Origin of the sequence: Tatumella sp. JGM94 (assembly GCF_018257595.1) — a bacterium.
GTDB lineage: Bacteria > Pseudomonadota > Gammaproteobacteria > Enterobacterales > Enterobacteriaceae > Tatumella > Tatumella punctata.
The window spans coordinates 173014-218659 of the sequence record NZ_JAERJN010000001.1 but is presented as its reverse complement, the minus strand read 5'-3'; the positions used below and the strand labels follow the sequence as shown (position 1 = coordinate 218659).

The 45646-nt window shown below is 49.6% G+C and carries 42 protein-coding genes, 1 tRNA gene, 1 other RNA gene and 1 pseudogene (1 of these 45 cut by a window edge); 19 read left to right on the top strand and 26 right to left on the bottom strand.

Annotated elements, in window-relative coordinates; translation table 11 throughout:
* Window positions 1-85: 85 nt before the first annotated feature.
* The 4 genes from JK216_RS01040 to JK216_RS01025 form a co-directional block, all read right to left on the bottom strand.
* A non-coding RNA gene (locus JK216_RS01040) (RtT sRNA) lies at window positions 86-209 on the bottom strand.
* Between the two features lie 40 nt (window positions 210-249).
* Window positions 250-334 (bottom strand) — tRNA-Tyr (locus JK216_RS01035).
* 144 nt (window positions 335-478) lie between these two features.
* Window positions 479-1327 (bottom strand): formyltetrahydrofolate deformylase, encoded by an 849-nt coding sequence (gene purU / locus JK216_RS01030; protein ID WP_212707868.1) that lies wholly within the window; start codon window positions 1325-1327, stop codon window positions 479-481.
* Window positions 1328-1383: 56 nt separating this feature from the next.
* Window positions 1384-1842, bottom strand: coding sequence for a YchJ family metal-binding protein (locus tag JK216_RS01025; RefSeq protein WP_212707867.1), 459 nt, complete (start codon window positions 1840-1842; stop codon window positions 1384-1386).
* Between the two features lie 223 nt (window positions 1843-2065).
* Here JK216_RS01025 and rssB point away from each other — a divergent pair, with 223 nt between their 5' ends.
* From rssB to JK216_RS01010, 3 genes are all read left to right on the top strand, one after another.
* The gene (rssB, locus tag JK216_RS01020; RefSeq protein ID WP_212711664.1) at window positions 2066-3082 is read left to right on the top strand and encodes a two-component system response regulator RssB; all 1017 of its coding nucleotides are present in this window, start codon (window positions 2066-2068) and stop codon (window positions 3080-3082) included.
* Window positions 3083-3271: 189 nt separating this feature from the next.
* Window positions 3272-4171: a UTP--glucose-1-phosphate uridylyltransferase GalU gene (galU, locus tag JK216_RS01015; RefSeq protein ID WP_212707865.1), complete on the top strand. Its 900-nt coding sequence runs from the start codon at window positions 3272-3274 to the stop codon at window positions 4169-4171.
* A gap of 249 nt (window positions 4172-4420) precedes the next feature.
* Complete coding sequence (locus tag JK216_RS01010; RefSeq protein ID WP_212707864.1) at window positions 4421-5428, top strand: NAD-dependent epimerase; 1008 nt, start codon at window positions 4421-4423, stop codon at window positions 5426-5428.
* A 62-nt stretch (window positions 5429-5490) separates the two neighbouring features.
* On the opposite strand, the gene JK216_RS01005 is transcribed toward JK216_RS01010, so the two are convergent.
* A complete protein-coding gene (locus JK216_RS01005) occupies window positions 5491-5898 on the bottom strand; it encodes an H-NS family nucleoid-associated regulatory protein (protein WP_212707863.1) in 408 nt (135 codons plus the stop codon).
* 280 nt (window positions 5899-6178) lie between these two features.
* Between JK216_RS01005 and JK216_RS01000 the strand changes: the two genes are divergently transcribed.
* The gene (locus JK216_RS01000) at window positions 6179-6799 is read left to right on the top strand and encodes a thymidine kinase (protein ID WP_212707862.1); all 621 of its coding nucleotides are present in this window, start codon (window positions 6179-6181) and stop codon (window positions 6797-6799) included.
* A gap of 87 nt (window positions 6800-6886) precedes the next feature.
* Here JK216_RS01000 and adhE read toward each other — a convergent pair whose 3' ends face one another.
* The 3 genes from adhE to cls all read right to left on the bottom strand — a co-directional run bounded on the left by adhE (window position 6887) and on the right by cls (window position 11892).
* Entirely contained in the window at window positions 6887-9565 is a 2679-nt protein-coding gene (gene adhE / locus JK216_RS00995) for a bifunctional acetaldehyde-CoA/alcohol dehydrogenase (RefSeq protein WP_212707861.1), read from the bottom strand.
* Window positions 9566-10068: 503 nt separating this feature from the next.
* On the bottom strand, window positions 10069-10398 hold the full coding sequence (locus tag JK216_RS00990) for an HI1450 family dsDNA-mimic protein (RefSeq protein ID WP_212707875.1): 330 nt from the start codon (window positions 10396-10398) through the stop codon (window positions 10069-10071).
* Between the two features lie 33 nt (window positions 10399-10431).
* Entirely contained in the window at window positions 10432-11892 is a 1461-nt protein-coding gene (gene cls / locus JK216_RS00985) for a cardiolipin synthase (RefSeq protein ID WP_212707860.1), read from the bottom strand.
* A 137-nt stretch (window positions 11893-12029) separates the two neighbouring features.
* On the opposite strand from cls, the gene JK216_RS00980 reads away from it, so the two are divergent.
* Entirely contained in the window at window positions 12030-12227 is a 198-nt protein-coding gene (locus tag JK216_RS00980; protein ID WP_212707859.1) for a YciY family protein, read from the top strand.
* 165 nt (window positions 12228-12392) lie between these two features.
* Here JK216_RS00980 and JK216_RS00975 read toward each other — a convergent pair whose 3' ends face one another.
* Together JK216_RS00975 and JK216_RS00970 are read right to left on the bottom strand one after the other, a co-directional pair.
* Complete coding sequence (locus tag JK216_RS00975) at window positions 12393-12677, bottom strand: hypothetical protein (protein WP_212707858.1); 285 nt, start codon at window positions 12675-12677, stop codon at window positions 12393-12395.
* Between the two features lie 300 nt (window positions 12678-12977).
* Window positions 12978-13274 carry a YciI family protein gene (locus JK216_RS00970; protein ID WP_212711665.1) on the bottom strand — a complete coding sequence of 99 codons (297 nt, stop codon included), beginning with the start codon at window positions 13272-13274 and terminating at the stop codon, window positions 12978-12980.
* A 155-nt stretch (window positions 13275-13429) separates the two neighbouring features.
* Here JK216_RS00970 and JK216_RS00965 point away from each other — a divergent pair, with 155 nt between their 5' ends.
* Entirely contained in the window at window positions 13430-14227 is a 798-nt protein-coding gene (locus JK216_RS00965; RefSeq protein ID WP_212707856.1) for an energy transducer TonB, read from the top strand.
* 56 nt (window positions 14228-14283) lie between these two features.
* On the opposite strand, the gene yciA is transcribed toward JK216_RS00965, so the two are convergent.
* From yciA to JK216_RS00950, 3 genes are read right to left on the bottom strand one after another with little or no spacing between them, the layout of a single operon-like run.
* A complete protein-coding gene (gene yciA / locus JK216_RS00960) occupies window positions 14284-14703 on the bottom strand; it encodes an acyl-CoA thioester hydrolase YciA (RefSeq protein ID WP_212707855.1) in 420 nt (139 codons plus the stop codon).
* Between the two features lie 50 nt (window positions 14704-14753).
* Window positions 14754-15290, bottom strand: coding sequence for a septation protein A (locus JK216_RS00955; RefSeq protein ID WP_212711666.1), 537 nt, complete (start codon window positions 15288-15290; stop codon window positions 14754-14756).
* Between the two features lie 57 nt (window positions 15291-15347).
* On the bottom strand, window positions 15348-16082 hold the full coding sequence (locus JK216_RS00950; protein WP_212707853.1) for a YciC family protein: 735 nt from the start codon (window positions 16080-16082) through the stop codon (window positions 15348-15350).
* 384 nt (window positions 16083-16466) lie between these two features.
* On the opposite strand from JK216_RS00950, the gene ompW reads away from it, so the two are divergent.
* Window positions 16467-17099, top strand: a complete 633-nt coding sequence (ompW, locus tag JK216_RS00945; protein WP_212707852.1) for an outer membrane protein OmpW — start codon at window positions 16467-16469, stop codon at window positions 17097-17099.
* A 223-nt stretch (window positions 17100-17322) separates the two neighbouring features.
* Here the strand turns inward: ompW and JK216_RS00940 are convergent, their stop codons facing one another.
* The 6 genes and pseudogenes from JK216_RS00940 to JK216_RS00910 all read right to left on the bottom strand — a co-directional run bounded on the left by JK216_RS00940 (window position 17323) and on the right by JK216_RS00910 (window position 24322).
* Entirely contained in the window at window positions 17323-17637 is a 315-nt protein-coding gene (locus JK216_RS00940; RefSeq protein WP_212707851.1) for a BON domain-containing protein, read from the bottom strand.
* Between the two features lie 136 nt (window positions 17638-17773).
* A complete protein-coding gene (gene trpA, locus JK216_RS00935; protein WP_212707850.1) occupies window positions 17774-18577 on the bottom strand; it encodes a tryptophan synthase subunit alpha in 804 nt (267 codons plus the stop codon).
* A complete protein-coding gene (gene trpB / locus JK216_RS00930; protein ID WP_212707849.1) occupies window positions 18577-19767 on the bottom strand; it encodes a tryptophan synthase subunit beta in 1191 nt (396 codons plus the stop codon). Before trpB ends, trpA begins: the two co-directional genes overlap by 1 nt.
* Window positions 19768-19804: 37 nt before the next feature.
* Window positions 19805-21166, bottom strand: a complete 1362-nt coding sequence (trpCF, locus tag JK216_RS00925; RefSeq protein WP_212707848.1) for a bifunctional indole-3-glycerol-phosphate synthase TrpC/phosphoribosylanthranilate isomerase TrpF — start codon at window positions 21164-21166, stop codon at window positions 19805-19807.
* A gap of 2 nt (window positions 21167-21168) precedes the next feature.
* Window positions 21169-22760: pseudogene (gene trpD / locus JK216_RS16980) on the bottom strand (bifunctional anthranilate synthase glutamate amidotransferase component TrpG/anthranilate phosphoribosyltransferase TrpD).
* Window positions 22760-24322 carry an anthranilate synthase component 1 gene (locus JK216_RS00910; protein ID WP_212707845.1) on the bottom strand — a complete coding sequence of 521 codons (1563 nt, stop codon included), beginning with the start codon at window positions 24320-24322 and terminating at the stop codon, window positions 22760-22762. The pseudogene trpD and the gene JK216_RS00910 overlap by 1 nt, the downstream one beginning before the upstream one ends.
* A 265-nt stretch (window positions 24323-24587) precedes the next feature.
* On the opposite strand from JK216_RS00910, the gene JK216_RS00905 reads away from it, so the two are divergent.
* The 3 genes from JK216_RS00905 (at window position 24588) to rluB (ending at window position 27220) form a co-directional block, all read left to right on the top strand.
* The gene (locus tag JK216_RS00905; protein WP_349290153.1) at window positions 24588-25499 is read left to right on the top strand and encodes a PHP domain-containing protein; all 912 of its coding nucleotides are present in this window, start codon (window positions 24588-24590) and stop codon (window positions 25497-25499) included.
* Window positions 25496-26116: an L-threonylcarbamoyladenylate synthase gene (locus JK216_RS00900; RefSeq protein ID WP_212707844.1), complete on the top strand. Its 621-nt coding sequence runs from the start codon at window positions 25496-25498 to the stop codon at window positions 26114-26116. The genes JK216_RS00905 and JK216_RS00900 overlap by 4 nt, the downstream gene beginning before the upstream one ends.
* A 168-nt stretch (window positions 26117-26284) precedes the next feature.
* The gene (gene rluB / locus JK216_RS00895; RefSeq protein ID WP_212711667.1) at window positions 26285-27220 is read left to right on the top strand and encodes a 23S rRNA pseudouridine(2605) synthase RluB; all 936 of its coding nucleotides are present in this window, start codon (window positions 26285-26287) and stop codon (window positions 27218-27220) included.
* Between the two features lie 50 nt (window positions 27221-27270).
* On the opposite strand, the gene JK216_RS00890 is transcribed toward rluB, so the two are convergent.
* Entirely contained in the window at window positions 27271-28032 is a 762-nt protein-coding gene (locus JK216_RS00890) for a YciK family oxidoreductase (RefSeq protein ID WP_212711668.1), read from the bottom strand.
* A gap of 172 nt (window positions 28033-28204) precedes the next feature.
* Here JK216_RS00890 and sohB point away from each other — a divergent pair, with 172 nt between their 5' ends.
* A complete protein-coding gene (sohB, locus tag JK216_RS00885; RefSeq protein WP_212707841.1) occupies window positions 28205-29251 on the top strand; it encodes a protease SohB in 1047 nt (348 codons plus the stop codon).
* Between the two features lie 52 nt (window positions 29252-29303).
* On the opposite strand, the gene JK216_RS00880 is transcribed toward sohB, so the two are convergent.
* Entirely contained in the window at window positions 29304-29555 is a 252-nt protein-coding gene (locus JK216_RS00880) for a DUF2498 family protein (RefSeq protein ID WP_212710592.1), read from the bottom strand.
* Between the two features lie 362 nt (window positions 29556-29917).
* Between JK216_RS00880 and topA the strand changes: the two genes are divergently transcribed.
* Together topA and cysB are read left to right on the top strand one after the other, a co-directional pair.
* The gene (gene topA / locus JK216_RS00875; RefSeq protein WP_212711669.1) at window positions 29918-32515 is read left to right on the top strand and encodes a type I DNA topoisomerase; all 2598 of its coding nucleotides are present in this window, start codon (window positions 29918-29920) and stop codon (window positions 32513-32515) included.
* Between the two features lie 205 nt (window positions 32516-32720).
* Entirely contained in the window at window positions 32721-33695 is a 975-nt protein-coding gene (gene cysB / locus JK216_RS00870) for an HTH-type transcriptional regulator CysB (protein ID WP_212707838.1), read from the top strand.
* A gap of 547 nt (window positions 33696-34242) precedes the next feature.
* On the opposite strand, the gene ribA is transcribed toward cysB, so the two are convergent.
* Window positions 34243-34842, bottom strand: a complete 600-nt coding sequence (gene ribA / locus JK216_RS00860) for a GTP cyclohydrolase II (protein ID WP_212707836.1) — start codon at window positions 34840-34842, stop codon at window positions 34243-34245.
* A gap of 210 nt (window positions 34843-35052) precedes the next feature.
* Here ribA and JK216_RS00855 point away from each other — a divergent pair, with 210 nt between their 5' ends.
* The 5 genes from JK216_RS00855 to yciH all read left to right on the top strand — a co-directional run bounded on the left by JK216_RS00855 (window position 35053) and on the right by yciH (window position 38640).
* Window positions 35053-35790, top strand: a complete 738-nt coding sequence (locus JK216_RS00855; protein ID WP_212707835.1) for a phosphatase PAP2 family protein — start codon at window positions 35053-35055, stop codon at window positions 35788-35790.
* A 141-nt stretch (window positions 35791-35931) separates the two neighbouring features.
* A complete protein-coding gene (locus JK216_RS00850) occupies window positions 35932-36243 on the top strand; it encodes a LapA family protein (protein ID WP_212707834.1) in 312 nt (103 codons plus the stop codon).
* 6 nt (window positions 36244-36249) lie between these two features.
* Window positions 36250-37419: a lipopolysaccharide assembly protein LapB gene (gene lapB / locus JK216_RS00845; RefSeq protein ID WP_212711670.1), complete on the top strand. Its 1170-nt coding sequence runs from the start codon at window positions 36250-36252 to the stop codon at window positions 37417-37419.
* 178 nt (window positions 37420-37597) lie between these two features.
* Window positions 37598-38320, top strand: a complete 723-nt coding sequence (pyrF, locus tag JK216_RS00840) for an orotidine-5'-phosphate decarboxylase (protein ID WP_212707832.1) — start codon at window positions 37598-37600, stop codon at window positions 38318-38320.
* Window positions 38320-38640: a stress response translation initiation inhibitor YciH gene (gene yciH, locus JK216_RS00835; RefSeq protein WP_212707831.1), complete on the top strand. Its 321-nt coding sequence runs from the start codon at window positions 38320-38322 to the stop codon at window positions 38638-38640. The genes pyrF and yciH overlap by 1 nt, the downstream gene beginning before the upstream one ends.
* A 52-nt stretch (window positions 38641-38692) precedes the next feature.
* Here the strand turns inward: yciH and osmB are convergent, their stop codons facing one another.
* The 3 genes from osmB to JK216_RS00820 form a co-directional block, all read right to left on the bottom strand.
* A complete protein-coding gene (osmB, locus tag JK216_RS00830; protein ID WP_212707830.1) occupies window positions 38693-38908 on the bottom strand; it encodes an osmotically-inducible lipoprotein OsmB in 216 nt (71 codons plus the stop codon).
* A 289-nt stretch (window positions 38909-39197) separates the two neighbouring features.
* Entirely contained in the window at window positions 39198-41138 is a 1941-nt protein-coding gene (locus tag JK216_RS00825; RefSeq protein WP_212711671.1) for an exoribonuclease II, read from the bottom strand.
* A 125-nt stretch (window positions 41139-41263) separates the two neighbouring features.
* Window positions 41264-43573 (bottom strand): FdhF/YdeP family oxidoreductase, encoded by a 2310-nt coding sequence (locus JK216_RS00820; RefSeq protein WP_212711672.1) that lies wholly within the window; start codon window positions 43571-43573, stop codon window positions 41264-41266.
* A 258-nt stretch (window positions 43574-43831) separates the two neighbouring features.
* Here JK216_RS00820 and JK216_RS00815 point away from each other — a divergent pair, with 258 nt between their 5' ends.
* Window positions 43832-44761: a LysR family transcriptional regulator gene (locus tag JK216_RS00815; RefSeq protein WP_212707827.1), complete on the top strand. Its 930-nt coding sequence runs from the start codon at window positions 43832-43834 to the stop codon at window positions 44759-44761.
* Here JK216_RS00815 and JK216_RS00810 read toward each other — a convergent pair.
* Window positions 44737-45646: the 3' portion of a hypothetical protein gene (locus tag JK216_RS00810; RefSeq protein ID WP_212711673.1), read on the bottom strand. 149 nt of this gene lie beyond the right edge of the window; 910 of the gene's 1059 nt are visible here — the last part of the coding sequence; its start codon lies beyond the right edge, outside the window; it ends in the stop codon at window positions 44737-44739. The two genes, JK216_RS00815 and JK216_RS00810, sit on opposite strands and share 25 nt — an antisense overlap.

Genomic DNA, 45646 nt, shown 5'->3' with positions numbered 1-45646 from the left:
TCGAACCTTGTCGAAGGTTCTCGTCCTTCTCCGTGGAGAATATATCAGTATTATTGGAATATCTGGCTGAATCGCCATATAAGAATGGTGGTGGGAGAAGGATGATTCGCCGTACCGGCTCACCCTGCGGGCCGTGCTGCGCACGTTACCTCACGCTGTTCGGTTCGAACCTTGTCGAAGGTTCTCGTCCTTCTCCGTGGAGAATATATCAGTATTATTGGAATATCTGGCTGAATCGCCATATAAGAATGGTGGTGGGAGAAGGATTCGAACCTTCGAAGTCTGTGACGGCAGATTTACAGTCTGCTCCCTTTGGCCGCTCGGGAATCCCACCTGATTGTGATGCTTCGTAACCTGCGGAAGCGGGATGCATATTAACAGAACTTTGCTTTCTGTAAACAGGCAAAAGCAATATTTCTCATTGTTTGCCTGTTTTTTGCACGGAAAATGAATGACATGCGTATTTTGCAGTCAGTCTTTAAAGGATAATCGTCCGGTTTCCGTAAACAAAGACCCGCTGGGCCAGTACTTTGTCTAAAGCACGACTCAGTGCATTTTTTTCAACATCCCGGCCGGCAAGCATCATATCGTCAGCAGTGAAGGTATGATCCACATGGATCACGTCCTGCATAATGATTGGACCTTCATCGAGATTGTCATTTACGTAATGCGCAGTCGCACCAATAATCTTCACACCGCGTTCGTAAGCCTGATGGTAAGGGCGGGCACCGATAAAGGCCGGCAGGAACGAGTGATGTATGTTAATAATCTGGTTAGGGAAGCGCTTGACAAACTCAGGGGTCAGAACCCGCATATATTTTGCTAACACTACGTAGTCAGGCTGATAACGTTCAATCTCGTCAGCCATTTTCATATCGTGTTCTTCACGGGTCAGGCCTTCATGACTCAGCAATACGAAGGGGATATCAAACCGCTCTGTCAGTGACCGCAGTGTTTCATGGTTACCAATAACGGCTGCAATTTCCATATCCAGACCACCAAACGCACTTTTCATCAGCAAATCACCCAGACAGTGTGCTTCTTTAGTCACCATAATGACTACACGACGCCGTCCGGCAGATTGCAGTTCACGAACCGATCCTGATGGCAATGCACTGTCTAAATCAGCCAGTAAAGTGGTGTCGTTGAAAATACCCTCCAGTTCGGTGCGCATAAAAAAACGCCCGGTGCGGTGATCAACAAATTCATTATTCTGGACAATATTCAGTTCATGCTTGTAGCAGATATTGGTGATTTTGGCGATAAGTCCTTTAGCATCAGGACAGATAGTTCTCAGTACTTTTCTTTGTAACGTCTGGGCTTGCATTATGTGCATTATCCTGTTGAATCTGATTTCAGTCATGCGATGTTGTCAGGTCGTTATTAACCACAACATTTTTTATATTTTCTGCCGGAACCGCAAGGGCAGGTGTCGTTTCTGCCCGCCTGCAGATGAACGCCGTCGACATAATACCAGCGTTGTTCTTCTCTTATAAAGCGGGAGCGTTCGTAAATAGCCGAAGTGTGTTGTTTTTCAGCATAACGGGCAAAAAAAGTCACAAATGCCTGGTTATTATCATTATCATAGGTGTGTGAGATAACATTTAGTCCCAGCCAGCGGGTATCGGCAAGACCTGCGGAAAGCTGTGCTGCCAGCTGTTGATGGCGCTGAGAAGCGTGCCAGCTGGCCAGCAGCCAGTGAATCTCACCACGCTGATAAGCGGTGTATCGCGAGCGCATCAGAGCGACAGGATCAGGTGCTATCTGTTCTTCGCTGATATATCGGCCACAACAGGCGCTATAAGTGGTCTGGCTTCCGCAAGGGCAGGGGTCGGTTAACACATTATCTCCGTTATTTGCCCGCGAGCTTAACGACTCAGAGTGCCGCGACGGGCCTGAGCAGGCTGAAAGTTGAAAGGCTGAGGATGAACTATACTACACAACAGCGGCAGATTCTCTCTCCCGCAACGGCGAATTCTGGTAAGGGTCACGGCTTCAGGCTGTCGTGCACTGATTCCTGCAGAGAGGAACATAACAGCCCTGAGGTTAATAACAGGTATTTTTAATGAGTAACCCATTGTCAGGTAAGAATATTTTAGTTGCAGAAGATGAGGCGGTGTTCTCTGCTGTGATTTGTGGCTTTATTGAAACACTGGGGGCCAACACACTGACGGCTTCTGACGGTAAGACTGCACTGGATATTATCGATCATTATCCGGTTGATCTGATCATCTGTGACCTGGAAATGCCGATCATGCGTGGTGATACTTTCGTTGAACAGCTGCGTGCCCGGGGAAACGCCTTACCGGTAGTGATTGTGACCGCCAGCGAAGATGTGTCTGAAATTGCCAGGATGTTACGACTGGGTGTGCAGGATGTGATCCTCAAGCCTGTTGATGATCTGACCCGGGTACGTGATGTTATTATGGAATGCCTTTACCCTTCGATGTTTGTTTCAAAAATAGAAGAGGATGAACAGTTATTTGATAACTGGGATGTTTTGATTCAGCAGCCTGAACAGGCGATAAGACTGATTAAACAGTTACAACCGCCTATTCGACAGTTACTGGCTAATACCCGCATAACCTATCGCCAGCTGACCTACACAGATCAGCCGGGGCTGGTATTTGATATTGCAGCTTTATCTGATCATCAGCTCGGTTTTTATATCATGGATGTTACCCGGGCCGGCAATAATGGCATTATGGCGGCCTTATTATTGCGGGTAATGTTTAATCAGCTATTGCAGGAAAAAATCACCGGCCAGCAGCAGAAACTGCCACAAATCGCGACCATACTTAATGATATTAACCGGTTATTGCAGGATGCCGGAATGTCCGGACAATTTCCCTTGCTGGTGGGGTACTATCACCAGCCGACCCGCCAGTTACTGCTGGTCCCGGCCGGGCTGGATTGCGATATTTTATTTGACGGAGTGCATCAGACACTGGGCAGTGGAATTCCTGCTGGCACTTTTGAACATATCCATGGAACACAGCACTGTTTTTATCTGCGTGCCTGTGAATGCAATATACGTGGCAGTGGCGGAAAACTAACACTGATGCTGCGTGCTAATGAATAGTTATTACCACAGAGTGCCCGGAAAAGTATTAATTTGTTATTTTTATGCTTATTTTCCGATAAGTATAAATCCTAATTTCGGTGCTTTTTCGCTATCAGATGAAACTCGTCGCCGATGAACTGATATACTGCCGCGGTTCAAAAACAGAAATTTCCATGGGTGTTCCTAACCCTCCAGTGAGGTAATTTGATGTCTGCTTATAAATCTAAAGTAAAAAAAGCGGTAATTCCGGTTGCGGGATTGGGAACCCGTATGTTGCCGGCAACCAAGGCTATTCCTAAAGAGATGCTGCCGCTGGTTGATAAACCCTTAATCCAGTATGTCGTTAATGAATGTATTGCTGCCGGTATTAATGAGATTATTCTGGTCACTCATTCATCAAAAAACTCTATCGAAAACCATTTCGATACCAGCTTCGAATTAGAAGCCATGCTGGAAAAGCGTGTTAAACGTCAGTTACTGGACGAAATTCAGAGTATTTGCCCGCCACATGTGACCATTATGCAGGTACGTCAGGGTGTCGCCAAAGGATTAGGCCATGCTGTTATGTGCGCCCATCCGTTGGTTGGTGATGAGCCGTTTGCGGTGATTCTGCCCGATGTCATTATTGATGAATACGAATCAGACCTTGGGAAAGAAAACCTTGCTGATATGCTGCGCCGTTTTGATGAGACCGGCCGTAGTCAGATTATGGTTGAACCTGTTGCAGACGTTACTGCTTATGGGGTGGTTGATTGTCAGGGCGCAGATTTACAGCCAGGTCACAGTGCGCCTATGGTGGGTGTGGTCGAGAAGCCTAAAGCGTCAGAGGCACCTTCTAACCTGGCAGTGGTCGGACGCTATGTGCTGTCTGCTGATATCTGGCCTCTGCTGGCCAAAACACCTCCGGGTGCCGGTGGAGAAGTGCAGTTAACTGACTCAATTGCAATGCTGATGGATCAGGAAACGGTTGAAGCTTATCACCTGAAAGGTCTGAGCCACGACTGTGGTAACAAACTGGGTTATATGCAGGCATTCGTTGAGTATGGTGTTCGTCACCCGGTTCTGGGTGAAGACTTCAGCAAATGGCTGAATAAAACCGTAAACTGACAGTAAACATATTTATCCGGGATTATCCGGTAAATATGTGCGGCCGGATTGAACCTGGCCGCTGTTATTAAGGTCATACACTGGTGTATGGCCTTTTTTTATACAGTCACACCGGTATTAACAGGCATAAATGGCGGAACGCTAAAACAATCCGTGATTTTTGCTACCGGAACCTTGTATCATTCTGCCTGTACAATGGCACACTGAAATACAGCAGCCATTTATTTTAGTTGCAAAGATGAGGGTAATATGAACTATTTGGTAACCGGCGCTGCAGGGTTTATTGGTTTTCATGTGTGTCAGCGTCTGCTTAAGGCGGGTTACCGGGTGGTTGGTATCGATAATCTTAATGATTATTACGATGTAAAGCTCAAGAAAGATCGTGTGGCATTACTCAGCGCTTATCCGGGTTTCACATTCCAGTGTATTGATATCGCCGACAGACATGGTGTAGCCACCCTGTTCAGTACTGGAAACATTCAGCGGGTGATCCATCTGGCTGCGCAGGCGGGGGTACGTTATTCAATAGAAAACCCCTACGCTTATGCCGATGCAAATCTGATCGGACACCTGAATATACTGGAAGGTTGTCGTCAGAATAATATACAGCATCTGGTCTACGCCAGCTCCAGCTCAGTGTATGGCCTGAACCGTAAGCTGCCGTTTGCTACCGAAGACAGCGTCGATCATCCGGTATCTCTGTATGCGGCGACGAAAAAAGCCAATGAACTGATGTGCCACAGTTATTCGCATCTCTATGGCCTGCCAACCACCGGACTACGTTTTTTTACTGTCTACGGTCCGTGGGGGCGTCCGGATATGGCCTTGTTTAAGTTTACCCGCGCGATGCTGGCCGGTGAAGCCATTGATGTTTATAACTATGGGCAAATGCAGCGGGATTTCACCTACATTGATGATATTGTCGAAGCCATTTTCCTGGTGCAGGATAAAATACCGCAGCCTGATCCTCAGTGGACCGTCGAAACCGGTTCTGCTGCAAAAAGTTCTGCACCTTACTGTATTTATAATATTGGTAACAGCCAGCCGGTCCCGTTAATGGATTATATTCATGCATTAGAAAATGCCCTTGGGATTACGGCAGAAAAAAATATGTTACCGTTACAGGCAGGGGATGTGCTGGATACCAGTGCCGATACCTCTGAATTATATAGCCTGATAAATTTTAAACCTGATACCAGCGTACCGGAAGGCGTCAGAAAATTTGTGGAATGGTACCGCGAATATTACAAAGTCTGAAAATAAACGGGAGGGGTTAACCCTCCCGTAAAATAACCGGATAATGAAAACAGCCAGTAAAATTACAGAGCAAAGTCTTCCAGAGTTTTGCCTTCTGTTTCAATAGCATTTCTGATCACCGCCGGAGTACGTCCCTGGCCGGTCCATGTACGGTTTTCACCTTTTTCATCGGTATACTGATATTTAGCCGGACGTGCCGCACGCCGTGCTTTCACTACCGGTTTATCTGTTACGGCGGATTGCAGTAATTCATTAGGGTCAATACCATCAGCGATCAACATTTCACGGTATTGTTCCAGTCTGAGCAGACGTTCTGAATTCTGAGCGATAGCCAGTGATTCGTCTTCACGACGCTCGTTAACAATAACTTCAAATTTCTCAAGTATATCTTCTAAAGTTTCAAGGCTATATTCTCTGGCCTGTGCACGCAGTGTGCGAATGTTATTCAACGATTTAATCACATCGCTCATTGTCCGGGTCTCACAATTAAGTAGTTATTATGCAGAAGATGATAATCATAGTCTCAGGTAAAATTTACTGCAACAGATAACTATGGCATGATCGGTAAATAAATATCCTTATAACTTTAAATGAAAACCAGGAATCACTGTAAAAATAAGAATGTACGGCTAAATAGTTACAAACAAATAGCGGATAAATGACCAACCTATCGGTGAATGAACGTTTTTTGTTCGCCGGATGTGTTGTAATAAGCCGGAAATAATTAATCTCCTATAGAGAACCGGACCCATGGCTCAACTTTACTTCTATTATTCTGCGATGAATGCCGGGAAATCGACATCATTATTACAGTCATCTTATAACTATCATGAACGGGGGATGAAAACAGTCATCTATACTGCTGAAATTGATAACCGGTTCGGTAAAGGAAAAGTCAGTTCGCGGATTGGACTCTCTTCTGAAGCACGGTTATATAATCAGCACACAGATATAGGTGAAGAAATTCGGTTACTGCACGCAGAAAATCAGCTGCATTGTGTATTAGTCGATGAAAGTCAGTTCCTGACCCGCCAGCAGGTGAAGTCGTTAACTGAAGTTGCTGACTTTTCAGATATTCCTGTACTGTGCTACGGACTGAGGACGGATTTTCGCGGAGAGCTGTTTGAAGGAAGCCAGTATCTTCTGGCCTGGGCTGATAAACTGGTTGAACTAAAAACAATCTGTCATTGCGGCAGAAAAGCCAGCATGGTATTGCGTCTTGATGGCAAAGGACGACCGTTTAAAGAAGGGGAGCAGGTGGTTATCGGTGGAAATGAACGTTATATTTCGGTCTGCAGAAAACACTACTGGCAGGCGCTTGAATCAGATGATCCTGCCGCTATCTATGGTGAAAGGTACATCCCTGAGTGATGATGATATCCTTCATTTAATAAACGCCGCTGTGGTGCGGCGTTTACCTGAGCAATGCCCCTGATCACAGGGGCGGTGGTTGTTATCTCAGCCTGCTTTCTTTTTACCCTTTGCCGCCGGTGCGGCAGCTGCGGGTTTTTCCGGAGTATGCAGTGAATGCTCTGTAAATTCGCGACCGTAGTAACTGTCCAGCATCAACTGTTTCAATTCAGCAATCAGCGGGTAGCGTGGGTTTGCGCCGGTACATTGATCATCAAATGCATCTTCGGCAAGTTTATCGATTTTTGCCAGGAAGTCAGCTTCCTGTACCCCGGCTTCACGGATAGATTTCGGGATCCCGAGATCAGTTTTAATCTCATCCAGCCAGTGAAGTAACGCACTGATTTTCGCTGCGGTACGGTCGCCGGGTTTACCAAGCCCCAAATGATCGGCGATTTCTGCATAGCGACGACGGGCCTGTGGCCGGTCGTACTGACTAAAGGCGGTCTGTTTGGTCGGATTATCGTTAGCATTGTAGCGGATCACGTTGGCTATCAGCAGTGCATTTGCCAGCCCGTGCGGGATATGAAACTCAGAACCCAGTTTATGGGCCATTGAGTGACAGACGCCGAGGAACGCGTTAGCAAACGCAATACCTGCGATAGTTGCCGCATTATGTACCCGCTCGCGGGCAATCGGATTTTTAGCCCCTTCATGGTAGCTTGCCGGTAAATTCTCTTTCAGCAATTTCAGCGCCTGCAGAGCCTGACCGTCAGAGTACTCATTGGCCAGTACTGAAACATAGGCTTCAAGGGCGTGAGTGACTGCATCCAGTCCGCCAAAAGCACACAGAGATTTTGGCATATCCATCACCAGATTTGCATCGACAATCGCCATATCCGGTGTCAGTGCATAATCGGCCAGCGGGTATTTCAGTCCGGTGGCATCATCAGTAACTACCGCAAACGGGGTAACTTCAGAGCCGGTACCAGAAGTGGTGGTAATAGCGACCATACTGGCTTTTACACCCATTTTCGGGAACTTATGAATACGTTTACGGATATCCATAAAACGTAATGCCAGTTCTTCGAAGTGGGTTTCGGGATGCTCGTACATCACCCACATAATTTTGGCCGCATCCATCGGGGAACCACCCCCCAGAGCAATAATCACATCAGGTTTGAAGCTGTGCATTTGTGCGGCCCCTTTGCGCACGATGCTCAGGGTAGGGTCAGCTTCCACTTCGAAGAAAACTTCCGTTTCCACACCACGGGATTTTAATACCCGCGTCACCTGATCAGCATAACCGTTATTGAATAAGAACCGGTCTGTAACAATAAAGGCCCGTTTTGCACCGTCACTGGCGATTTCTTCCAGAGCCACCGGCAATGAACCACGACGAAAATAGATGGATTTAGGGAGTTTATGCCACAACATATTTTCAGCCCGTTTAGCGACGGTTTTCTTGTTAATAAGGTGCTTAGGACCGACGTTTTCAGAGATAGAGTTCCCGCCCCATGAGCCGCAACCCAGCGTCAGTGACGGTGCCAGTTTAAAGTTATATAAATCGCCAATCCCCCCCTGAGAAGCCGGGGTATTAATCAGGATCCTCGCGGTTTTCATTTTTTCGCCAAACAGTCTGACCCGCTCAGGCTGATTGTCCTGGTCGGTATACAGGCAAGAGGTATGGCCGATACCGCCCATTTCTACCAGTTTTTCCGCTTTTTGCAGTGCATCGTTAAAACCGGTGGCACGGTACATTGCCAGGGTCGGCGACAGTTTTTCATGGGCAAAAGGTTCAGATTCATCAATATCACTGACCTCACCAATCAGAATTTTAGTATCCGGAGGCACACTGATCCCTGCCATCTCAGCAATTTTTGTCGCCGGCTGGCCGACAATCCCTGCGTTCAGGCCCCCGTTTTTCAGAATGATATCCTGCACAGCTTTTAATTCACTTCCCTGCAGCAGATAACCGCCGTGGGTCGAAAACCGTTCACGTACTGCGTCATACACAGAGCTGTCAACAATCACTGATTGCTCAGAGGCGCAGATAACACCATTGTCGAAGGTTTTTGACATCAGAATAGAAGCGACCGCTCGTTTTATATCAGCAGTATCATCGATAACGACCGGTGTATTACCGGCACCGACACCAATAGCAGGTTTACCGGAACTGTAGGCTGCTTTAACCATACCCGGTCCACCGGTGGCGAGGATCAGGTTAATGTCGGGGTGGTGCATTAACTGGTTAGATAATTCAACGGATGGCTCATCAATCCAGCCAATAATATCGGGCGGAGCACCGGCCGCAATGGCAGCCTGTAACACGATATCTGCTGCTTTGTTGGTGGCGTTTTTTGCCCGCGGATGCGGGGAGAAAATGATTCCGTTACGGGTTTTCAGACTGATTAAGGCTTTAAAAATGGCCGTCGACGTCGGGTTGGTGGTCGGGACAATCCCGCAGATAATTCCGATAGGTTCGGCAATAGTCATAGTGCCGAAAGTATCATCAGTGTCGAGGATACCGCAGGTTTTTTCGTCCTTGTAAGCGTTGTAAATATATTCCGAAGCGAAATGGTTTTTGATGACTTTGTCTTCGACGATCCCCATTCCTGACTCAGCGACCGCCATTTTCGCCAGCGGTATCCGGGCATCTGCGGCAGCTAATGCTGCGGCCCTGAAGATCTTATCAACCTGCTCCTGACTAAAGCCTGCATACTGCTGTTGTGCTTGCCTGACTCTTTCTACCAGCCCATTCAATTCAGCAACGTTTGTTACAGTCATGCTTATCTCCTGAAGGAAAATTAAACTTTTTTAGTAAACATACGTGTCAGATCGCTACCACTGTCCGCTTTTATACGGTGCTTACTAAAAGAATCTCATATCAGCATGAATTAATGAAGTCCGGTTACGTTCAGATTATGGATATGTTGCAATACAGGCACTGATGCAGATCAATTTATATGCAAGCTGATACCATTCAGCTTTATCAGTTATCCGCTTATGTAGCAAGTTTGTTTTTTAAATGTTTGTATTTGTTGATTTTGTGTGTGAGGCAGATCAGGAGATGGGGAGTATTTATTAAGTTTTGTTAATAATTATTTATCTGCCGGTTTACGGCCCGATAAGCCGGCTTAACCAGATAACCGGTAATTTGGCGGTTATCTGCCAGAACAGCGAGCCGGATGAAGGACTCTGGTATGCTTTGTGAACCCTAGCCCGGACAAAGATATCCGTTTCCTCCGCAGGGTATGGAAACGGATAAATGCGGGCATCAGACAGGCTGATTATTCACGCCACAGGATATGGCACAGTTTATGATCTTTTTCACGACATAACAGGACTCTGGCAAACACATCGGTAACAGGCTCCCCGTCGGCATCGCCTAATCCGATAATGACCTCGGCAAAAAAGTCCGGATTAAGATCAAAATCGACATGTTCGTTCCAGTCTTCTGAAGGGTCTGAAAGCTCGGCACCGCCACGCTCTTCGAACTGTAAGTTAAACAGGATAATGTCTGCAGGATCCAGATTATCCCCTGCCAGTTCCAGAAAAATATCGTATGCCTGTTCCAGCGTTTCATCTTCTGTAAGACGATTATTAAGATCCATGATCAGCCCGTATTTATTGATAGAAATATGCGGCCTTTTTTACAGTAAAGGGCTAAAGAAGTAAAACAGTCGTTCGATTATCCTGCGCCAGTAGGGCCGTTTTGCCCACTCACGGCCATCCAGTAACTGTGAGCGCAGAATATAATCCTGCTGTACACAGCTAAGATCATCACCGAAACCGGCATCATCAATCACCAGAGTCACCTCAAAATTGAGCCACAGACTGCGCATATCAAGATTGACGGTACCCACCAGGCAAAGTTCCCCGTCAACCAGCACGCTTTTGGTATGTAACAGGCCGTCGCTGAACTGATAAATTTTAACCCCTGCTGCCAGTAGTTCGGTAAAGAACGCACGACTGGCCCAGCCGACCAGCAATGAGTCGTTTTTTTGTGGCACGATCAGGCTGACATCAACACCACGTAATGCGGCGGTACAGATAGCGTGCAGCAGATCATCACTGGGTACAAAATAAGGTGTTGTCATGATCAACTGTTCACGTGCTGAATAGACGGCAGTCAGCAGTGCCTGATGGATCACATCTTCGGGAAAACCGGGACCTGAGGCTATTACCTGAATAATATGTCCACTGGCTTCTTCAAAGGGCATAATAGTTTCATCGGGCCGGGGCGGAAGAATGCGTTTACCGGTTTCAATTTCCCAGTCACAGGAAAACACAATCCCCAGTGTGATAGCCACAGGACCTTCCATTCTGGCCATTAAATCAACCCATTGTCCGACACCGGCATCCTGTTTAAAAAACCGCGGGTCAACCAGGTTCATACTGCCGGTATAGGCAATATAGTTATCAATCAGCACTATTTTACGGTGCTGGCGCAGGTCCATGCGACGAAAAAATACCCTCAGCAGGTTTACCTGCAAAGATTCGACAACGTCGATACCGGCCTCGCGGAATTTTTTCGGCCACGGACTGCGGAAAAAACTGCGGCTTCCGGCTGAGTCGAGCATCAGCCGACAGAAAACCCCTCTGCGGGCGGCAGTAATTAATGCCGCTGCCACGTCATCAGCCTGGCCTCCGGGTTGCCAGATATAAAACACCATCTCAATATTGTGTTCTGCCAGGTCAATATCCCGGATAAGCGAACGCATTACGTCATTTGAGCTGGTCAGTAATTCCAGTTGGTTACCTTTGACTCCGGCGATCCCGTGGCGATGCTCACATAGCTTAAATAAAGCACTGGCAACACTGCTGGTACTGGTTGCAAAAATATGAGATGACTTTTTTAAGTCCGCCAGCCACCGGGAAGTGGCAGGCCACATCGTTCTGGCACGCTCCGCCCGGCGTTTACCGAGATATAATTCACCGAAACTCAGATAAGCAATTATTCCCACCAGTGGCAGAATATAAATAATAAGCAACCAGACCATCGAGGAAGAGGCGGTCCTGCGCTTCATTAAAATTCTCAGGGTAACGGCAGCGATCAGCAGCCAGTAGCCAAACAATATAAACCCGTTAACGAAGGAATAGAATGTCGTCATTAAATGGAATTCCGGTTTATGCTTTATCTATTGAGTGTACGTGTACTCAGCATATTGTGAAACCTTTTCTGAAAGCAGCGTTGGATCCGGGGAATAACGGCGTATACTGGCCGAAATGATACTCACGGGAGGTAATCATGAAAAGAAGCAGAAACGAAGTCGGGCGCTGGCGGATGGCGCGGCAAAGTAATCGCCGTAAAGTACGCTGGCTGGAGGCCCAGTCACGGCGTTATACACATATCCGGTTAATCAGACATCAGCTTGCGAAACAACAAAGGCGATCACTGCTGTTTATACTTCCGGAACTGGGGCCGTCGGTTACCCATTATTTCTGAAAATTATCTGGCGGAGATGCAGTGTAATACTGGCGGTGAGGAATAACAGAATATCATGTCGCCCGCTGTGTTATGTTATCCGCCGGTTACCCTGTCTGCCGGTATACACATATTCTAAAAAGGATAGCCGGAAACCGCCCCGCAGAGCGGCGATACGGGTGTAATCTATCCGGGAATTGAAGGCAGCCTGGCATGAATAATCGCTTTCTCAGCCTCTTCCAGATTGATAAACCCCTGCTTTAGCATGGCGAACAAATATCTTTTACCTGCAATATGACGCGTCATCCGGACATCGACTTCCTGAGATACATTTTCCGGGGGGGATTCTGTAGTAGTTTGTTGCGGGGGACGTTCGATGGTGATAGTTATGGTTTTCGGTATATTGTCTGCTTCTGTTTGCCTGGTTTCGGTTGTTCCGTCTTTATGAAAAACTAATACGTGATATTTCATATAAACCTCCTGCCATATCGAATGAATAATCCTGTGCCGCTCATCGGAGTTCGCCGGCAACAAACTTCAGCCCGTGTGGCGGCAGAATACTCCTATCAGTATAGCAGGCTGTCACAGGGCAAAGGGGGATACTGTACTGTGGAGCGAACTGAATCTGTCTGTCATCTCTGAGCAGTGCACATTGTATATAAGCCGCGACTGACAATATCCGGTTGCGGGCAAAAAGCGCAGTACAGTGTATTGCATTTTTTGCCCGGCGCTTATCAGTCACAATATGTGCTGGATCAGCATTTCATCAGCTCAGAAGACCTTTTTAAATGGCCTGACCGTCACTTTCTGGTAAACACCGGCTGCTATGTAGGGGTCATCGTTAGCCCAGGATTGAGCATCTTCGAGGGATGGAAATTCAGCGATCACGGTAGAACCGGTGAATCCCGCGACTCCGGGTTCGTTACTGTCGACGGCTGGCATTGGACCGGCAACAATTAATTTTCCTTCATCCTGCAATAATTGCAGACGAGCCAGGTGGGCAGGGCGCACAGACTGCCTTTTTTCCAGTGAGTCAGGGAAGTCTTCAGCGTAAATGACGTATAACACGATGATTATCTCTTACGGCAAAAAATTGAGAACCCAACGTTAAGCTAACCGCGCCATCAGTGCAAATAAAATGGCACATATCCGTCAGCGATACGTATTGAAACTGATTGCTATTTGCATTTAAAATGATTCATCACTGAACTGACCAGATAGCTATGAGCACTCTTACAGAACAATTTCCAAAACGTTTTTCATTATCCATGGTGGTATCAGTCGCTCTTCATGGTGCGGTGGTTGCCGGGTTGCTGTTTGCCTCATTCAACCAGGTCCTGAACGTGCCCACACCCCAGTCTGCTATCAGCGTGTCGATGGTTGCTCCGGAGGTTCAGCCTGAGGCGGCGAAAAGCCAGCCGGAGCCGGTACAGCCTGTGACCCCTCCGACACCTCAGCCAGTGCAGCCACAACCTGAACCACAGCCGGCCCCGGCCCCCGAACCCCCTCTGGATAAACCGGTACCGATTGCCAAACCGGAGCCGAAACCGAAGCCGAAACCTGAGGTAAAAAAACGCCATGAGGTGAAGAAAAAAGCAGTCAAACCTAAGCCTGTAATAAAACCGGTCGAAAAGCCTGTGACTGAAAATAAACCGACACTGACAGCACAACAAAAAAATAATCCGGCAGATCAGACCAAAGCACAAACCGCGCCGCAAACGTCGCGTAATGATCAGCAAAGTATTTCTCAGGGTAAACCACAGGCGGTCAGTATTACCAGCCCGGCCTACCCGGCCAGAGCTCTGGCTTTTCACCTTGAAGGACGGGTGAAAGTACAGTTCGATGTGGACAGTGATGGCAGGGTCGTGAATGAGCGTATTATTGAGGCGCAGCCGAAGAATATGTTTGATCGCGAAGTTAAACAGGCGATGCGGCGCTGGCGTTACCAGAGTGGCAAGCCAGGCACCGGACTGACGATGACTATATTGTTTAAAATTGATGGCAGTTCATCAGTGCAATAATAGCTGTTGCTGAGAGATAAAGCGCAGTTATGCGCTTTACCTCTCACGGCAGGGTGTTACGGGTAGCTTTTATTGGCTATCAGCTCACTGAGTTTCCTTGGTTTTCCTTTATCATCCACCGCAACGTAAATAAATACGGCTTCTGTGGTGCAGTAAGTCTGACCAATCGGCTCGGAAGAAACTTTTTTAATCCATACCTCAACATTAATAGTAATTGAACTGTTGCCGGTACGTATACAGCGGGCATGACAAGTGACAACGTCACCGATAGCGGCGGGTTTAAGAAATGTCATACCGTCGACACGCACAGTAACAACACGGCCATTGGCGATTTCTTTTGCCAGAATCGCTCCCCCCATATCCATCTGGGACATTAACCAGCCACCAAATATATCACCATTTGCATTGGTATCTGCCGGCATTGCCAGTGTACGCAGCACCATCTCACCTTGCGGCTGTCTCAGACTGTCGGTCATTTATTATTCTCTTTATTAAAAAAGTGGCCTGCAGGAAGGCCACCCGGGTATTACTTTTCTTCGCGTGGCAGATGCCGCCATATATAAAGACCACAGGCAGCAGTAAATAGCAGAGTTAATGCGGTCAGGCCGAAGACCTTAAAGTTAACCCAGAAAGATTCAGGCAACCAGAATGCGACATAAATATTGACCAGCCCGCAAACGAAGAAAAATATTGCCCAGGCAATATTCAAACGTCGCCAGACTGCGGAAGGTAATACCAGCTCTTTACCCAGCATTGATTGAATTAATGGCTGTTCCATCCACCACTGACTGAATAACAATGCGGCAGCAAATAATGTATAAATAACCGTCACTTTCCATTTTATAAATTCATCATTATGGAAAATCAGTGTCAAAGAACCAAATACAGTCACCAGAATAAACGTAATGATAGTCATTTTTTCCAGTTTTTTGTACAGCACCCAGCTGACAACCAGTGCAATCGCGGTTGCGGCAATCAGTGCGCCTGAGGCAACGAAAATATCGTATAGCTTATAAAAAATGAAAAAGACGACAAGAGGCAAAAAGTCCAGTAATTGTTTCATAGCAGGTCCGGATAATGCGGCTCACCGGCAGGCGAGCCGAAAAAGTAAAACAGACGGTTAGCGTATCAGCATATACACACGGAACAGATAGATTACCAGCATTGCTGACAGTAAATTACCCAGAGTGGTGGCGATAATAGCCGCTGTTGTTGCAGGAAGTGCGGTGAGCGAAGCGAAGATAAACATCAACACAACTTTAGCCAGCAACCAGCAAATAACCGCGGGAGCCAGGGCTTTCATATTGTTCCAGGCCAGTGGCACGCTTTGTTTCATCGAGCCGAAAATACCGGCACGTTTCTGGCTCAGTAATACCGGAGACAGGGAAAACAGAACTGCCAGAAAAATCCCCGGGATGACAAAGGCCATAAAACCGAGCTGAACGATCAGTGTCACGATAAAGGTCTGAATAAGTAAAGCAGGCAGAAAACCGACAGAGGCTCCTATCGCCCCTAAGGCACTGAGCCGTTTACCGGAAGAAGCCGACGGGATCAGCACCAGCATCCCGCCCAGTAATAATGTGTTACCCAGTAAAGCAGCCAGAGTGCCGACAGCCGAGCTGTGCAGTAATATTCTTTGCTGTTCGGGTGACATATTCTGCAGCACTTCAATCAGTGAGCCTGCGTTGTCATTGCTTTGCATTAATGCAGACAGCTGTTCGGCACCCGGAGAAAAAACGGTACCCAGCAGAACGGTAACGAAAGCGCTGACCAGAGAGATCAGTGTTATCGTTTTTAGCTGGTGGCGCAAAAAATTTGCGGAATCACGGTATAACGAGCTGGCCGTGAGAGACATGTACACTCCTTTGGGAAACAAATGAATTAACCGCAAGATTGTACATGTTAACCACGCCTGCGGGCACCCTCACTTACATAACTTTCTGCTTTTATCTCCGCCCGGATGATTAATACTCATTATCGGGCTTTTTTTGAACGATTATAGCCTTAATACTCCGGATTATTAACAGAAGATCTAAGACAATTTTTTTAGTTAAAACGCGAAACTGTTAGCTGATAAAAATTGATCTGGATCAAGGCTTTGTTTTTTAACTATTTTTTCAGGCGGGAAAAACATGATTTTCTGCGTGAATCGCGATACACATAGCAACAACAAAATACAATGTAAAAATTGTTCACATTGAAAACAATAAAAGCAGACGAGTTCAGGAGAGGAGTGGCTATGAAAATCGGAAAAATTGCATTATTACTGGCAGCACTGTTACCGGCAGCAGCGTCAGCTCACCAGGCAGGTGACTTCTTTATCAGGGCTGGCAGCGCAACTGTCCGGCCGACCGGGGGTTCTGATAATGTGCTGGGCTTAGGTGAATTTAATGTCAGTAACAATACCCAGCTGGGATTGACTTTTACTTATATGGCGACGGACCATATTGGTGTTGAATTACTGGCAGCCACGCCTTTCCGCCACAAGGTCGGACTGGGGCCGACGGGCACTCTGGCCACCGTTCACCAGTTACCGCCGACACTGATGGCCCAGTATTACTTCCTGGATAATAGCTCTAAATTCCAGCCTTATGCCGGTATTGGTGTTAACTACACGACCTTCTTTAATAACAAATTCAATGACACCGGACGCGCGGCGGGTTTATCTGATCTGCATGTGAAGGACTCCTGGGGCGTGGCCGGACAACTGGGTATGGACTACCAGATTAATCAGCACTGGATGCTGAATACATCCCTGTGGTACATGGACATTAATACCAAAGTGAAATTCAAAGCCAATGGCGATCAGCAAAGCATCAAAACTAACATTAATCCGTGGGTCTTCTTCTTCGGTGTAGGTTACAGCTTCTGAGTACCTTGCCTGCGTTATTCGCAGGGACGGATATTGCTGAATAAAACATTATTTCCGATACGCCCGATACTCTGTATCGGGCGCTTTGTTTTCATCGGCGATGATATATACCGGCAGCCGAATAAAGTCAGTCAGGGCGATTTTTGCAGGGGGGATACAAAGGAACATCGGGGGCAGAATAAGAAAAAGCGCATTGCTGCGCTTTTTCTGTAATACAGTTCAGCTATTTGATCTGCATATTATCAACCACCGAGGTGACACCAGGCACTCTGCGGGCAACTTCAACTGCACGGCTTGCTGTTTGCAGGTTGGACACAAAACCACTGAGTTGCACACGTCCTTTAAATGTTTCGACTTTAATTTCGGTCGATCTGAGTTCTTTGGTACCCAGTAACTGAGCTTTGACTTTGGTGGTGATCACGGTGTCATCAATATAACCTCCGGTACCTTCTTTTTTCGGGCCGGGCGCACAGGCAGTTAATGATAATGCCACCACTGATGCCAGTACTGCACTGGCTAATACCTTAATAAACTTCATTTACTGCCTCCCTGTATAATAAAGGTTATGCCGGGATTTTCCGGTACACTTATAGTGTAATCCTAAATTTTTAATCTACCAGTTTTGTTGCCAAAAAAGGCACCGCGGGGTGCCTGTCTGTCGGAGAAAAGGGCTATCAGCGGGTGGCCGCTTTTAATGAGGCAGCAAAGTCGGTCAGTTTTTTCAGCATTATGGCGGGCTGTTGCAGGTTCTGTTCGATAATTCTGACGACGGCAGAACCGGATATTGCCCCTGCAGCACCGGAAGCGATAGATTCCTTCACCTGAGAAGGTTCAGAAATACCGAAGCCCTGAATCGGGGGGGCTGCATGGTACTCATGCAGTTTGCTGATTATATGCTGCAACGGCAGGGCGGCTTTATGTTCGGTACCGGTGACACCGGCACGGGATAACAGATAAGTATATCCGCGGCCGTGAGATGCGATTTCACGTAATAAATCATCACTGGCATTCGGCGGGCAGACAAAGATTGGCGCAATATGGTGCCGCATTGCTGCCTGACGGAAGGGCTGTGACTCCTCCATGGGGACATCAGCGACCAGAACCGAATCGACACCGGCTTGCTGGCAGCGGGCATAAAACGCATCAATGCCGGGACTGAAAACCAGATTAGCGTAAATTAACAAGCCAATCGGCAGATCCGGATATTTATTACGTACCTGAGTGATAATATCGAAGCTTTTGTTGCTGTCCATCCCGGCGCTGAAAGCGCGCAGGTTGGCCGCCTGAATTGTCGGGCCGTCAGCCAGGGGATCAGAGAACGGGAAGCCCAGCTCCAGGGCATCCGCCCCTCCGGCGACCAGCGCATCGATAATTTGCAGCGATAACTCAGCCCCCGGATCTCCCAGCGTGACAAATGGCACAAAAGCACCTTCTTTACGCTCAGCCAGGCGATTAAATAAAGCAGAATAACGTTCCATCAGATTTCTCCTCGCTGCTGCAGAATATCATGCACCGTAAATATGTCTTTATCACCGCGGCCTGAGAGGTTAACAACCAGTAATTGTTCTTTTTCCGGCGCCTGACGGGCCATTTTCAGCGCATGGGCCAGCGCATGGGAGGATTCCAGCGCCGGGATAATACCTTCGTGGCGTGACAGATCTTTAAATGCTTCCAGAGCTTCATCATCGGTAACTGAAACATAATCTGCGCGGCCGATACTGTTCAGCCATGCATGTTGCGGGCCGACTGACGGGAAGTCGAGTCCGGCAGAAATGGAATAAGACTCTTCAATCTGCCCGTCTTCTGTACGCATCATGGGTGCCTTCATACCGAAATAGATACCGGTTTTACCGTGTTTTAACGGCGCACCATGTTGTCCGGATTCAATGCCGAGTCCCGCCGGTTCGACGCCAATCAGCCCGACAGAAGATTCATCAATAAAATCAGCGAACATTCCGATAGCATTGGATCCGCCACCCACGCAGGCAATCACCGCATCAGGCAGACGGCCTTCGTGTTCCATAATCTGTACGCGGGTCTCTTCGCCAATCATACGCTGAAATTCACGGACGATAGTCGGGAACGGGTGCGGGCCAGCCGCGGTACCCAGCATATAGTGTGCGGTCTCGTAACTGCCAGACCAGTCGCGCAGAGCCTCATTACAGGCATCTTTCAGGGTGGCTGAACCACTGTGTACCGGAATGACTTCTGCACCCATCAGGCGCATTCTGAATACATTCGGCGACTGACGTTCCACATCTTTGGCGCCCATATAAATCCGGCATTTCATACCCAGTAAGGCACAGGCAATGGCAGAAGCAACACCATGTTGTCCGGCCCCGGTTTCCGCGATAATCTCGTTTTTGCCCATCCGTTTCGCCAGTAATGCCTGTCCCAGCACCTGATTTGTTTTGTGAGCACCGCCGTGTAATAAATCTTCACGTTTCAGGTAGAGGCGGGTACGGGTACCTTCGGTAATATTCCGGCACAGGGTCAGCGCAGTCGGTCGTCCGGCGTAGTCTTTTAACAGTCGCACAAACTCAGCCTGGAACTCAGGATCACGCTGGGCACTGACAAAAGCTTCTTCCAGCTGGCTGAGTGCCGGCATCAGAATTTGCGGAACATACATCCCGCCAAATTCACCAAAATAGGGGTTCAGTAAAGTCATAACTCAATTTCCTGTATCGTCAGATGACGCATCCTGATTAGTAAGCTCGTAATTGCCGGAAAACGTCCGCCAGTTTTTTCGGATCCTTGATGCCGGGAGCAGTTTCAACACCGGAATTAAAATCCAGACCGGCACAGCCGGTCAGGGCCGCTTCTGCACAGTTTTCCGCATTCAGCCCGCCGGCCAGCATAACATTATGTAAGTCCTGTCCTTGCAGCAGTGACCAGTCAAAACGCTGACCGCTGCCGCCGTTACCGTTATCAAACAGATAACGATCCGTATCAGGCAGGTTACGCTCCGGCAGATGGTCGCTGATACTGAAAGCCTTCCAGATAGCAATCTGTGACGGTAACTGCTGACGCAGCGCAGCAATAAATTCAGCCGATTCACTGCCATGTAGCTGAACAGCACTCAGCCGCAAATGGCTGGCGATACCGGCCACCTCTTCGGCCGGCTGGTCGCGGAAGACTCCGACAAACTTCAACGGAGCAGCTGCAACAATTTCCTCCGCCTGACGGAGGCTGACCTGGCGTGGTGAGCCCTGTGCAAAGATGATTCCGCCATAAACCGCACCGGCTTGCCATGCGGCTGCGGCATCTTCACTGCGGGTCAGTCCGCAGACTTTGTTATCACCGATCAATACCCGGCGAACCGCCACCGCCAGGTTGTCTTCTGACATTAATGAAGAACCTATCAGGAAGCCATTGGCATAACGGCGCAGTTCAGCAATCTGCTGGTAGTCATAAATACCGGACTCACTGATCACAATGGTGTCCTGAGGCAATTGCGGTGCCAGCTGACGGGTCTTATCTAAATCAATTGACAGGTCGCGCAGGTCACGATTATTGATTCCTGCGACCCGTGGTTTCAGCTTAAGCGCCCGATCCAGCTCCTGCTGGTTACTGATTTCGGTCAGTACCCCCATATTCAGCGAATGGGCAACATCGGCCAGAGCCTGATACTGCTGATCATCCAGTACCGACAACATCAGTAAAATGGCATCGGCCTGATAATAGCGGGCCAGATAGATTTGATAAGGGTCAATAATAAAATCTTTGCACAGGACAGGCTGAGTAATAGCGGCACTGACTTCAGGTAAAAATTCAAAATTGCCCTGAAAGTATTTCTCATCGGTCAGAACCGAAACTGCAGAAGCGTAGTCACGGTAAACGGCAGCAATCGCTGCAGGGTCGAAGTCTTCGCGAATCAGCCCCTTTGACGGTGAGGCTTTCTTACATTCCAGAATAAAGGCACTCTTATCACGCTGTAATGCCTGGTAGAAATTACGCGCCGAAGGCACCAGCGCCTGTTGAAAGTCTGAAAGGGGTTGTCGTGCTTTACGCGCTGCCAGCCAGAGAGCTTTATCTGCAACTATTTTTTCTAAAACGGTACCCTTCATGGTTATCCTCTTGCTGCCAGTGCAGTGACTAACTCATACGCCCGGCCACTGCGGATCATCGCAATAGCCTGTTCAGCGTTATGGCGTAAATCTTCATTACCGAATAATTTCATCAGCATCGCGACATTAATTGCAATAGCCTGTTCGTGAGCCGTCTGACCATTACCCTGCAGTAACTGACGTAAAATATCACGATTTTCCTGAGGCGTACCGCCCGCCAGCGACTCTTTTTCATGGAATTCCAGCCCGAAGTCCGGCGGACTGATGTCATAGCGGGTGATTTCCCCGTCGCGTAATTCTGCCACCTGTGTCGGCGCATGGATCGCTATTTCGTCCATCCCGCCGCCATGTACCACGGCCGCGCGGCGATAACCCAGCACTTTCAGCGTTTCGGCCACCGGCTGAATTAACTGCGGGCTGTAAACGCCGATCAGTGCCAATGGCGGCCGGGCAGGGTTAATCAGCGGCCCGAGCACATTAAACAGTGTCCGTGTCTGTAACTGCTTGCGTACCGGCATCGCATAGCGAAAACCACTGTGGTACTGAGGGGCGAACAGAAAACAGAGGTTCTGTTGGTCCAGTGCCGCGCGGGCATTTTCCGCTGTCATATCGAGGTTAATACCAAACGCCGCCAGCAGGTCCGAAGACCCGGATTTACTGGATACGCTGCGGTTGCCATGTTTAGCGACCTTCAGACCACAGGCCGCTGCGACAAAAGCACTGGCGGTTGAAATATTGATACTGTTACTGCCGTCACCGCCGGTACCGACAATATCGGCAAACAGATAGTCAGGCCGCGGGAAAGGGCGTGCGTTATCCAGTAAGGCTGTGGCGGCTCCGGCAATTTCATCGGGAGTTTCGCCCCGCACTTTCATGGCGATCAATGCGGCACCCAGCGAGACGGGATCCATTTCACCGGTGATGATGGCAGAGAAAAGCCGCTCGCTTTGTTGCCGGTCAATATTTTTTCCCTGATAGAGTTGTTCCAGAATCTGTTGCATCGGCAAATCCTTTAGTCGCTAAGCGCCCAGCTGAGGGTCTGTTCCAGTAATGTTGCTCCCCGTGTCGTCAGAATTGACTCAGGATGGAACTGAAAACCACAGACTTTATCTTCATCATGACGGATGGCCATCACCATACCGTTAAAGGTGGCGTTTACGGTGAGATCCGGCGGAATATTGCTGCCGACCAGCGAATGGTAACGGGCGACAGGTAACGGGTCAGGTAAGCCACTGAACATTTCCTGGCCGTCATGACTGATAGCCGATGCTTTACCATGCAGTATTTCACCCGCCTGGCCGACAGTGCCGCCATAACTCTCAACAATCGCCTGGTGACCGAGGCAGATACCGATAACCGGTACTTTTCCGCGCACTGCAGCCAGTAGCGCAGGCATTGACCCCGCATCAGCAGGTGCCCCCGGCCCCGGAGAAAGCATCAGTACCGGATTTTCCATACTGCGCAGCTGTTCGAGCAGTGTTTCGACAGGCAGACTGTTACGGTACACCATCACGCGGTGACCAAAAGTACGTAACTGATCGACCAGGTTATAGGTAAATGAATCAAAGTTATCCAGCAGTAAAATATCAGCCATCAGAAAATCTCCTTACAGTGATGAGCTGTCGCAATGGCGCGTAATACTGCGCGTGCCTTATTGCGGCTTTCGTCGGCTTCCGCCTGGGGGACCGAATCCAGTACCACACCGCCGCCGGCCTGTACTGTGGCAATGCCTTCTTCGACATAGGCTGAACGAATAACAATACAGGTATCAAAGTCACCGCTGCCGGTAAAGTAGCCGACAGCGCCGCCGTATGACCCGCGGCGGGTACCTTCTGATTCGGCAATCAGCTGCATTGCCCTGACTTTAGGCGCACCACTCAGGGTCCCCATATTCATGACGGCGCGGTAAGCATGTAGCACATCGAGGTCTTCGCGCAGGGTGCCGATCACCCGGGAGACCAGGTGCATCACAAAGGTGTAGCGGTCGACTTTCGTCAGGTCAGCAACATGGCGGCTGCCGGGCACACAAATCCGTGCCAGATCATTACGGGCCAGGTCGACCAGCATCAAATGCTCCGCCAGTTCTTTCTGGTCGGTACGCATTTCCAGCTCAATCCGGCTATCCAGATCTTTATCCAGTTCCCCGGCGGCATTCCGTCCGCGGGGACGGGTACCGGCAATCGGGTAAATTTCTATCTGACGGGAGGCTGCGGAATATTTTAATGAACTTTCCGGGGAAGCACCGAACAGTGTGAAATCCCGGTCCTGCATAAAGAACATATAGGGGCTCGGATTGCTGCGTTTCAGGGTATCGTAGGCTGCCAGTGGCGACGGGCAGGGTAATGAGAAACGGCGCGACGGAACAACCTGAAAAATCTCTCCGATGCGGATGGCATGCTGAAGTTTACTGACAACATCGCAATAGACTTCGTCGCTCTGGTTACAGTTCAGTTCCATCTGCTCGACTTTTTTCGCCACCAGAGCAGCAGCAGGCTGCTGCATTTGCTGATTCAACTGGTGAATACGTTGCTGCAAACGCTGAAATTCGCTGGCGGACGGGGTAAACACGCTGGCCTGCAGCCTGGCCGTCCGCGACTGGTGGTCGATGACCAGTAACGTCTCTGCCAGATAAAAGCAATAATCGGGGCAGCGCTGGTGGTTATCGAGTTCCGGTAATGTTTCGAACCCGGCAACTAAATCATAGGCAAACAGCCCCCCCAGCATAACCGATTCACGGTGTCGGTCACTGTGTTCTACCAGTGAAGGAATTAAACGCAGAGCATCAAATACTGATACGGATTTCAGGCGTGAGTCTTCATCCTGTAACGGATCGATCGCCGGAAAAAAGAATTCGCGACCATCAGGACGTACCCGGATATCGACACTGGCGGGCAGTGCAGCATCCAGCAGGGGAAGCAGGCTGGCACCATTTTCGGAAAGCGCCTGAACCGAAACCTGTTGCCCCATAGCACTGATCCTTAAAGCGCTATCGGTAATTAACAGACTTTGCAGGTTATCTTTACTGTCCACATCGGCAGATTCCAGCAGCAGAGTGGCCGGACGGGCACCGCAAAGCTGGTTGAAAACCGCGGCCGGGTCATCCCTGTAGGGGGCATCACCGGTAATAATTTTTAATTCTGGTTTTGCTTTAGCCATGGTTATTTCTCTGAATTTTTTTCAACAAAAAGCCCGCATTCTGCGGGCCCTGAAATCTGCACTGTGGTTACACTTACGGTGCACGACAACATCGCCCGGTCAGGGGAGAGTCATGCGCCACCAGCGTGAAGAATGTAAAGTCATAACCAACATGAGAAGTATCCTTATCTGAACTTGTGTACTAGTTAACTGGTTCATGCGCGGATTGTCAATACATCTTTTCCAGTTATTGCTAAAATCCCTGTATCCGCACAAAGGATCAGTTATTGGAGTTAATTTGACAGAACCAACGGCATTTCAGCTGTATGATTTACATAGCCATACCCGGGCATCCGACGGAGTGCTCAGTGCAGAAGAGCTGGTGTTAAGGGCACATGAGCGCGGAGTCGATGTGCTGGCTATTACCGACCACGATACAACAAATGCGATTGAACCGGCCCGCCAGGCCATTGCCAGGCATCAGTTGCCATTGCAACTGATGAGTGGTGTGGAAATTTCAACACTATGGGAAAACCACGAAATCCATATTGTTGGTCTGGGGATGGACATTAATCATCCGGCTCTCTGTGCACTTCTTGATAGCCAGCATCAGAAACGCTGGCAGAGAGCTGAAGAGATCGCCCGCAGGCTTGAGCGGGCAAATATCCCCGGCGCGTTACAAGGTGCGAGTGCACTGGCGGGGGAAGGGCAGATAACCCGTGGCCATTTTGCCCGCTATCTGGTCGGGTGTGGTAAAGCCTCCACCATGGCTCAGGTCTTTAAACAGTATCTGGCGCGGGGCAAAACCGGATATGTGCCCGCCCAATGGTGTACAATAGAACAGGCAATTGATGCGATCCATCAGTCCGGAGGCAGGGCGGTGGTTGCCCACCCCGGACGCTATGATCTATCGGCAAAATGGTTAAAGCGGTTGCTGAAATTTTTTGCCGACCACGGCGGAGATGCCATGGAAGTTGCCCAGTGCCAGCAGGCACCTGATGAACGCCAGCAGTTAACCCGATATGCTCAGGATTACGGACTGGCCGCATCTCAGGGATCTGATTTTCATCAGCCTTGCGCCTGGATAGAACTGGGCCGAAAACTGTGGTTACCGGCCGGTGCTGAAGCGGTATGGCTGCGTTTTCCGGAAATTCAAAGTAGTGCACCGTTGCAAACCGGTGCAGGGAGCGAAGTATGAGTCAGTTTTTTTATATCCATCCGGAGAATCCACAACCACGTCTGATCAGTCAGGCGGTGGATTATCTGAATAAAGGCGGTGTGATTGTTTATCCGACCGATTCCGGCTATGCACTGGGATGCAAACTTGAAGATAAGTCGGCGCTGGAGAGAATTTGCCGGCTCCGTCAGCTGGATGATTCACACCATTTTACACTGATGTGTCGTGATCTTTCTGAACTGTCGACCTATGCTCAGGTAGATAACAGTGCCTTCCGCTTAATTAAAAATAATACCCCGGGGTGCTATACCTTTTTACTTAAGGCAACCAAAGAAGTGCCGCGGCGTTTGATGAATGATAAGCGCAAAACTATCGGTCTGCGCGTAACTTCCCATCCGGTAGCTCAGGCATTACTGGAAGCACTCAACGAACCGTTAATGTCCACCACACTTATGTTACCGGGGAATGATTTTGCCGAGTCAGATCCGGAAGAGATCCAGTTAAGTATCGGTAAGCAGGTCGATCTGATCCTGAATGGCGGTACTATCGGTCAGCAACCGACCACAGTGGTTGATTTAACCGGCGATGCCCCGGAAATTATGCGTGAAGGTGCCGGTGATCCTCATCCGTTCCGCTAATTTATCCATGATTCAGAGCATTGCTCTGCAACTGTCTGAATAATAAAAATCGTTACATTGTGACTGCCATCCTGTATAATGGCAGTCAGTTTTTACGTAAGTATTTGATTTTAATATTAAATATACCCTAAACCTGAGGCCTGGGAAGGCGACAGTGAGGCATGCTCCATGAGCGAAAAGTTACAAAAAGTATTAGCACGTGCCGGACATGGTTCGCGCCGTGAAATTGAAGCAATTATCTCCGCCGGTCGGGTCAGTGTTGACGGGAAAATCGCCAGCCTGGGTGATCGGGTCGAAAGCAACAATTCCCTGAAAATCCGTATTGATGGTCATCTGGTACGTGTGGCAGAAAGTGCCAGCGAAGTGTGCCGGGTGCTGGCTTACTACAAACCGGAAGGTGAGTTATGTACCCGTAACGATCCTGAAGGCCGTCCGACGGTGTTTGACCGTCTGCCTCGCCTCAACGGCGCGCGCTGGATAGCGGTAGGGCGTCTCGACGTCAATACCTGTGGCTTAATGTTATTTACCACCGATGGTGAACTGGCTAACCGCCTGATGCATCCCAGCCGTGAAGTGGAGCGTGAATACGCTGTCCGCGTTTTCGGCCAGATTGATGATGATAAAATTCGTCAGTTAAGTGTCGGTGTTCAGCTGGAAGATGGTCCTGCTGCGTTTAAAACCCTTAAGTTTGCTGGCGGAGAAGGTCTCAACCAGTGGTATAACGTAACCCTGACCGAAGGGCGTAACCGCGAAGTGCGCCGGTTATGGGAAGCCGTTGGTGTGCAGGTCAGCCGACTGATGCGCGTTCGCTATGGTGATATCGTTCTGCCCAAAGGTTTGCCGCGGGGCGGGTATATGGAAATGGATCTGACCTCAGTGAATTATCTGCGTCAGCTGGTGGAAATGCCGGAAGAAACAGAAACCAAACTTGCGGTCGAAAAAGATCGTCGTCGTACCAAAGCGAACCAGATCCGTCGTGCGGTGAAAAAGCACAGCCAGGCTGGCAGTAAAAGTACTCCCCGCCGTCCGGCTTCTGGCCGCAGTACGGCTGGCCGAGCGGCGACTGGCCGGCCGGTATCAAAACGCAATAACGGTAAAGGCTGACAGTTATTACCCTGCCTGAAACCCCGGTTCTCCGGGGTTTTTTTACAGGTTTATTCTGCCGGACCGGCTTTACGGCCGGGTTGTGCATCGAAACTGATCCCCGTCTGGCCTCTGCTGGCATCAGTCATCAGATACAAGTAAACAGGCATAATATCTGCCGGTGTTTTGAGCAGTGCTGCATTCTCCTCAGGGAACGCGCTGGCGCGCATTGAAGTTCGGGTACCGCCCGGATTAATGCAGTTTACCCGCAAATTGCTGTGCTGATACTCGGCGGCCAGTACCTGCATCATGCCTTCGGTGGCAAACTTAGAGACTGCATAACTTCCCCAGCCCGCCCGGCCTTCGCGTCCGACACTGGAACTGGTAAAAACTAACGACGCCGCCGGGGCGTTAAGCAGCAAAGGCAGTAATGCCCTGGTCAGAAAAAAAGTCACCTCCAGATTAATTTTCATGACCTGTTGCCACTCTTGTTCCGGAATATCGGCCATTGGCTGGATCGTGCCGAGAATACCTGCATTATGCAGTACACCTTCCAGTTGCGGCGCGGTGCGGGCTATTTGATCAGCAAATTCACGACACTGTGCGGCGTCAGCAGTGGCGAAGTCGAGCAGAAATATTTCGGCAGGGCTCTGTCCGAAAGCCGCGATTTGCCGGCGGACATCTTCCAGTTTCTGCGGGTTTCTGCCGGTCAGCAGTACCCTGGCACCCTGGCGGGCATAGGTCAGTGCCGCTTCACGGCCAATGCCATCAGAGGCGCCAGTGACCAGAATAGTGTGATTTTTCAGACTTAGATTGTCGGACTGGTTGTTCACGGGCGGGTCCTTTGTTTTTTATATTTCATACAGTTATGTCGTAAATTATCATATGATACACTCTGAGGACAGGCTGTTAATTTCCTGTTTCGTCACCGTCTGAGACAGGCTGTATTGTGTCAGACCGGACGGAATAACATGCGTTTTAACCGATGTGACAGAGGTGGACTGAGTGAGTTTTATTGCAGAATATGGGTTATTTTTAGCAAAAATTGTCACCCTGGTCGTGGCGATTATTGCGCTGGTGGTGGTATGCGTTGGTGTTTCGTCCCGTAAAAAAACGGGGCAGGGGCAGTTACAGCTTGGTCATCCCGGTGAAGATTATCAGACGCTGAAACAAACACTGGCGGTCGCAACGCTTCCTGAGCATGAGCAGAAAAACTGGCTGAAAGGGCAGAAAAAGCAACAGAAAGAGCAAGCCAAAGCAGAAAAAGCGGCAAGGAAGCAGGGAACCCCGCCACCGGCAAAGAAAACACTATTTGTTCTGGATTTTAAAGGCAGTATGGATGCCGGCGAAGTGGCTTCTTTACGTAAAGAAATTTCAGCGGTCCTGTCTGTGGCCACCGCCGGTGATGAAGTGTTGTTGAAACTGGAAAGCCCGGGCGGTGTGGTGCACGGCTATGGCCTGGCAGCGTCCCAGTTACAGAGGCTGCGCGATCACGGGATCCGTCTGACCGCGGTAGTCGATAAAGTGGCTGCCAGTGGCGGGTATATGATGGCTTGTGTCGCCTCACATATTGTTGCCGCGCCTTTTGCGATTATCGGCTCCATCGGGGTGGTTGCTCAGGTACCTAACTTTAATCGCCTGCTGAAACGTAATGATATTGATATTGAACTGCATACGGCCGGTCAGTATAAACGGACGCTGACGCTGCTTGGCGAAAATACGGATGAAGGCCGGGAAAAATTTCGCGAAGATCTTAATGAAACTCATCAGTTATTTAAATCATTTGTTCATCAAATGCGCCCGTCTCTGGACATTGACTCGGTGGCGACCGGCGAGCACTGGTACGGACGTCAGGCTCTGGAAAACGGGCTGATTGACGAGATTGCCACCAGTGATGAAGTAATTATCAGTAAAATGGATGAATTCAATTTATTATCCGTAAGTTACACTAAGAAAAAAAGTGTCATTGAGCGTTTTACCCAAAGTGGTGCCAGTGTTGCAGAACGCCTGCTGCTTAAATGGTGGCAAAAGGGCGAAAAGCCCTTGTTGTAACCCGCCTGTGTTATTGTGGCTACAGACAACCGAACCCCGGCAATTGCCGGGGTTACTGTTTCAGACAGTACAGAGGTGACAATTCCTGTGTCAGGGCTTTAAACACATTAAAGGCCGCGGTACTTTGTTTTGTCGGCAATCCCTGTGCGTCTGCAAACCAGGGGCCGCTAAAAATCAGTAAGTTACCTTGCTGACGTACAGCTGTAATTTCCATGGATGGCAGATAATCCGGATATCCGGTCATTTGTTCGCTGGCCAGTGCAATCAGAGTTGCAGAATCAACAGCCCGGGGTTTTCCGTTCATAGCATGCTCCTGTTGCTGATATATCATTACAAATCCGGAGGGTATTTTACGGCAAGAGTAACCACCGGGACAAAATTATTGGTGCTATTAGTGGCGATAAATACGCCAGGATGCTAATAAAGTTGCGTAACAGATTTTATCAGGTACAGTGTGGACGATTTGCGAATCAGGGAGTTCACGCCGTCAGCGGCCAGGATACCTGAGTAAAAGATTATTTTAATCATACTGTTAATATCCGGGCTATGGTTAGTTATCGATGATGTGGCGTGATTAGTGAGAGTCGGCAGCAAGCGCACTTGTTGCAAATCAGGGGAGTCATCCTCTCCCGTTCTTCAGGACGTTTTTATTAGGTAAAGTTATCTATGGGTAAAGCACTCGTTATTGTTGAGTCACCGGCAAAGGCTAAAACTATTAATAAATACCTTGGCAGTGGCTTCGTTGTTAAATCCAGTGTGGGTCATATTCGAGACCTGCCGACCAGCGGTTCGTTAGCGAAAAAAACGGCAGAAGCCGGTAAAGCTAAAACAACGAAAACCGGTAAGAAAGACGAGAAAAGTGCCCTGGTAAACCGCATGGGCGTTGATCCGTGGCATGGCTGGAAAGCCAACTATCAGATTTTACCGGGTAAAGAAAAAGTCGTTTCTGAATTACAGGCGCTGGCCGCTGATGCAGATCACATCTATCTGGCGACGGATTTGGACCGTGAGGGTGAGGCGATAGCCTGGCACTTACGGGAAGTTATTGGCGGAGATGACCAGCGTTTCAGCCGTGTGGTATTTAACGAAATTACCAAAAATGCGATACGTCAGGCATTTGAACAGCCCGGTGAGCTGAATATCGATCGTGTTAATGCTCAGCAGGCCCGGCGTTTTATGGACCGGGTCGTCGGCTATATGGTATCGCCATTATTGTGGAAAAAAGTCGCCCGCGGTTTATCTGCCGGCCGGGTACAGTCTGTGGCTGTACGACTGGTGGTTGAGCGGGAACGCGAAATCAAGGCCTTTGTTCCGGAAGAATACTGGGATATTGACGTTCGTCTGAATACCGCCGCGGGCAATGAGTTACTGATGCGGGTCACACATCAGGGTGATAAAGCTTTTCGTCCCGAAAATAAAGAAACGACTCAGGCAGCCGTTTCTTTGCTGGAAAAAGCCTCTTACCGGGTTACCGAGCGGGAAGATAAACCCACCAGCAGTAAGCCCGGCGCACCTTTTATCACTTCCACATTACAGCAGGCGGCCAGTACGCGGCTGGGCTTTGGGGTGAAAAAAACCATGATGATGGCTCAGCGTCTGTATGAAGCGGGTCATATTACCTATATGCGTACCGACTCCACGAATCTGAGTCAGGATGCCATCGAAATGGCACGTACTTATATTGATGAGAGTTTTGGTGACAAATACCTGCCCAAAACGGCGACCCTGTATGCGAACAAGGATAATTCACAGGAAGCGCACGAAGCTATTCGTCCTTCGGATGTGAATGTTGTCGCCGAACAGCTCAAAGATATGGAAGCGGATGCGCAGAAACTTTATCAGTTAATCTGGCGTCAGTTTGTTGCCTGTCAAATGATGGCGGCGAAGTATGATTCAACCACACTGACTGTACAGGCCGGCGATTACCGTCTTAAAGCCAAAGGACGTACATTACGTTTCGATGGCTGGACAAAAGTGATGCCGGCTTTACGTAAAAATGATGATGATTTGACTCTGCCAGCCATTGAGGTGGGTGAGTCCCCGGCTTTACTTGATGTGCTTCCGGCCCGTCACTTCACCAAGCCACCGGCCCGTTTCAGCGAAGCATCGCTGGTTCGTGAACTGGAAAAACGCGGTATCGGTCGTCCGTCGACTTACGCGTCAATTATCTCAACTATCCAGGATCGCGGTTACGTCAGAACCGAAAGCCGTCGCTTTTATGCCGAGAAGATGGGCGAAATTGTGACTGACCGGCTGGAAGGTAACTTCCGCGAACTGATGAACTACGACTTCACCGCCCGGATGGAAGACAACCTTGATCAGGTGGCCAGCAATCAGGCGGAGTGGCGTGCTGTACTGGATCATTTCTTCGCTGATTTCAGTCAGCAACTGGAACAGGCGGATAAAGACCCTGAAGAAGGGGGAATGCAGCCTAACCAGATGGTCATCACCTCAATTGAATGTCCGGCCTGCCAGCGACATATGGGAATACGCACCGCGACAACCGGTGTATTTCTCGGGTGTTCCGGCTATGCATTACCCCCAAAAGAGCGGTGTAAACAGACCATCAATCTGATTCCGGAAAATGAAGTATTAAATATTCTGGAAGGCGATGATGCGGAAACCAACGCATTACGCGCACGACCACGTTGTCAGAAATGCGGCACTGCAATGGACAGCTACCTGATCGATGAAAAACGCAAACTCCATGTCTGTGGTAACAACCCATCCTGTGATGGCTATCAGATTGAAGAGGGTGAGTTCCGCATCAAAGGCTATGATGGTCCGGTGGTGGAGTGTGAGAAATGCGGAAATGAAATGCATCTGAAAATGGGGCGTTTCGGTAAGTATATGGCCTGTACTAATGACGCCTGTAAAAATACCCGTAAAATCCTGCGTAACGGTGATGTTGCACCGCCAAAAGAAGATCCGGTACCGTTACCTGAATTAGCCTGTGAAAAGTCAGATGCTTATTTTGTGTTACGTGATGGTGCTGCAGGTATTTTCCTGGCAGCGAATACATTCCCTAAATCACGTGAAACCCGGGCACCGCTGGTGGAAGAATTACAGCGTTTCAGTGACCGTCTGCCGGAGAAGTTCGCTTATCTGACCCGGGCACCTGCCGCTGATCCTCAGGGAAATAAAACCCTGGTACGTTTTAGCCGCAAAACTAAGCAGCAGTATATTTCTTCTGAAAAGGAAGGCAAGGCAACCGGCTGGTCAATGTTTTATATTGACGGTAAATGGCAGGAAGCTAAAAAATAAAGCGTGCAGTACATCGGGGCCAGCGTTTGCTGGCCCTTTTATTTTTAACTGATATAGCTATTTGTTCTGTTGATAATTGTTTAATGCTATAGTAGTTATAGAAAAAATGCGTGTGTAGTCTGTTAATAATCAAAGAGATTATTAACAGATAATTATTTTGCAGGGACGCAGGCACTGACTGTCTTTTGTCCCGGAATGGTGGGCTATGAAATTACAGCAATTACGCTATATCGTCGAAGTCGTAAACCACAACCTTAATGTTTCTTCAACTGCAGAAGGGTTATATACCTCTCAGCCGGGTATCAGTAAGCAGGTACGTATGCTGGAGGATGAGTTAGGTGTTCAAATCTTTTCACGGAGTGGTAAACACCTGACTCAAATAACCCCGGCCGGGGATGAGATTATCCGAATTGCCCGCGAAGTGTTGTCGAAAGTGGATGCGATTAAATCTGTGGCCGGAGAACATACCTGGCCTGATCAGGGGTCGTTATACGTTGCCACCACACATACGCAGGCCAGATATGCTCTTCCGCCAGTGATCAAAGGCTTTATTCAGCGTTATCCGCGGGTGTCTCTGCATATGCACCAGGGCTCTCCGACGCAGATCGCGGAAGCCGTATCAAAAGGTAACGCTGACTTCGCTATCGCGACCGAAGCATTACACTTATACGATGACCTGGTGATGCTGCCTTGCTATCACTGGAATCGTTCAATAGTGGTTCCGCCGGACCATCCTCTGGCCGAAAAATCACATGTGACTATCCATGATTTGGCTGAATATCCGCTGGTGACCTATACCTTTGGTTTTACCGGCCGTTCCGCGTTGGACTCAGCATTTAATCAGGCCGGACTGACACCGCAAATTGTGTTTACTGCCACGGATGCTGACGTGATCAAAACCTATGTACGTCTGGGACTGGGTATTGGTGTTATCGCCAGTATGGCGGTTGATCCGGTTTCTGATCCTGACCTGGTGAAAATAGATGTATCAGATATTTTCAGCTACAGCACCACCAAGATAGGCTTCCGCAGCAGCAGTTTCCTCCGTACTTATATGTATGATTTCATTCAGCGTTTTGCACCTCATCTGACGCGTGATGTGGTTGATACGGCCATTGCTTTGCGCTCAAACGAAGATATTGAAGCCATGTTTAAAGATATTCGTTTGCCGGTGAAGTGAGAACCGAAGGACAGGAAAGTATTTCTGTGTTTTCTTAACCAATAGAAATATCAGTGTGTGCTATAAATTGCCGGTTATGGATGACCAGCAATTGACTCAGCTGTTGGCCGGTCATCATTCGGTCAGGGGTATTCTGGTCATTTACAGGGAGGGCTGTATGTCACTTACTTCATTATTTCATTCATTGTGCCGTTGTTATATACAGTCACTGGAAGCGCTGCCCGCGTCGCGTTTTCGTCGCCGGGTATGGCTGACGGTACTTGCTGGCTGTAGTCTATTCTGGCTAATTAGCGGCCTGTTAATTTTCCGGCTATTTTGCAGATAGTGTCGGCGCGATAAAATAGCAGAGTCGTCCTGAGTATGTTTAGGCGCGGGGGAAATTAACTCCGGATGATGAGTAATAAAGGGGTATTGCGGTCATGTTGCGATATAAAATCATCCGGACCCCATAAAAACAGGCGAACAAATATTATTTCAGTAAAGTATTCCCTGTGCCGGAAAAATAAAAGCCGGAATATCCGGCTTTCTGACTGACAATATTGCAGAATCAGTCGTCATTATGCTGCAGTAAATGTCCCATCTTAAGGGCTTTGGTATCCAGATAGCCGGTATTTTTCGGGTTCCTGCCGACTTCGAGGGGCACTCGTTCGCTAATATTAATTCCTGCTTCCGTCAGTACCCGGACCTTCGCCGGGTTATTGGTCAGCAGACGCACGGCATCTACCTCGAGTAATTTAAACATATCGGCACACAGGGTAAAATCACGTTCATCGGCAGCAAAACCTAATTTGAGGTTAGCTTCTACGGTATCGTAACCTTTATCCTGCAAAGAATAAGCACGGATTTTGTTCAGTAACCCGATATTACGGCCTTCCTGACGATGATACAGCAGGACGCCGCGTCCTTCGGTTGCAATGGCGTTTAATGCCGACTCCAGCTGGAATCCGCAATCACAGCGTAAACTAAACAAAGCGTCACCGGTCAGACACTCTGAGTGTACCCGCGCCAGGACAGGTGCCGGGCCGGAAATATCGCCAAAAACCAGGGCTGCGTGGTCTTTTCCGGTGCTAATTTCTTCAAAACCCACCATCAGGAAATCGCCCCATGGTGTGGGCAGTGTGGCTTGTGCCACCCGCTTAAGTTGCATGAAATACTCCGCTGTTGAAACCTGTTATTTTCAGTATTCTGAACCTGAGAGTTGAATATGTTATTGTGCCATAATCATTATCCCTGTGTGCAATACTCTGCTGCTCAGGATGAAATAAAGCACAATCAGAGCAATAACGAAGGTTAACTTATTTCGTCAGGCACAGAAAATAATAATTATCGATTTAGCCGCGGAGAAAACACATATACGATGTTAAAACTGCTGAAACTGACAGCCAGCGGCATGCTGATTTTACTGGTACTGCCATCGGCATTATGGGTTTCTGGCTGGCACTGGCAACCCGGGGCAGGCCGCGGCCTGCTGGCCGTATTGTTTGCAGCAACCGAAACCGTGACCCGTCCGTGGGGAATACTGACCACACTGATACTGGCCGCTGTGTTACTCTGGCAGCTGCGGCCTTATCAGTCAGGGGTAAAATCCCCGTTGCTGACGCTGCTATGGGTGGTGGCGGTAGTCTGGGGCGGGCAGGGCATCAATGCGCTGATAAAAAACCAGGTCAGAGAAGCCCGGCCTTATGTTGCATGGCTGTACCCTTCGTCACCGTCAGAGATTGCCGGTTTTTACCGGTTATCGCCTGAGCAACGCAGCAGGCAGGTATACAGCGCAACCGCAGGCGATGCACTGCTGCCTGGCTGGCTTAAACAGCACTGGGCATTTGAAACAGGCTATTCTTTTCCTTCAGGCCACAGCATGTTTGCCGCCTGCTGGGCGTTACTGAACCTGGTTCTGTTATGGCCCCGTCGCCACTATAAAACGGTTATTGCCACCTTTATATGGGCACTTCTGGTAATCTGGAGTCGTATGGCTCTCGGAATGCACTGGCCATGGGATGTTATCATGTCAGTGGTGAATGCCGGGGGCATAGTTATTCTGGTGTCTGTGCCCGCGTATCTGCTGCTTTCCGCCAGTGGCCGTGATATGGAATAATGTGCTGAAGCAAAAAGCCATATTGTAAATATATTCTGCATCCCCATAATATAATGATGCAGGTGTACCGGAATGTCAGCCGTCCGCGGCCGGAGTCAGCGGATAGTACGGCTTACGGAAACAACGATAACAGGATACATTGTGAAATATTTAGTGATTTTTTTAGTCGTGCTGGTCATTTTTATTATCTCGATTACGCTGGGTGCCAAAAATGATCAGATCGTGACCTTTAATTACCTGCTAGCCCGCGGCGATTTCCGAGTATCTTCCTTACTGGCCACCCTGTTTGGTGCCGGCTTTATCCTTGGCTGGGTTATCTGCGGGCTCTTCTGGCTGCGGGTCCGGTTGTCCCTGTCCCGTGCTCAGCGCAAGATCAAACGTCTTGAAGCGCAATATGTCACACCCTCGTCTGCGGTAACGACAGCGAACGGTAAAGCTGTGGTGAAGGAATAATTCGTCATGCTTGAACTGCTGTTTCTGTTATTGCCTGTTGCGGCGGCATATGGCTGGTATATGGGCCGCCACAGTGCGCAACAAGACAAAAAACAGGAAGCGAACCGTCTGTCGCGGGACTACGTTGCCGGGGTTAACTTTTTACTGTCTAACCAGCAGGATAAAGCTGTTGACCTGTTCCTTGATATGCTTAAAGAAGACAGCGGGACTATTGAAGCGCATCTGACCCTCGGGAATTTATTCCGCTCACGGGGCGAGGTAGACCGCGCTATTCGTATTCACCAGTCGCTGATGGAAAGTACGTCCCTCGACTATGATCAGCGTTTGCTGGCCATTCAGCAACTGGGGCGGGATTATCTGGCTGCCGGTTTGTATGACCGGGCAGAAGATATGTTTAGCCAGCTCACTGATGAAACAGATTTTCGCGAAGGGGCGTTACAGCAATTATTACTGATCTATCAGCAGACCAGCGACTGGACACAGGCTATCGAGACGGCCGAACGTCTGGTGAAACTGGGTAAAACTAAACATAAAATGGAAATCGCCCATTTCTACTGTGAGCTGGCGTTACAGGCCATGAGCAGCGATGATCTTGATAAAGCGATGGGACTACTGCGTAAAGGTGAATCGGCTGATAAAAACTGTGCCCGGGTATCCATTATGCAGGGCCGTATTTTTATCGAACAGGGTGAGGAACAGAAAGCGGTACAGTCACTGCAGCGGGTGCTGCAACAGGACTCCGAATTTGTCAGCGAAATACTGGTATTGCTGGAAGGCTGTTATCAGCGGCTTGAGGCCCCCCGGTTATGGGTTGAGTTTCTGCAGCAATGTGTTGCCGCAGAAACCGGGAATGCAGCCGAATTATATCTGGCAGATATTATTGATAACGATGAAGGATCCGCTGCTGCCCAGTTATTTCTGATGAAGCAACTGGAGCATCATCCGACCACCCGTGGCTTCCACCGGCTGATTAATTATTATCTGCAGGATGCGGAAGATGGCAGAGCCAAACAGAGCCTGGTGATACTGAGGGACATGGTGGGTGAGCAAATCCGTATTAAGCCGCGCTATCGCTGCCAGAAATGCGGCTTTACCGCCCATGCTATCTACTGGCACTGCCCGTCCTGCAGAAGCTGGGCTTCAGTAAAACCAATCCGCGGCCTCGACGGTCAGTAAAAGTACGGGGCCGCGGGCCCTGTATTTTTAAGTCCCACTTTAGTTACAACATACTATATAAAAGCGACTCGTCGTGGGCCTGCCAGCGTGCAAAACAGGTGACATCGCAGGTCAGGCAGGTAGAATAAGCGCCGTTTGTCCGTATAGCCCGCAAGCCAGATTTTAAAGGAACCCTGCAATGACTGAATCATCGCCATCTTCTGTTACTTCACCGGTACTGGTCGCCCTTGATTTTGACGATACCCGTCGCGCGCTGTCGTTGGTTGACCTTATTGACCCGAAAAGCTGCCGGCTGAAAGTAGGGAAAGAGATGTTTACCCGGTTCGGCCCTGAATGGGTGAAAACATTACAGTCTCGTGGTTTTGACGTATTTCTGGACCTCAAATTCCATGACATTCCGAATACCGTCGCCCATGCGGTTGCCGCTGCTGCTGATCTTGGTGTCTGGATGGTGAACGTCCATGCCAGTGGCGGGGTACGGATGATGAATGCTGCCCGCGAAGCACTGGAGCCGATGGGGAAAGATGCGCCGTTACTGATAGCTGTTACCGTACTGACCAGCATGGAGGCCAGTGACTTAGCCGATATCGGTATTCAGCGTACTCCGGCGGAACACGCATTACATCTGGCTGCTCTGACCAGGGATTGCGGACTGGACGGCGTCGTTTGTTCAGCCCATGAAGCGGTAACTTTTAAGCAGCAACTGGGAAATGATTTTTTACTGGTAACCCCGGGCATACGGCCTGCCGGTAGTGCAGCACAGGATCAGCGCCGGATCATGACTCCGCCGCAGGCACGTCTGGCAGGTGTTGATTATATGGTGATCGGTCGCCCGGTCACTCAGGCTGCCGACCCGGCTGCGGCACTCTCCGCTATCCTCAATTCATTACAGGTATCCTGATGACTAAAGACACGCTGGTATACTCGACCGAAACCGGAAGAATAACGCCTGAACCTCAGCAAGTCGTCAGGCCAAAGGGCGATGGTACGGTGCGGATTATGCGTCAGACCAGTGGCCGTAAAGGTAAAGGGGTCTGCATTATTAGCGGACTGGATCTGGCTGATCAGCAACTGTCAGTGCTGGCGGCAGAACTGAAAAAAAAGTGTGGCTGCGGCGGTGCAGTGAAAGAGGGTGAAATAGAAATTCAGGGTGATAAACGTGATCTGCTCAAATCCCTGCTGGAAGCGAAAGGCTATAAAGTGAAACTGGCGGGCGGCTGAGACACATTACGGTAAGAAAAGGGCCATTCAGGCCCTTTTCTCTGTAACAGAACTAATGTACCTGACGCCCGATCACACCGCCGACGGCGGCACCACCTAGGGTACCCAGCGTACTCCCTCCGGTCAGAATATTGGCACCAATAGCGCCGACACCGGCACCCAGTGCGGTATTCCTGTCGCGTTTTGACCAGCCAGAGCAGCCAGCCAGGCTGCACAGTACCAGTGTCGCTATCAGGGCAGAGGTAATGCTTTTTTTTGTGATTATCACAGTCAACTCCTGTATTAATCCCCGCAGAACGGCAGATAAGACGACTGAAATTTATGAGTATTCACCTGTCTCCGGGTGACATATAGATAACGCCGGTTATGTCGCAGTTGTCAGCTGCATTTATAACGGATGCTATTTTATGCTTAACAGGCATCCGCGGAAGGGTGAATATTCCGAATCAGCATTCGTATTTTTCTTAATTCAGCGGCGCAGCGGACGGCAGGATCAACGGCAAGCAAGAGGCGGGGGAAGAGCAGTGCGTACCGGGTGATCCGGTACGCACCAGACATCAGACTGCCGGACGGGCAACGACGTTACGATTTTCCATGCGAACTTCGGCAATGGTTACGTCGATAAGGTCGGTTACACGATAACGGACTTCGCCTTTAATCTGAGCGGTCCCGTTTTCCTGACTGCAGACTAATTCATCACGCACACTATGAATGAACGGGGCAGGGATAAAGGCAACCGCACCAATATCTGTCAGCCGGACACGCATACCGCCGCGGGAGATATCAATAATCTCTGCAGCAAATTTCTGCTCAGTCCCTGCATAAGGTGCCAGATAACGGGCATACAGCCAGTCACCGACATCACGCTCAGCCATACGGTTAAGGCGGCGACGCTCACCCATAATGGTGGTTAACTCTGCAGCAGGTAGTTTTACCTGTTGCTGTTCGCCAAGGATAATGGCTTTCAGCAGACGATGGTTGACCATATCACCATATTTACGGATCGGTGAAGTCCAGGTAGCATAAGACTCCAGTCCTAATCCGAAATGTGGTGCGGGCTGGGTACTGATTTCTGCAAAAGACTGGAAGCGACGAATACGGGTATCCAGATATTGCGTTGGCTGGTTATCCAGCTCGCGGCGCATCTTTTTAAACCCTTCCAGCGTCGCGATCTCTTTAGGGTCTGCGCTAATACCATGACCCGCCAGCACACCGGCAACCTGCTCAGCATTGGCCTCATCCAAACCGGCATGGACGTTGTAGATACCGTAGCCCAGTGAATCAGCCAGAACTTTCGCCGCACAGATGTTGGCGGTAATCATTGCTTCTTCGATCATCCGGTTAGCTATCCGGCGTGGTTCGGCAATAATATCCAGTACTTCGCCTTTTTCACCCAGCATAAAACGATAATCAGGACGGTCTTTAAACACCAGCGCATGGGTTTTACGCCATTCAATGCGGGCCAGACAGAAACGATGCAATAGCGTAATCTGCTGTGCCACCGCTTCACTGGCAGGCTGCCATTCACCGGTATTTTCCAGCCAGTCGGAAACATTGTCATAAGCCAGTTTAGCTTTGGACTCAATCCATGCCGCGAAGAAGTGAATATTGTCGTCCGGCGTACCCTCTGCATCAATGGTGATATGACAGGCAAGTACTGGCCGGCGGGCTCCCGGACGCAGAGAGCAGACATCGTCTGATAACTGGCGGGGCAGCATCGGAATATTGAAACCGGGCAAATAATTGGTGAAGGCCCGCAGAGACGCCAGTTTATCCAGTTCACTGCCTTCCGGCACGTAAGCGGTAGGATCTGCAATCGCGACGGTAAGGCGCAGCCGTCCGTCGGCCAGCTGTTCGCAGAACAGTGCATCATCCATATCTTCGGTACTGGCACTGTCAATGGTGATAAATTCGAGCGCAGTCAGATCTTCACGCACTAATTTTTCATCCAGCATCTCACCAAAAGCAGTTTCCGGGGCAGACCGCTCGAGGTTGTGACGTGACAGTGTCACCCACCACGGTGCCAGGTGGTCATCACCAAAGGTAATAAATTCGGTCAGTTCCGCATAGAAACTGCGGTCACCTTTCAGCGGGTGCCGGCGCATTTCGGCGACAGCCCAGTCACCGGCCTGAAAATTGTGTTCCAGGTTACGGGCCGGACGGCACTGGATCGCATCTTTCAGTAACGGATGGTCCGGGATAATTGACAGCCGGTCATCTTTTTTCTGAATACGACCGACAAATCGTGACAGGAAGGGCTCAACCAGCGTTTCAGGTTCAGCACTCTCTTTACCATTACTGGTATGGATCACCGCAACCACACGGTCACCGTGCATGACTTTCTTCATCTGCGGTGGCGGAATAAAGTAGCTCTTCTGGGCATCGACTTCCAGAAAGCCAAAACCTTTATCGGTACCTTTTACCACCCCTTCAGCCCGGGGGGTCTGGGCATGAAGTGTTTCTTTGAGCTGCGACAGCAGCGGATTATCCTGGAACATAGTTTTTTAGTTTCGTGGCCTAACAGCGGCTGACAGTTTTACGCGAATCATGCCACCCGGGCAAGAGCCAAACGGTGAAAGATAAAAAAAGCCGGGGATGTTTCCGGCTTTTTACACAAAATGGCTCAGGCAATTCTCAGTGACGGTGGTTCTGTGGTCAGTGAAATTTTTACCGGTACTGACTTAGAGGTGGGAGTTCCGCTATCATCACCAAAACTTGATAAGGGCACCAGCGGGTTAGTTTCCGGATAATAAGCCGCCAGATTGCCGCGGGGGATATTATAAGGAACCAGCACAAACCCCTGTACCTGACGGGTGATACCATCATTCCACAGGGTTTCAATATCGACTTGCTGACCTTCGGCCAGACCCTGTTCATCCATATCCTGCGGGTTGATAAAGACAACTTTCCGCTGACCATACACACCGCGGTAACGGTCATCCAGACCATAGATAGTAGTATTGTACTGGTCATGGGAACGCAGAGTCTGTAAGACAAACGGGGCTTCTCCCATCGATAATTGCGGAAATAATCCGTCAGGCAGACGTGAGGCATTGAACTCCGCTTTACCCGACGGAGTGGCAAATTCAAGGCGTGCCGCAGCATTCCCCAGATAGAATCCGCCGGGCGTATCACATTTTCGGTTAAAATCACCGAATCCGGGGATGGTCGCCGCAATATGCTCACGGATCTGGCGGTAATCATCCGCCATCGCCAGCCAGTTGACACCATCACTGCCCAGTACAGCATCGGCGATACCGGCCACAATCGCGGTTTCAGAACGCTGGGTATCCGCCAGCGGAATACCGACACCTTCTGATGCATGTACCATACTGAAAGAGTCTTCGACGGTAATAAATTGCGGACCACTGCCGCGGATATCCCTTTCGGTACGTCCAAGGGTGGGTAATATCAGGCTGTTCCGGAAACCGGGAACCAGATGTGTCCGGTTCAGTTTAGTACTGATATGTACCGTCAGACCACAACGCTGAATAGCTTCTTCAGTACGTGGCGAATCCGGAGCGGCGGCGGCAAGGTTACCGCCCAGGGTCACCAGCACCCGCACTTCGTCACGCAACATAGCTTCTATGGCTTCTACCGTATTATGTCCGGCCTGCCGTGGTGGCTCGAATTTAAAATGGCTGCCTAATGCATCCAGAAAAGCACGGCCAGGTTTTTCATCAATCCCCATCGTCCGGTTGCCCTGTACGTTACTGTGACCACGTACAGGGCACAATCCTGCCCCTTTTTTACCTAACTGACCGAATAACAGTTGCAGGTTGACTATCTCACGGACAGTATCCACCGAGTGTTTGTGCTGCGTAATTCCCATCGCCCAGCTACAAATAACCCGTGATGAGTTTTGGTAAATAGCCGCAGCCTGACGGATCTCAGGCTCTGACAGACCGGACTGGCTGATGATTTTCTGCCAGTCTGTTGCATCGACCGCGGCCAGATAGGCTTCGGCTCCGACAGTATGTTCGGCAATAAATTGTGTATCGAAAATACCCTGTCCGGTTGAAGCCAGCTGCTGACGATGCTGTTCGAGTAAAGCTTTTACCATCCCGCGCACGGCAGCCATATCTCCGCCCAGCTTTGGCTGATAGTAGGAAGAACTGATGTTACCTGCCATCGGTGTCACGACTTCCAGCGGGTTCTGCGGGTCAGCGAAGCGTTCCAGCCCGCGCTCACGTAATGTATTAAAAGTAACGATTTTTGCACCGTGGTCTGCTGCATGGCGCAGACTGTGCAACATTCGCGGGTGATTGGTTCCCGGATTCTGACCAAAAACAAAGATCGCATCAGCGCTGTCAAAATCATCAAGACGGATAGTTCCTTTTCCTACGCCAATACTGCGTTTAAGTCCGGTACCGCTGGCTTCATGACACATATTCGAACAGTCAGGGAAATTATTGGTACCCAGCATCCGGCCAAATAACTGGTACAGCCAGGAGGCCTCGTTACTGGCGCGTCCAGAGGTATAGAGTTCAATCTGGTCAGGGTTATCCATCTGCCGGATATGTTTTGCGATCAATGCAAAAGCATCTTCCCAGCTTACGGGTTCATAGTGATCGGTCTCGGGGTTATAAGACAGGGGGTGTGTCAGGCGGCCCTGGTATTCCAGAAAGTAATCACTTTCTGCATACAAACGGCTGACAGAATGGGCCGCAAAAAAATCATTATCCACTTTGCGGCGTGTTGCTTCCCAGGTGACGGCCTTGGCACCATTTTCGCAAAAGCTGAAAGTGCTTTTGTTATCGTCCCCCCAGGCACAGCCCGGACAATCGAAGCCACGGGCCTTATTCATGCGCAGCAGGTTACGCATATTTTTCAATACAGCTTTACTTTCAAATACATAACGGGTGGTCGCTTCCAGAGAGCCCCAGCCACCGGCGGCCGCGCGATACGGTTTGATCTGACGTTTAAATTTCATAGTGAGCGACTTATGTGATCTGAATGTTATTTACAAGTATTTATTATATGAACGAAATTGTCCTGTTTGGTGTGTTGTATGTCTAATTGATTACAACAAACGAGCAATAGATAAAATTTATCGCAGGATAATGTCTTGCATCCGTGGCGGAAGCGCGGGATCCTGATAAACATATTCATCAAATTAATGATTTATCACTATCTGCGGTGAAACAGTGGCTCTGCTGCCGCCATGTCACGCCGGGAGAACGCGGGGACTATGGACTTAAAGCAACTGGTTTATTTATGTAATCTCGAACGCGAAAAGCATTTTGGCCGTGCTGCAGAAGCCAGTTTTGTCAGTCAGCCGACGCTGTCTCTGCGTCTGAAAAGCCTTGAAACGGAATTAGGTGTCTCACTGATTAACCGTACCAATAGTTTTTCCGGGTTTACCCCTGAAGGCGAACGGGTACTCAGCTGGGCACGCGAGATCGTTTCGGTTTATCAGGGACTGAAACTTGAAGTGGATGCAATGAAACACGGCATACAGGGAACGCTGCGGATTGGTGTGGTTCCCCAATGCAGTCTGTCGCTGACAGGGATTCTGCAGACGGTTTCACAACGTTATCCGGAAATTAATTACCGGATAGAAGTACTAAGTGCAGACCAGCTGCTCGAAGCGATTAACAGTCATACGGTCGATGTCGCATTTGGTTTTTTTGAAATGAGCACTTTGCGTGAATTGCATTTTCAGAATGCATTCTTCTCTGATCAGGGCGTCGTTGCTCTCTATTGCCGGAAAACGTTTCCCTTACCGGACCAGAAAAAATCACTGACGCTGGCCGAAGTGTCCGAATATCCGCTGTGTCTGGCAGCCGGTACCCGTTATTTTCGCCGCTATCTGGATAACTGTTTTCGTCAGGCAGCCGTGACGGTCAGGGTGATTATTGAAAGCCCGTCAGTATTACAGTTGCTGGAAAGTGCTCACCAGGGGATGGGGATGCTGCTGGCCCCGCGGGGAAATATACTGCCGGCGATGCAGGGGGAGCTCGGACAGATCGGGCTGGAAATACCGGCAATGACCCGTCAGGGGGCGATGATCATTGCCGGTGCTGGCAGGGCAACCCCCTTAACTCAGCATTTTTTTGATGAAGCCCGTCAGTCAGTCACGCTGTTTCACAACCATTACGCCAGCAGCATCAGGGACTGATCCCATCCGCGGGCGGAGACGCGGAACAGCAGTTGTAACAGTGCTGCCATCGTCCAGCCCTGCCTGAGTAAGTTCTCCGCGTTACTGGTGTCGTAGTGTACCGGTATCTGTATCAGCTGGTGGATGAATCGGCGTATTGCCGGATTGCCCGGCGGCTGTTCGCCCATAGCCGCGGTTATTTCTGCCTGTATCTGACGATCGATCCGGTGACACCCGGGGGATGACAGCGGGCTAACCTGAGTGTCGCGTAAAGTTAACCATGCTTCTGCTGCCAGCGGGGCATGGGCGATGATACCGGCCGGGAGCTGCGACTGGCCGAGTGCGGCAACCTGCCGCAATACGTTCAGATGAACCGGGCCGATGGAATGTAAACCGATAAAGGGTAATTTCTCACTGACAGAGTCCGTCCGCCAGCCGGGAAAGACCGGGGCCGCGGCCGCCATAAAAGCAGCAGACAGCCTGATACCTGTCAGTGCGATAATCCCGGCCATCATTCGTGATTGCCAGCGAATAAAGCCGCAAATCTGATGCAGGGTCAGGATATCTGCCGCGGTCAGTCCTGTGCCCAGCAATCGGGTCAGTGACGGGGGAACAGCTGTCGCCGGTGCACATGCCAGTTGCCGGGCATATTGGGTAATGTCAGTCAGCCGGTGATTATTCTGTCGGGTACCGGGAGGTCCGGGCAAGGGAGCAAGATGACGGGCATAAAAATCACATAACGGGTTGATATCACTCAGCTGTGCTATTGTCAGCGCAATATTAAAACGATCATACAGGCTGAGAGAACAGTGTTGTTCCGGACAGGGACCCTCCGGAAACAGGCGGCTGTAGACTGCAGCACTCTGGCGACTGACAGGGTCCAGTAACCGGCGCAAGCCGGCGGGC

Bases quoted from the DNA above. Each gene is read 5' to 3' on its own strand.
- yciA (WP_212707855.1), bottom strand. From the start codon at position 14,703: ATGACCGACAGTCTGAGACAGCCGCAAGGTGAGATGGTGCTGCGTACA.
- JK216_RS00955 (WP_212711666.1), bottom strand. From the start codon at position 15,290: ATGAAACAATTACTGGACTTTTTGCCTCTTGTCGTCTTTTTCATTTTT.
- galU (WP_212707865.1), top strand. From the start codon at position 3,272: ATGTCTGCTTATAAATCTAAAGTAAAAAAAGCGGTAATTCCGGTTGCG.
- ompW (WP_212707852.1), top strand. From the start codon at position 16,467: ATGAAAATCGGAAAAATTGCATTATTACTGGCAGCACTGTTACCGGCA.
- ribA (WP_212707836.1), bottom strand. From the start codon at position 34,842: ATGCAACTTAAGCGGGTGGCACAAGCCACACTGCCCACACCATGGGGC.
- rluB (WP_212711667.1), top strand. From the start codon at position 26,285: ATGAGCGAAAAGTTACAAAAAGTATTAGCACGTGCCGGACATGGTTCG.
- JK216_RS00965 (WP_212707856.1), top strand. From the start codon at position 13,430: ATGAGCACTCTTACAGAACAATTTCCAAAACGTTTTTCATTATCCATG.
- JK216_RS00940 (WP_212707851.1), bottom strand. From the start codon at position 17,637: ATGAAGTTTATTAAGGTATTAGCCAGTGCAGTACTGGCATCAGTGGTG.
- JK216_RS00815 (WP_212707827.1), top strand. From the start codon at position 43,832: ATGGACTTAAAGCAACTGGTTTATTTATGTAATCTCGAACGCGAAAAG.
- trpCF (WP_212707848.1), bottom strand. From the start codon at position 21,166: ATGAAGGGTACCGTTTTAGAAAAAATAGTTGCAGATAAAGCTCTCTGG.
- adhE (WP_212707861.1), bottom strand. From the start codon at position 9,565: ATGACTGTAACAAACGTTGCTGAATTGAATGGGCTGGTAGAAAGAGTC.
- JK216_RS00825 (WP_212711671.1), bottom strand. From the start codon at position 41,138: ATGTTCCAGGATAATCCGCTGCTGTCGCAGCTCAAAGAAACACTTCAT.
- JK216_RS00880 (WP_212710592.1), bottom strand. From the start codon at position 29,555: ATGAACGGAAAACCCCGGGCTGTTGATTCTGCAACTCTGATTGCACTG.
- JK216_RS00980 (WP_212707859.1), top strand. From the start codon at position 12,030: ATGAAAAGAAGCAGAAACGAAGTCGGGCGCTGGCGGATGGCGCGGCAA.
- JK216_RS00820 (WP_212711672.1), bottom strand. From the start codon at position 43,573: ATGAAATTTAAACGTCAGATCAAACCGTATCGCGCGGCCGCCGGTGGC.
- cysB (WP_212707838.1), top strand. From the start codon at position 32,721: ATGAAATTACAGCAATTACGCTATATCGTCGAAGTCGTAAACCACAAC.
- lapB (WP_212711670.1), top strand. From the start codon at position 36,250: ATGCTTGAACTGCTGTTTCTGTTATTGCCTGTTGCGGCGGCATATGGC.
- JK216_RS00855 (WP_212707835.1), top strand. From the start codon at position 35,053: ATGTTAAAACTGCTGAAACTGACAGCCAGCGGCATGCTGATTTTACTG.
- trpB (WP_212707849.1), bottom strand. From the start codon at position 19,767: ATGACTTTACTGAACCCCTATTTTGGTGAATTTGGCGGGATGTATGTT.
- JK216_RS00975 (WP_212707858.1), bottom strand. From the start codon at position 12,677: ATGAAATATCACGTATTAGTTTTTCATAAAGACGGAACAACCGAAACC.
- rssB (WP_212711664.1), top strand. From the start codon at position 2,066: ATGAGTAACCCATTGTCAGGTAAGAATATTTTAGTTGCAGAAGATGAG.
- JK216_RS00900 (WP_212707844.1), top strand. From the start codon at position 25,496: ATGAGTCAGTTTTTTTATATCCATCCGGAGAATCCACAACCACGTCTG.
- JK216_RS00950 (WP_212707853.1), bottom strand. From the start codon at position 16,082: ATGTCTCTCACGGCCAGCTCGTTATACCGTGATTCCGCAAATTTTTTG.
- cls (WP_212707860.1), bottom strand. From the start codon at position 11,892: ATGACGACATTCTATTCCTTCGTTAACGGGTTTATATTGTTTGGCTAC.
- JK216_RS01005 (WP_212707863.1), bottom strand. From the start codon at position 5,898: ATGAGCGATGTGATTAAATCGTTGAATAACATTCGCACACTGCGTGCA.
- pyrF (WP_212707832.1), top strand. From the start codon at position 37,598: ATGACTGAATCATCGCCATCTTCTGTTACTTCACCGGTACTGGTCGCC.
- yciH (WP_212707831.1), top strand. From the start codon at position 38,320: ATGACTAAAGACACGCTGGTATACTCGACCGAAACCGGAAGAATAACG.
- trpA (WP_212707850.1), bottom strand. From the start codon at position 18,577: ATGGAACGTTATTCTGCTTTATTTAATCGCCTGGCTGAGCGTAAAGAA.
- JK216_RS00910 (WP_212707845.1), bottom strand. From the start codon at position 24,322: ATGGCTAAAGCAAAACCAGAATTAAAAATTATTACCGGTGATGCCCCC.
- topA (WP_212711669.1), top strand. From the start codon at position 29,918: ATGGGTAAAGCACTCGTTATTGTTGAGTCACCGGCAAAGGCTAAAACT.
- JK216_RS01000 (WP_212707862.1), top strand. From the start codon at position 6,179: ATGGCTCAACTTTACTTCTATTATTCTGCGATGAATGCCGGGAAATCG.
- JK216_RS01010 (WP_212707864.1), top strand. From the start codon at position 4,421: ATGAACTATTTGGTAACCGGCGCTGCAGGGTTTATTGGTTTTCATGTG.
- purU (WP_212707868.1), bottom strand. From the start codon at position 1,327: ATGCAAGCCCAGACGTTACAAAGAAAAGTACTGAGAACTATCTGTCCT.